Source organism: Marinobacter zhejiangensis, from assembly GCF_900114775.1.
Taxonomy (GTDB): Bacteria; Pseudomonadota; Gammaproteobacteria; order Pseudomonadales; family Oleiphilaceae; genus Marinobacter; species Marinobacter zhejiangensis.
In genome coordinates this window covers 115,343-173,013 of record NZ_FOUE01000001.1, presented here as the reverse complement: position 1 = coordinate 173,013, position 57,671 = coordinate 115,343, and the positions used below count along the sequence as shown (strand labels likewise).

Annotated in this window: 51 protein-coding genes (2 of these 51 running past the window's edge); 31 read left to right on the top strand and 20 right to left on the bottom strand. The window is 59.1% G+C overall.

The window, feature by feature from the left end; genetic code table 11:
* Positions 1–3,684, top strand: the 3' portion of a protein-coding gene (locus BMZ67_RS00745) for a CHASE domain-containing protein (protein ID WP_092020014.1). 648 nt of this gene lie to the left of the window's left edge; the window shows 3,684 of its 4,332 coding nt (coding positions 649–4,332); its start codon lies off the left edge, out of view; the stop codon is at positions 3,682–3,684.
* 15 nt (positions 3,685–3,699) lie between these two features.
* Here BMZ67_RS00745 and BMZ67_RS00740 read toward each other — a convergent pair whose 3' ends face one another.
* Positions 3,700–4,410: an SIMPL domain-containing protein gene (locus tag BMZ67_RS00740; RefSeq protein ID WP_092020013.1), complete on the bottom strand. Its 711-nt coding sequence runs from the start codon at positions 4,408–4,410 to the stop codon at positions 3,700–3,702.
* Between the two features lie 155 nt (positions 4,411–4,565).
* Between BMZ67_RS00740 and BMZ67_RS00735 the strand changes: the two genes are divergently transcribed.
* Together BMZ67_RS00735 and BMZ67_RS00730 are read left to right on the top strand one after the other, a co-directional pair.
* Complete coding sequence (locus tag BMZ67_RS00735) at positions 4,566–5,105, top strand: macro domain-containing protein (RefSeq protein WP_092020012.1); 540 nt, start codon at positions 4,566–4,568, stop codon at positions 5,103–5,105.
* A complete protein-coding gene (locus BMZ67_RS00730; protein ID WP_245749879.1) occupies positions 5,105–5,944 on the top strand; it encodes a DMT family transporter in 840 nt (279 codons plus the stop codon). Before BMZ67_RS00735 ends, BMZ67_RS00730 begins: the two co-directional genes overlap by 1 nt.
* A 53-nt stretch (positions 5,945–5,997) precedes the next feature.
* Here the strand turns inward: BMZ67_RS00730 and BMZ67_RS00725 are convergent, their stop codons facing one another.
* On the bottom strand, positions 5,998–7,524 hold the full coding sequence (locus tag BMZ67_RS00725) for a flavin-containing monooxygenase (RefSeq protein WP_092020011.1): 1,527 nt from the start codon (positions 7,522–7,524) through the stop codon (positions 5,998–6,000).
* A gap of 84 nt (positions 7,525–7,608) precedes the next feature.
* Here BMZ67_RS00725 and BMZ67_RS00720 point away from each other — a divergent pair, with 84 nt between their 5' ends.
* The gene (locus BMZ67_RS00720) at positions 7,609–7,833 is read left to right on the top strand and encodes a hypothetical protein (protein WP_092020010.1); all 225 of its coding nucleotides are present in this window, start codon (positions 7,609–7,611) and stop codon (positions 7,831–7,833) included.
* Here the strand turns inward: BMZ67_RS00720 and BMZ67_RS00715 are convergent.
* Positions 7,830–8,837 (bottom strand): ChaN family lipoprotein, encoded by a 1,008-nt coding sequence (locus BMZ67_RS00715; protein ID WP_245749829.1) that lies wholly within the window; start codon positions 8,835–8,837, stop codon positions 7,830–7,832. The two genes, BMZ67_RS00720 and BMZ67_RS00715, sit on opposite strands and share 4 nt — an antisense overlap.
* A 148-nt stretch (positions 8,838–8,985) precedes the next feature.
* On the opposite strand from BMZ67_RS00715, the gene BMZ67_RS00710 reads away from it, so the two are divergent.
* The 3 genes from BMZ67_RS00710 to BMZ67_RS00700 all read left to right on the top strand — a co-directional run bounded on the left by BMZ67_RS00710 (position 8,986) and on the right by BMZ67_RS00700 (position 13,931).
* Positions 8,986–9,909 (top strand): LpxL/LpxP family acyltransferase, encoded by a 924-nt coding sequence (locus tag BMZ67_RS00710; RefSeq protein ID WP_245749828.1) that lies wholly within the window; start codon positions 8,986–8,988, stop codon positions 9,907–9,909.
* A gap of 201 nt (positions 9,910–10,110) precedes the next feature.
* Positions 10,111–12,057, top strand: coding sequence for a CASTOR/POLLUX-related putative ion channel (locus tag BMZ67_RS00705; RefSeq protein WP_092020008.1), 1,947 nt, complete (start codon positions 10,111–10,113; stop codon positions 12,055–12,057).
* Positions 12,058–12,332: 275 nt separating this feature from the next.
* Positions 12,333–13,931 (top strand): isocitrate lyase, encoded by a 1,599-nt coding sequence (locus BMZ67_RS00700; RefSeq protein ID WP_092020007.1) that lies wholly within the window; start codon positions 12,333–12,335, stop codon positions 13,929–13,931.
* A 57-nt stretch (positions 13,932–13,988) separates the two neighbouring features.
* Here BMZ67_RS00700 and BMZ67_RS00695 read toward each other — a convergent pair whose 3' ends face one another.
* On the bottom strand, positions 13,989–14,489 hold the full coding sequence (locus BMZ67_RS00695; RefSeq protein ID WP_092020006.1) for an acyl-CoA thioesterase: 501 nt from the start codon (positions 14,487–14,489) through the stop codon (positions 13,989–13,991).
* A 370-nt stretch (positions 14,490–14,859) separates the two neighbouring features.
* Here BMZ67_RS00695 and BMZ67_RS00690 point away from each other — a divergent pair, with 370 nt between their 5' ends.
* From BMZ67_RS00690 to BMZ67_RS00675, 4 genes are read left to right on the top strand one after another with little or no spacing between them, the layout of a single operon-like run.
* A complete protein-coding gene (locus BMZ67_RS00690) occupies positions 14,860–15,741 on the top strand; it encodes a dentin sialophosphoprotein (RefSeq protein WP_092020005.1) in 882 nt (293 codons plus the stop codon).
* A gap of 56 nt (positions 15,742–15,797) precedes the next feature.
* A complete protein-coding gene (locus BMZ67_RS00685) occupies positions 15,798–16,151 on the top strand; it encodes a hypothetical protein (RefSeq protein WP_245749827.1) in 354 nt (117 codons plus the stop codon).
* Positions 16,152–16,162: 11 nt separating this feature from the next.
* On the top strand, positions 16,163–16,861 hold the full coding sequence (locus BMZ67_RS00680; protein ID WP_092020004.1) for a C39 family peptidase: 699 nt from the start codon (positions 16,163–16,165) through the stop codon (positions 16,859–16,861).
* A gap of 5 nt (positions 16,862–16,866) precedes the next feature.
* On the top strand, positions 16,867–17,379 hold the full coding sequence (locus BMZ67_RS00675) for a hypothetical protein (RefSeq protein ID WP_139214309.1): 513 nt from the start codon (positions 16,867–16,869) through the stop codon (positions 17,377–17,379).
* Positions 17,380–17,459: 80 nt separating this feature from the next.
* Here BMZ67_RS00675 and BMZ67_RS00670 read toward each other — a convergent pair whose 3' ends face one another.
* From BMZ67_RS00670 to aroQ, 13 genes are all read right to left on the bottom strand, one after another.
* Entirely contained in the window at positions 17,460–18,518 is a 1,059-nt protein-coding gene (locus BMZ67_RS00670; RefSeq protein ID WP_175481804.1) for a transporter, read from the bottom strand.
* On the bottom strand, positions 18,515–19,900 hold the full coding sequence (locus BMZ67_RS00665; RefSeq protein WP_092020002.1) for a sigma-54 dependent transcriptional regulator: 1,386 nt from the start codon (positions 19,898–19,900) through the stop codon (positions 18,515–18,517). Before BMZ67_RS00665 ends, BMZ67_RS00670 begins: the two co-directional genes overlap by 4 nt.
* A gap of 236 nt (positions 19,901–20,136) precedes the next feature.
* Positions 20,137–21,696 (bottom strand): cation:proton antiporter family protein, encoded by a 1,560-nt coding sequence (locus BMZ67_RS00660; protein ID WP_092020001.1) that lies wholly within the window; start codon positions 21,694–21,696, stop codon positions 20,137–20,139.
* Entirely contained in the window at positions 21,697–22,629 is a 933-nt protein-coding gene (locus BMZ67_RS00655; protein ID WP_092020867.1) for an alpha/beta fold hydrolase, read from the bottom strand.
* A 121-nt stretch (positions 22,630–22,750) separates the two neighbouring features.
* Positions 22,751–24,037, bottom strand: a complete 1,287-nt coding sequence (purD, locus tag BMZ67_RS00650) for a phosphoribosylamine--glycine ligase (RefSeq protein ID WP_092020000.1) — start codon at positions 24,035–24,037, stop codon at positions 22,751–22,753.
* 19 nt (positions 24,038–24,056) lie between these two features.
* Positions 24,057–25,637 (bottom strand): bifunctional phosphoribosylaminoimidazolecarboxamide formyltransferase/IMP cyclohydrolase, encoded by a 1,581-nt coding sequence (purH, locus tag BMZ67_RS00645; RefSeq protein ID WP_092019999.1) that lies wholly within the window; start codon positions 25,635–25,637, stop codon positions 24,057–24,059.
* An 84-nt stretch (positions 25,638–25,721) separates the two neighbouring features.
* On the bottom strand, positions 25,722–26,039 hold the full coding sequence (gene fis / locus BMZ67_RS00640) for a DNA-binding transcriptional regulator Fis (RefSeq protein ID WP_092019998.1): 318 nt from the start codon (positions 26,037–26,039) through the stop codon (positions 25,722–25,724).
* Positions 26,036–27,031: a tRNA dihydrouridine synthase DusB gene (gene dusB / locus BMZ67_RS00635; protein WP_175481838.1), complete on the bottom strand. Its 996-nt coding sequence runs from the start codon at positions 27,029–27,031 to the stop codon at positions 26,036–26,038. Before dusB ends, fis begins: the two co-directional genes overlap by 4 nt.
* A 230-nt stretch (positions 27,032–27,261) precedes the next feature.
* Positions 27,262–28,560, bottom strand: coding sequence for a DUF3426 domain-containing protein (locus tag BMZ67_RS00630; protein ID WP_092019996.1), 1,299 nt, complete (start codon positions 28,558–28,560; stop codon positions 27,262–27,264).
* Between the two features lie 68 nt (positions 28,561–28,628).
* Entirely contained in the window at positions 28,629–29,525 is an 897-nt protein-coding gene (gene prmA, locus BMZ67_RS00625) for a 50S ribosomal protein L11 methyltransferase (protein ID WP_092019995.1), read from the bottom strand.
* Positions 29,526–29,582: 57 nt separating this feature from the next.
* Positions 29,583–30,929, bottom strand: coding sequence for an acetyl-CoA carboxylase biotin carboxylase subunit (gene accC, locus BMZ67_RS00620; RefSeq protein WP_092019994.1), 1,347 nt, complete (start codon positions 30,927–30,929; stop codon positions 29,583–29,585).
* Between the two features lie 18 nt (positions 30,930–30,947).
* The gene (gene accB, locus BMZ67_RS00615) at positions 30,948–31,415 is read right to left on the bottom strand and encodes an acetyl-CoA carboxylase biotin carboxyl carrier protein (protein WP_092019993.1); all 468 of its coding nucleotides are present in this window, start codon (positions 31,413–31,415) and stop codon (positions 30,948–30,950) included.
* A 30-nt stretch (positions 31,416–31,445) separates the two neighbouring features.
* A complete protein-coding gene (gene aroQ, locus BMZ67_RS00610) occupies positions 31,446–31,886 on the bottom strand; it encodes a type II 3-dehydroquinate dehydratase (RefSeq protein ID WP_092019992.1) in 441 nt (146 codons plus the stop codon).
* A 400-nt stretch (positions 31,887–32,286) separates the two neighbouring features.
* Between aroQ and BMZ67_RS00605 the strand changes: the two genes are divergently transcribed.
* The gene (locus BMZ67_RS00605; protein WP_139214308.1) at positions 32,287–33,018 is read left to right on the top strand and encodes a hypothetical protein; all 732 of its coding nucleotides are present in this window, start codon (positions 32,287–32,289) and stop codon (positions 33,016–33,018) included.
* Positions 33,015–34,007, top strand: coding sequence for a DUF6976 family protein (locus BMZ67_RS00600; protein ID WP_092019990.1), 993 nt, complete (start codon positions 33,015–33,017; stop codon positions 34,005–34,007). The genes BMZ67_RS00605 and BMZ67_RS00600 overlap by 4 nt, the downstream gene beginning before the upstream one ends.
* 19 nt (positions 34,008–34,026) lie before the next feature.
* Here BMZ67_RS00600 and BMZ67_RS00595 read toward each other — a convergent pair whose 3' ends face one another.
* The gene (locus BMZ67_RS00595) at positions 34,027–35,649 is read right to left on the bottom strand and encodes a diguanylate cyclase (RefSeq protein ID WP_092019989.1); all 1,623 of its coding nucleotides are present in this window, start codon (positions 35,647–35,649) and stop codon (positions 34,027–34,029) included.
* 221 nt (positions 35,650–35,870) lie between these two features.
* Here BMZ67_RS00595 and BMZ67_RS00590 point away from each other — a divergent pair, with 221 nt between their 5' ends.
* Entirely contained in the window at positions 35,871–37,865 is a 1,995-nt protein-coding gene (locus tag BMZ67_RS00590; protein ID WP_092019988.1) for a bifunctional diguanylate cyclase/phosphodiesterase, read from the top strand.
* Between the two features lie 149 nt (positions 37,866–38,014).
* Positions 38,015–39,058 carry a DUF2333 family protein gene (locus BMZ67_RS00585; protein ID WP_092019987.1) on the top strand — a complete coding sequence of 348 codons (1,044 nt, stop codon included), beginning with the start codon at positions 38,015–38,017 and terminating at the stop codon, positions 39,056–39,058.
* 88 nt (positions 39,059–39,146) lie between these two features.
* Here the strand turns inward: BMZ67_RS00585 and BMZ67_RS00580 are convergent, their stop codons facing one another.
* Entirely contained in the window at positions 39,147–39,827 is a 681-nt protein-coding gene (locus BMZ67_RS00580) for an outer membrane beta-barrel domain-containing protein (RefSeq protein ID WP_092019986.1), read from the bottom strand.
* Positions 39,797–40,603, bottom strand: coding sequence for an SH3 domain-containing protein (locus BMZ67_RS00575; protein ID WP_092019985.1), 807 nt, complete (start codon positions 40,601–40,603; stop codon positions 39,797–39,799). The genes BMZ67_RS00580 and BMZ67_RS00575 overlap by 31 nt, the downstream gene beginning before the upstream one ends.
* A 426-nt stretch (positions 40,604–41,029) precedes the next feature.
* Here BMZ67_RS00575 and BMZ67_RS00570 point away from each other — a divergent pair, with 426 nt between their 5' ends.
* From BMZ67_RS00570 to BMZ67_RS00495, 16 genes are all read left to right on the top strand, one after another.
* Entirely contained in the window at positions 41,030–41,695 is a 666-nt protein-coding gene (locus BMZ67_RS00570; protein WP_217642438.1) for a hypothetical protein, read from the top strand.
* Between the two features lie 4 nt (positions 41,696–41,699).
* Positions 41,700–43,496, top strand: coding sequence for a tetratricopeptide repeat protein (locus BMZ67_RS00565; protein ID WP_139214307.1), 1,797 nt, complete (start codon positions 41,700–41,702; stop codon positions 43,494–43,496).
* Positions 43,486–46,347, top strand: coding sequence for a tetratricopeptide repeat protein (locus tag BMZ67_RS00560; protein ID WP_175481803.1), 2,862 nt, complete (start codon positions 43,486–43,488; stop codon positions 46,345–46,347). The genes BMZ67_RS00565 and BMZ67_RS00560 overlap by 11 nt, the downstream gene beginning before the upstream one ends.
* Complete coding sequence (locus BMZ67_RS00555) at positions 46,328–47,191, top strand: tetratricopeptide repeat protein (RefSeq protein WP_092019982.1); 864 nt, start codon at positions 46,328–46,330, stop codon at positions 47,189–47,191. Before BMZ67_RS00560 ends, BMZ67_RS00555 begins: the two co-directional genes overlap by 20 nt.
* Before the next feature lie 9 nt (positions 47,192–47,200).
* Positions 47,201–47,521, top strand: coding sequence for a hypothetical protein (locus tag BMZ67_RS00550; protein ID WP_092019981.1), 321 nt, complete (start codon positions 47,201–47,203; stop codon positions 47,519–47,521).
* A 44-nt stretch (positions 47,522–47,565) separates the two neighbouring features.
* Positions 47,566–48,231, top strand: a complete 666-nt coding sequence (locus tag BMZ67_RS00545; RefSeq protein WP_092019980.1) for a MotA/TolQ/ExbB proton channel family protein — start codon at positions 47,566–47,568, stop codon at positions 48,229–48,231.
* A 73-nt stretch (positions 48,232–48,304) separates the two neighbouring features.
* Positions 48,305–48,841, top strand: coding sequence for an ExbD/TolR family protein (locus tag BMZ67_RS00540; RefSeq protein WP_092019979.1), 537 nt, complete (start codon positions 48,305–48,307; stop codon positions 48,839–48,841).
* A complete protein-coding gene (locus tag BMZ67_RS00535; protein ID WP_092019978.1) occupies positions 48,838–49,353 on the top strand; it encodes an ExbD/TolR family protein in 516 nt (171 codons plus the stop codon). The genes BMZ67_RS00540 and BMZ67_RS00535 overlap by 4 nt, the downstream gene beginning before the upstream one ends.
* Positions 49,354–49,366: 13 nt before the next feature.
* Positions 49,367–50,326, top strand: coding sequence for an AgmX/PglI C-terminal domain-containing protein (locus tag BMZ67_RS00530; protein WP_139214306.1), 960 nt, complete (start codon positions 49,367–49,369; stop codon positions 50,324–50,326).
* A 68-nt stretch (positions 50,327–50,394) separates the two neighbouring features.
* Positions 50,395–53,310 carry a PD40 domain-containing protein gene (locus tag BMZ67_RS00525; protein ID WP_139214305.1) on the top strand — a complete coding sequence of 972 codons (2,916 nt, stop codon included), beginning with the start codon at positions 50,395–50,397 and terminating at the stop codon, positions 53,308–53,310.
* 29 nt (positions 53,311–53,339) lie between these two features.
* A complete protein-coding gene (locus tag BMZ67_RS00520; protein WP_092019975.1) occupies positions 53,340–54,026 on the top strand; it encodes a hypothetical protein in 687 nt (228 codons plus the stop codon).
* A gap of 86 nt (positions 54,027–54,112) precedes the next feature.
* The gene (locus tag BMZ67_RS00515) at positions 54,113–54,439 is read left to right on the top strand and encodes a hypothetical protein (protein ID WP_092019974.1); all 327 of its coding nucleotides are present in this window, start codon (positions 54,113–54,115) and stop codon (positions 54,437–54,439) included.
* A 261-nt stretch (positions 54,440–54,700) separates the two neighbouring features.
* Positions 54,701–55,315, top strand: coding sequence for a hypothetical protein (locus tag BMZ67_RS18645; RefSeq protein WP_217642437.1), 615 nt, complete (start codon positions 54,701–54,703; stop codon positions 55,313–55,315).
* Positions 55,316–55,442: 127 nt separating this feature from the next.
* The gene (locus BMZ67_RS00505; RefSeq protein ID WP_245749826.1) at positions 55,443–56,126 is read left to right on the top strand and encodes a 2OG-Fe(II) oxygenase; all 684 of its coding nucleotides are present in this window, start codon (positions 55,443–55,445) and stop codon (positions 56,124–56,126) included.
* Between the two features lie 71 nt (positions 56,127–56,197).
* Positions 56,198–56,899, top strand: coding sequence for a hypothetical protein (locus BMZ67_RS00500; protein ID WP_092019972.1), 702 nt, complete (start codon positions 56,198–56,200; stop codon positions 56,897–56,899).
* A 124-nt stretch (positions 56,900–57,023) separates the two neighbouring features.
* On the top strand, positions 57,024–57,671 hold the 5' portion of the coding sequence (locus tag BMZ67_RS00495) for a sterol desaturase family protein (RefSeq protein WP_092019971.1). 381 nt of this gene lie beyond the right edge of the window; only the first 648 of its 1,029 coding nucleotides appear in the window; it begins with the start codon at positions 57,024–57,026; the stop codon falls past the right edge of the window.

Below are 57,671 nucleotides of genomic sequence, written 5' to 3'. Positions count from 1 at the left end.
AATGCCCGTTTGCTGACCTTCCTGTTTGTGCCCGGACTGGCCTATGCCGCTTACGTCTTCGGCCTGCGTGGCGTGACCCTCTGCGTTGCCGCCGTATCGAGCATTGCCATTTATGTCACCATCCAGGGGGGCGGTCCCTTCGTTTTCGGCAGTACTAATGACTCGCTGCTTGCTCTGGATGCGTTCATCGTACTTTGGGTTTGCTGCGGTTTGATGCTCGCCGCTGACCTGCTGGAATACCGTAGGCAGGCTGAAGAACGGCGACGAGAGATTCTGTTGCCGTGGTCGGTGCTGCTGTTTGCCCTGGGTGTGGCGATACTGATGTGGCGGATGGCCCTGGATACGGTTCAGGAGAAAGGCGCGGAGCAGTTCGACTATCTGGCCGAGACCATTCGCGAGCGGGTTTCCGATCGAATGCTCGACTATCAGCAAGTGTTGCGGGGTGGGATTGGTCTGTTTAACGCTTCTGAAACGGTGTCACGGAGTGAGTGGAAACGTTTTGTTGAAGACCTGGACCTGAGTGAGAACTACCCGGGTATCCAGGGAGTCGGGTTCGCGCGGTACATCCAGAGTGAGGTGGAAAAACAGACCTTCATGGCCTCGGTACGCGGGGACGGTTTTCCGGATTTTGAGGTCAAACCTGCCGGAGACCGGGAAGTCTATGTGTCGATTGTTTACCTGGAGCCCTTCGACTGGCGTAACCAGCGGGCCCATGGCTACGACATGTTCTCCGAAACCCTGCGCCGACAGGCCATAGCGGCGGCGCGGGACAGCGGTCAGGCCTCAGTGTCCGCCAAGATCACTCTGGTGCAAGAAACCAGTGTCGGCATTCAGTCAGGCTTCTTGATGTACCTGCCCCTGTATCAGGGGGGGATTGTCCCGGCGACAACGGCCCAGCGTCGTGAGTACATGCTAGGTGTGGTTTACAGTCCCTTCCGGATGGACGACCTGATGGAGGGGATTCTGAAAAGCCAGTTCCCCCAGGTGGCGGTAGCGGTGTTTGACGGGGATTCAGTCTCACCCAAGGACCTGATGTATCAGTCCGATGAGGTGCCGGGTTCGGCGTCACCGCTGGTCGACCCCTTCGTTTCCACTATTCCGGTGAACATCATTGATCGCACCTGGACGGTCCAGGTGACTTCGTTGCCAGCCTTTACGCACTCCCTCGACCTGCAGAAGGCCCAGGTCATCCTGATCAGTGGTGTGGTGATCAGCTTCCTGCTGTTTTCTTTTGTCCGGGCGCTGGTGTTCACCCGTTCCCGCGCGCTGGCTCTGGCCGAGGAACTGACGTCGGCACTGGTACGCTCGGAACAGAAGTTTTCAACCCTTGCCGACAATGCGAACGAGATGATTTTCATTGCCGACGGATCCGGACGGATTGAGTCGGCGAACCCGGCGGCGTCGGAAAGCTTACGGCTGACGGAAAAGCAGATGAGAGAGCTGTCGGTAGACCAGCTGTTTGTCGACAGTGAGCGTGAGCTGGTTCGTAACAGGTTGGAATTACTGCTGAAAACTGGATCGAACCACCGACGGGTGGAAAATATCCACTCGCAATGTGTGGATAACACCGGGCGGCGTTTCCCCGTTGAGTACTCCATGTCCCATTGGCAGGCAGATGGTGAAGACTTTATCGGGGTGATCCTGCGGGATGTGACCGCGCAGCGCCAGGCCGAAGAAAGCCTGCGTCAGGCCAGGGAAGCGGCGGAACAGGCCAACCGCGCGAAGAGCGATTTTGTTGCCAACATGAGCCATGAGATCCGCACCCCGATGAACGCGGTGCTGGGGATGACCCAGATTCTGGCGAAAACCCCCATGAGCAGCGATCAGCACCAGTATGTTGAGATGATCCAGACCGCAGGGCAAACGCTGCTTGAAATCATTAATGACATTCTTGATTTTTCGAAGATCGAAGCGGGACGCCTGGATATTGAGGCCGAACCCTTCGACCTGGACGAGCTGGTCAATAGTCTGGCGACCGTAATGACCATTGCGGCTGGCAACAAGTCGCTGCAGCCGGTGATCGGGGTATCCTCAGACGTTCCTCGTCGACTGGTGGGAGATGAGTTACGAATCCGCCAGATTTTGCTCAACCTGCTGTCCAATGCGATCAAGTTTACCGAACAGGGTGAAGTCGCCCTGCTGATCGAACTGGCGCATCAGGACGGGGATCAGGCAACCCTGCGCTGCAGTGTTCGTGATACCGGTATCGGGATGAATGAGGACCAGATACAGCGGTTGTTCCAGGCCTTTACCCAGGCGGATAGTTCAATGACCCGGCGTTTCGGGGGCACGGGGCTGGGACTGGCCATCTCCCGCCAGCTGGCGACGTTGATGTCAGGGGCGATTGAGGTTGTCAGTGAGGCTGGCAAAGGCAGCTGCTTTACCCTCACCGTGCCGTTGGCGGTACAGGATGTGACCGAGGGTGATGACGCGATCGACGCTTTGGCTGGGTTGCGGGTGTTGTTGCTGGATGGCAGTGAAACCGGTCGCGATTACCTGTCCCGCACCTTTGCGCAGACCGGTCTGCAGTTGGATGCTGTTGGTTCTGTTGAAGACGCGTTGGCGCTGATTGGTACAAAACATGCCCATGGCTTGCCCTACGACGTTGTAGTTACCGACCAGTTGCCCGACACACCGGAACGGGAGCAGGCATTGGCCAGTATGCGTGATGCTGCGGCCAATCCTGACCTGTTGGTCGTGGCGACGGTTTCGCCCCATGACTACGATCCCCAGGCCCGGCAAGGGCTGTCATCGCTGGTGTCGGCGGTGCTGGTCAAACCGGTCACACGGCAGCGGATGGTGGAAAAACTCTGTGAACTGCGCTCCGTAGGAACGGGCATAACCCGGACCAAGACTGAGCGGGAACGGCCGTTGCTGCGAACCTTGCAGGGCATCAGGTTGTTGCTGGTGGAAGACAATGACCTCAACCAGATTGTCGCTACCGAGTTCCTGGCGGGGGTGGGGGCGGAAGTCACCGTGGTTGGCAACGGCCAACTTGCGGTTGAGCGCCTGACAGCGGAGCCTGATGCCTATGACCTGGTGCTGATGGATATCCAGATGCCGGTGATGGATGGTTTGACCGCCACTCGCAAGATTCGCGAAGAACTGGGCCTGGAGCTGCCGATTGTGGCGATGACGGCGGGGGTTTTGGCCAGTGAGCGCGAAAGCTGCCAGGATGCCGGAATGTCGGACTTTGTGGCCAAGCCGGTGGTGTATGCGGAGCTGATCGAAACCGTTGCCCGGCACGTCGATGCGGTTGTGCCGGGTGACGCACGCCTGCCGGATGGCGGGACCGGCCAGGACACCCTATTGGCACCGCTCAGTCGTTTGCTGGCGGTCACGGGTAACGAATCCGGTGCCCGTGAAGCGGTATTGGCCATTGCCCGGAATGTGCTTAATCGTGGCCAGGTGCCTCTGGATCAGGCCTATCAGGACTGGCAGTCGGGTCAGCCCGACCAGGCGGCTGCCACCCTGCATTCGTTGCGAGGGCTGGTGGGAAGTCTGGGGGACACTCCGGTCACGGCCCTGTCCCAGCACCTGGAACAGGGCATTCTCAGAGGTGAACCTGACCTGGATGAGCTATGGCGCCAGATTCGTGAAGCCTACAGCCAGCTGTTGGCGGCACTGGATGAGTGGTTGTGGCAGAACAGCATGGACGGCCCTTCTGCTACAGAGGCTCCTTGAGGAGCGGGCGGACGGTCAGTCCAGGTAGTATTCCACGGTGGCGACAACCCGCACGGTCTTGATGGGTTGCTGGCCTTCACTGACACCCGGCGCCTGATCACGCGGCAGGATCTGGAAGACCCCCTGGTTGGCGCGGCGAATGCCGGCGAGGGTGGTGTCGGCATCCTGGGCAAACTGGCTGGCAGCTTCACGCGCCGCTGAGGTGGCCTCGGCAATCATCTCCGGCTTGATGCTGTTCAGGTCGCTGAACAGGTAAGTGGGGCCGCTGGGGCCGTAGTCAGCGGATAGAACGACGCCGGAGTCCACCAGCTCGCTGACACCCTGCGCCGCCTGCTGAATTTTGGTGATGTCACCGCTACGAACCATCAGGGTCTGGCTAACAATAAAGCGTTGGGCACCGCTCTGGTTCTGGTACGGGTTGGCGCGGGTATCCGTCACGTCCAGCCGCTGCAGTTCCACCGCCTCGCTGTCGATGGCTTGCAGCTGAAGAAAGGCCATGATGGCTTCGCGGCTGGCCCGTGCGCTTTCCTGAGCCTGTTGCAGGGTATCGCCGGTTGCGACGAAACGCAGCGGCCACAACGCCAGGTCAGCCTGCACTTCACGCTCGGCGACCCCTTTGACGGTGACAAAGCGGTCGCTGGTACGCAGGGACATCAATCCCTCCATGATCAGGGCGGAGGACAGCACGGTGGCGATGGCCAGAATCAGGGCCGGTAGGGTTTTCATGGAACATCCTTTTTTCGGGCTTAATGGCTTGTAACCGGCCAGTGAGGTCTCACAAACCGGTTCACGACTTCGACAACATTGCCGACGGGCTGCCCAGCGTCAAGTGACAGTTTGTGCAGGTTGGGGACCGTTCGCGAGGGACACAGGGGGTCACCATGTCAACCTTAATCATAGAGTGTGTCCGTGGGGACATCGCTAACCAGCCGGATATGGACGCCGTAGTAAACGCGGCCAATGCCCAGTTGCTACCGGGGGCCGGGGTTGCCGGCGCCATCCATCGGGCGGCCGGGCCAGAGCTGGCTGACGCGTGCCGGGCCCTGGCCCCCATCGCTACCGGAGAGGCGGTGATCTCGAGTGGGTTTGGCTTGCCCAACCGCTTCGTCATCCACTGCCTGGGCCCTATCTACGGGATTGATGAACCCTCCGCTGACCTGCTTGCCGATTGCTACCGCCATGCCCTCAAGCTGGCGGATGACCATGGCCTGGCATCCATTGCTTTTCCGGCGATCTCCACCGGAGTTTTCGGTTACCCGTTTACCGAAGCAGCGAGGGTCGCCATCGCCACGGTGATGTCTTTTGCCGATGGCGTTCCATGCCTGGAACGGGTGCGCTTTGTGCTGTTCAGTGAAGCCGATCAGGCCGAGTTCCAGCGGGTGCTGGATGAGGTGCGGAAGGCCGATGGAGGCGACGCGTGATTCAACCGAAAATCCTGCTGCTGACGTCGCTGGCGATGGTGGCATTTGCCGGGAACTCGCTGTTGTGCCGGGCGGCGCTGCGGGACACGGCTATTGATCCAGCCAGCTTTACCACGGTTCGGTTGGTCTCCGGGGCACTGATGCTGTGGCTTCTGGTGGCGGTGCGCCAATCCACGCCGTTTCCCCGGGGTGGATCCTGGTGGTCGGCGCTGGCGCTGTTTGTCTATGCCGCTGGTTTTTCATTTGCCTACGGTGGCCTGACTGCCGCGATGGGGGCGTTGCTGCTGTTCGGCGCGGTTCAGGTCACCATGATTGGGGTTGGCATCGTTCGTGGGGATCGCCCCGGGGGAACCCAGTGGCTGGGGCTGGTCGTGGCCTTTTCCGGGCTGGTGGGGCTGTTGCTGCCAGGCTTGTCGGCGCCGCCTCTGGCGAGTTCCGCGTTCATGATTCTGGCTGGCGTGGCCTGGGGGATCTACTCGCTGCGTGGCAAGGGGGCGGGGGAACCAACGCTGGCAACGGCCGGTAACTTTTTGCGTTCGGTACCGATGGCCTTGCTGCTGATACCCGTAATGACGTCGTCCATCGAGCTGGACCAGGACGGGCTGCTGCTGGCTGTCGCCTCTGGAGCCCTCGCATCCGGATTGGGGTATGCGGTCTGGTATACCGTGGTGCCCCAGCTGCGGTCGGCGTCGGCGGCAACGATTCAGCTGAGTGTACCGGTGATTGCTGCCGTAGGGGGGGTGCTCCTGCTTGGAGAGCCGCTGACCGTCAGGCTGGTCGTGGCTGGCGCGGCGGTCCTTGGGGGCATTGCTCTGGTGATCCTGAGTCGGAAGGGCTGAGTAGCCGAAAAAAGCCCGGCGTGATGTCGATCAGGCCGGGCCAGAGGGGCGAATCAGGCGCCAAACAGGGCTGATCGCAGGGGGGCCATGAAGCGCCCGCCGCGGCTGGATTCGCGCTTGCTCTTGCGGCCGTCGAACTCAATGTAACCGTCTTCGATCGGATCGAATCGCAGGGTTTTGACGTCCTCCAGGTAATTCTGTGAGGACTTCCAGGGGCCGTGGCTGCCTTGACGGGGAAGGCGGTCGGCGGCGCGCTTGATGTAACCAGCTTCGAGCGAACCGAGGATGGTGTCTTCGGTACGGCTGTTCTCGACGTCCCTGGTTACGCACACCGTGTGGTTGTTGCGATCCATGTGGTTGAGCAGACGGCAGACATACTCGCTGGCGATGTCGGCTTTCAGGGTCCAGGAGATATTGGTGTAGCCGACGATCATGGCGGCGTTAGGCAAGCCTTCCACCAACACATTCTTGTACAGCATGGTGTCGCTAACCTTGAGCGGTTGCTGGTCGATCTTGACCTCCATGCCGCCCATGATCTGCACGTCCAGCCCTGTGGCCGTAATGATAATGTCAGCTTCCAGCTCCTGGCCGGACTTCAGCAGGATGCCCTTATCGGTAAAGCGTTCAATGTGGTCGGTAGCCATGGACGCCTTGCCCGCCTTGATGGCCTTGAACAGGTCGCCATCAGCCACCACACACAGGCGCTGATCCCAGGGATTGTAGTCGGGCGAGAAATGGCGCATGTCGGCTTTGCCATTCAGCTGGCTGCGGATGATACCCAACAGCAGACGGCGGACGGCTTTCGGGTTCTTGCGGGCGCGCTCGAAAATGGTTCTTGCCAGGGTGATGTTGCGTGCGCGGGTCAGGCGGTAGGCCAGCTTGTCCGGCAGAATCTTCTGCATGGTGACCGAGACCGGGTCGATGGACGGCAGCGGCATCAGGTACGTTGGCGAACGCTGCAACATGGTCACGTGCTCAGCCTTGTCGGTCATGGTCGGAACCAGCGTGATGGCGGTTGCGCCGGAGCCGATCACGACGACTTTCTTGCCACTGTAATCCAGGTTTTCCGGCCAGTGCTGGGGGTGAATGACCTGGCCCTTGAAGTCGGCTTCGCCCGGGAAATCCGGTTTGTAGCCAGCATCGTAGTTGTAATAACCGGTACAGCCGACCAGGAAGTTGGCGGTGTAGCTTTCTTTCTCCCCGGTGTGTTCACACTCGACGTCCACCGTCCAGCATTTATCGGTGCTGGACCAGTTGGTGTTGGTCACCTTGCGGCCAAACCGGATATTGTCGGTAACCCCGTACGACTCTGCTGTCTCGATCACGTACTTTTTGATGGAAGGGCCATCGGCCAGCACCTTGCCACCCGTCCAGGGGCGGAAATTGTAGCCAAAGGTGTACATGTCGGAATCTGAACGAATGCCGGGGTAGCGGAACAGGTCCCAGGTGCCGCCAATGGCGTCCCGACGTTCCAGAATAGCGTACCGCTTGTTGGGGCACTCTCGGGTCAGGTGGCAGGCCATGCCGATACCGGAGATACCGGCACCTACGATGAGGACGTCGAAGTGTTGTTGGCTCATGAGGTTAACCTCTTGTTCTTTGTGTCAGCTTAGCACCCCGAAACATCAGGGGGCATCGAGCGTCGGTGGACGCCAGTGTCGTCTATGAAAGCTACGTTACGGCTCGGTCAACGGGGGGGAATTGGCCGTCAGGCGGTCATCGGCTGTAAGTGCGGCCAAGGTGATGAGCAAGGGCTGGCGGTTGTGGCACCTGAGCCCATGACAGCCGCGGCCTGGCTGCCATTGGGGGGCTATTGTGGCAAAACGGGGTTGGTCGTTGGCTGCCAACAGGTTGTCCCATTGGGACTGATGGTTTTTGGTGCGGTTTAGCGGGCTGGTGTGCAATCGACCGCTGGTGCGCCGGCAAACTGCTGCTGAAAGTGCTGTATTTGCCGCTCCGGGTCTTTGAAGGGGACCGGTAGTGGCCGCAACAGATAAAGCACATCCCCTTTGTGGCGATGCGTTTCGATGTCAGGGAACTCACCGTCACTGTTGGTATGTACCGGCGACAGGACGGCAATCGAGAGTTCCGGCGCTCGATGCTGCAAGGCCTCTATGGTGCCCAGGTGGCTTTCGCTGTGAAAGGTGCCGGTCAGGTGGATGATCTGGGCACCGGGGTGTTGCTGATGGGCGAGCAGGATGCGGCTGGCCATGGTGTTATCCCGCAACAGCTGGGCCTGATAGCTGTTCATCAGGCGGCCCTGGTCGCCGGCGCCATGGCGGCCTTCTCCCATGGCGGAGAGGAATTTGTCCCGATAGGCATCGGAGCCCACAAACGGTTGCTCCGGTAAGGTGTCACGAACCTCGGCCGGCAGGCTGTCCAGGTAACCGGGTCCCAGGCGGCCAACGCAGCGCACCACATTCGCCGGCGCGTTGGCGGCAACCACGGGCAGACCGTTGGCAATGGCAAACTCAACCAAAGGACGATAGGACGCCCGGTAATTGTCCCAGGCAGCCGCGTCTTCCATCATCTCGCGTTCGCCGGTTTCACCCTGCAGGTACAGATCCAGTGCAGGCTGGCGATCAATGGCAAACTGCTCCAAGGTCAGAACCTGGTTGGGGCGGGCCTGGTAGAGCGCCTGCTGGACTTGCGATTGAAGCAGGTGAGCAGCTGGGTGACCGTGGTACTCGCCAATAACAACCACATCCGCGGAGGCCAGTTGTGGCGTAAGCGCTGGCAAGGTCTGAGCGGCCGCCGTGGCGGCGTCGATGAGGCGGGTGTCGTAGAGGGTTTGCAGAGGTGGGTTAGTGGCGACATCGGTGGCATTGAGGGTTGTGCATCCGGCCTCAGCCAGCAGCGCCACCACCATCAGGCATTGGCTGAGTTGTCTCATCAGATTCTCCAAGTGACCAGGCAGACGCTCCCAAGGTTACGCTAAGTAACTGAAAAGCTGAACTAGTTGTGCCACGCTCTGCCTCCCGTCAACAGGTGTTCATGGAGAACACTGCGGGTCCATTGTTTTTTGAGAAGGTCTTCGAATTTTGAGCAAACGTAATCGTATGGCGACCCGGTCGCTCTGGCACCCGGCGTTCTGGCCGTCCTGGGGCGTGGTCTTTGTGCTGTACCTGCTGTCCTGGCTTCCCCTTTCAGTGAAGCACTCATTGGCGACGCGCCTGGGCAAATTGCTCCACCGCAAACTGAAGTCCCGGACCCGGGCCGTGTCGGCGAATCTGGCGGCCTGCTTTCCGGACATGCCGGAAGACGAACGCCAGCAACTGGTGGAAGATGCGTTTGTATCCTGCGCCATGGGGGTTTTTGAAAGCATCCACAGCTGGTGGCGGGACACTCGCCAATGGCAGCTTGATGCTGAGGTCGTTGGTGTTGAGCACCTGCAGGACGCCATTGCCCGCAACCGGGGGGTGCTGTTGATCGGTGGTCATTACAGCATCCTTGACCTGGCCCTGCCGTTGGTCGGGTACAACCTGACAAAACCGGGCTATATGTACCGGCCCAACAATAACCCGGTCATTGACCGCATGATCGAAAAGGGGCGTCGCCGTTACTTCGGAATTCAACCGTTCAACAAGCGTCAGTTAAAAGACATGATCGGGTTCCTGCAAGAGGGTGGGCAGGTCTGGTATGGCTGCGACCAGGATTTCGGCGGTAAAACCGAGTTGTTCGTGCCGTTCTTCGGTGTTGAGACCGGCTGCATCAGCACGCCAACTTACGTTGCCCGGGAGTCTGGTGCATCGGTGATCTGTGTCAGTCATCTGAGAACGCCGGAAGGCAACTACCGGATTGAATTTTCTCCGATTCAGGAAACGTTCGGGCAGGACCCTGAACAGGATGCCCGGATCTGGAATGGCTTTATTGAACAGGCCATTCGCCAATACCCGGATCAGTACCTGTGGCTGCACAAGCGCTTCAAAACCCGCCCTGAGGGCGCGGCCCCCATCTATTCATAGGTGCTTTTCTTAGGCACCTCTCATAGGCACGGCTCCCACATCACAGCGCCAGGTCGATGCCGCCAGGGTAATTCTGGCAGGCATTCGGCTATGGCCGTGATACGTCTAGTCGGATAATCTGCCGGGTCAGACCAGCGCGGCCATACTCTCAGGATTGGCCCCCATGAGTTGACGACAGATCCGGGTTTGGAGACCTGACCTATGTTGCCTTTGCGTTTCATTGACCGCCTCAAGTTCTTTGTTGAACGACAGTTCGTGAAGGGCGCCGCATTCCAGTTGGTGATTGTTGCTCTGGTTATTGGCCTGATATCGGTCGTCGGCGGTTTGCTGGTAGCGCCGGTTGAGGGGGCTTTCGATAGTCTGGGCTCTGCGATCTGGTGGGCCTTCCTGAGGCTGACCGATCCGGGCTATCTGGGGGACGACGCCGGTAACTGGCAACGCTTTGTTTCAACACTGCTCACGCTGCTGGGGTACGTGGTGTTCCTGGGCGCGCTGGTGGCCATCCTCACCCGCTGGTTGATTACCTTGATGAACAACCTGGAACGGGGCCTGACGCCGGTGTCACTGCGCAATCATGTGGTGGTACTGGGCTGGACGCCGTTGACCCTGCCCCTGGTGGCTGAGTTGTTGCAGGCATCGCCGCGGGTACGGCGGTTCCTGGAGCTGAACGACGCTCGTCGCCTGCGCTTGGTGGTGTTGTCTGAAGACGTGTCGGCGCACCAGGCCCTGGCGTTAAGAAATGAGCCGGACATTGGCAGCAAGGGGCGCCATGTCATTCTGCGGTCGGGTCTGGCGATCCAGCCGGAAGCCCTTGAACGGGTAGCGTGTCTGGCGGCGGCCGCGGTGATCATTCCGGGTGCACGCCAGGATGCGGACAGCCTGGTGACATCCGACGTGGAAACGGTAAAGGCGCTGCTGTCGATTGCTGCTCAGGCACGGCAAACGAATCAGCCGCTGCCCTTTGTGGTGGCGGAACTGCATGACCCCCGCAAACGCCGGGTGATCGAAAAGGCCTACCCTGGTGCAGTAGAAGTGGTTGCGGGGGACGCCACCATCAGCCGGCTGATGGTCAAGTCGGTGATGCACCCGGGGCTGTCGGAGGTGTACACCGAGCTATTGACGGCGAGTGAGGGTAATCAGCTCTACCTGCGCAGTGGCGAGACCGCAGCCGGTATGACCCTGGGGGCATTGGCTAATCAGCGCCCCAAAGCCTTGCTGCTAGGGCTGATGCGAAAGAACGGTGCCGACTGGCGGATTGAGTTGCTCGCACCGACCGACACGGTGATTGAAGCCAGTGACCGGGTGGTCATGCTGGCGGGGCGGTATGAGGATACCGACCCTTCTCCCAGAGGGGAGACGGTAACCGCATTGCCGAGGCAGACGAGCCCACAGCTCAGTCCAGTTACCGCCAAACAAAAACGTATCCTGATCCTGGGCTGGAGCCGGAAGGTGCCGGTCATTCTGGAGGAGTTCAACCGCTATGGCCCCTGTCGGTTCCTGATCGACGTGGTGTCGGTGGTGCCGCTGGCCCGGCGGGCCAGTGCCCTGAGTGGGATCGCGGATAGCCTGGAGTGGCTGGAGGTGCGTCAGCTGGAAGCAGATTACCTGGTGGAGGGGACCCTTCGGAGGTTGAACCCGGCTGAGTATGACTCGGTGATCCTGATGAGTAACGACCGTCTTGCGACGGAAGAAGAAGCGGATGCCCGCGCCATGATGGGACATCTGCTGCTGGAAGACCTGCTGGCAGGTCAGCCCCGGCGTCCCCAGGTGATACAGGAACTGAGCGACCCGGATAATGAGGCTCTGCTCGGGGTCGGCCAGAGCGAAATCCTGATCAGCCCGATGATACTCAGCCACCTGCTGGCCCAGGTTGCCTTGAGGCGGGAACTGAGGCGGCTGATGGATGAGCTGCTGGGACACGGCGGCATGGAGTTTCAGTTGCGCATCCCGGAAGCCTATGGCCTGCCAGACAGCGCTGGGTTCCGGGCTTGTGAAGCCGCCGCGGCCGAGCGTGGAGAAATGCTGGTGGGGCTCTACCGTGGCCAGCCACAGGCGGACGGCCGTCAGTTGCAGCTGAACCCGCTGGCCAAGGATTCGCTCCAGCTGCAGGTGGGCGACCGACTGGTAGTCCTGGCGAGAGGGGGCTAAACCGGCCCCGGTAGCGGCACGGTACTGTGGAATGAGCCGTGTGACGTGGGGGCTTGCAGCGGGTTTGTGGTGTGCATATATAGGGTATTCATAAGAAAAATGCTGGGAATAGATAATATAAATTTCAATTATAAGTTTGTAGCCACTAAAGTAACGCCCAACGTCAGCAGCCTGATTGTTTTTTGAACGGGCAGGCTGAACGTCCGATTCGGTATCCACAACACTTCGGATGCCCAACGCAGTACCTCAAACCTTTTTAAGACAGGACTGAGATCATGCCATACGCAAGCGACGTTGATGCACTCGCATCATTGATCAAGCAAAACCCGACCTGGGCTGCCATTAACCCGAAGCACGCGGCTCGTATGCGCGCTCAGAACCAGTTCAAAACTGGTCTGGACATCGCTAAGTACACCGCCAAGATCATGCGCGAAGACATGGCTGCCTACGACGCCGATACTTCTCAGTACACTCAGTCTCTGGGTTGCTGGCACGGCTTCATCGGTCAGCAGAAGCTGATCTCTATCAAGAAGCACTTCGGTAGCACCAAGCGTCGTTACCTGTACCTGTCTGGCTGGATGGTTGCTGCTCTGCGTTCCCAGTTCGGTCCGCTGCCTGATCAGTCCATGCACGAGAAGACTTCTGTTTCCAGCCTGATCGGCGAACTGTACACCTTCCTGCGTCAGGCTGACGCGTGGGAACTGAACCACCTGTTCCGTGACCTGGAAGCTGCCGAAAACGCCGGTGACGCTGCCAAGGCCAAGGAAATCGAAGCTGCCATCGACGGCCACGAAACTCACATCGTGCCGATCATTGCTGACATCGACGCTGGTTTCGGTAACGCCGAAGCGACCTACCTGCTGGCCAAGCAGATGATCGAAGCGGGTGCTTGCTGTATTCAGATCGAAAACCAAGTTTCCGACGAGAAGCAGTGTGGCCACCAGGACGGTAAAGTAACTGTTCCTCACGCTGACTTCCTGGCCAAGATCAACGCCGTACGTCTGGCGTTCCTGGAACTGGGTGTTGACGACGGTGTTATCGTTGCCCGTACTGACTCCCTGGGTGCTGGCCTGACCAAGCAGATCGCCGTGACCAACGAGCCGGGCGACCTGGGCGACCAGTACAACAGCTTCATCGACGGTGACGTCATTGAAAGCGCTGACGACATCGCTAACGGTGACGTTGTTATCAAGCAGAACGGCAAGCTGGTTCGTCCGAAGCGTCTGGCTTCTGGCCTGTTCCAGTTCAAAGCCGGCTCTGGTGAAGACCGTGTTGTTATGGACTGTATCGCCAGCCTGCAGAACGGTGCTGACCTGCTGTGGATCGAGACTGAGAAGCCTCACGTTGGCCAGATCGCTAACATGGTTAACCGCATCCGCGAAGTTGTTCCTAGCGCCAAGCTGGTTTACAACAACAGCCCGTCCTTCAACTGGACTCTGAACTTCCGTCAGCAGGTATTCGATGCCTGGGCTGCTGAAGGCAAGGACGTATCTGCTTACGACCGCGACCGTCTGATGAGCGCTGACTACGACGCGACCGATCTGGCTGAAGAAGCCGACCGTCGTACTGCCAGCTTCCAGCGCGACGCTGCTCGCGAAGCAGGTATCTTCCACCACCTGATCACTCTGCCGACTTACCACACTGCGGCCCTGTCTACTGACAACCTGGCCAAAGGTTACTTCGGCGACGAAGGCATGCTGGCCTACGTTGCTGGTGTACAGCGTAAGGAAATCCGTCAGGGTATCGCCACTGTTAAGCACCAGGACATGGCTGGTTCTAACATCGGTGACGACCACAAAGAATTCTTCGCTGGCGACGCCGCGCTGAAGGCTGGTGGTAAGGACAACACCATGGGTCAGTTCGAGAACATCTAATCTCGACCGACACACAGTGTTGACGAAAAAGGCGACCTTCGGGTCGCCTTTTTTCGTTTACGATTTTGCCGCCGCCAGCCTCTCCCGGGTGGCCAGGCGTCCCTCCCGCCGGACTTCGGCATCCTGGTATCGCTGCTGTTGCTGCTCGGTTTCCGGCACCACTGGGCTCACCTCCACCGGTCGACGCTCGTCGTCCAGGGCCACAAAGGTGAAAAACGCCGACAGGATGTGGCGAGTTTCCCCGGTGTAACTGTTCTCCGCCAGTACCTTGGCGCCAATTTCCATGGACGACCCCCAGGCCCGGTTCAGCGACAGGTTGAACAGCAGGGTGTCACCCCCTTTGGCAGGCGCGCGAAAGTGGATCGAATCTACGGCAGCGGTGACACAGACCTGGCCAGAATGACGTTCGGCAACCACCAGCGCCAGGCGATCACACTTGGCCATGATCAGGCCACCGAAGACGGTTTCGTGGGAATTCAGGTCGTTGGGAAACACCTTGTAGACGTGATTATCGATCGCCGATGCAGCGACTGGCTTGGCCGTTTTTGACTCATTCATTGTTGTTCCTCGCAGGCTGGCAGGGCATCAAGGCTACCAGTAGCTGCCGCTGCTGTCTTGCAGGTGTCAGTTTGAAAGACGGAATGGATTTCGTTAGCACCCTGAATTATTGGGGGTTTTTGTTGTAGTGGTGGGTTGTTGTTGCAGAGGTGAGACAGGTTTTCGGGGATGGCCGGTGAGATGCTTCGAAAGTGGATCGTTTTTTTGCTTTCCTTTCAAATGGTTGCAGCTGGTTCTTTGGGTTTGGCATGGAAATCGCTCTACCCGTATGTGAGGACCCATTCCGGTCGCCAGAGCAAACAATTGAGGGTGTCGGGAGGGTGTTCGTAAGACGACAACCACAAACATTGTCAAAGAAGGAACGAAGACCATGAAAACTCAAAAAAGCTTGCTAGCGCTGGCAATCGCGATGAGCCTGGGTATGTCCGGGGCCGTCTTGGCGGACCAGGGCGGCGATGGCAGTCCCAACACCAATGCCGATGATGACGCTGTGGCAGTCAATGATTCGTTCAAGATCGCCGACAGTGGCAATACCGACAATACCGACAACTCGGACAACAGTGCCAATGCGAACGACTCGTTCAAAGTCGCAGACAGTGGCAATGACAATTCCGACAACTCGGATAACTCGGACAACAGTGCCAATGCGAACGACTCGTTCAAAGTCTCAGACAGTGGCAATGACAACTCCGACAACTCGGATAACTCTGATAACAGCACTGATGTGAACGACTCGTTCAAGGTAGCTGACAGTGGCAATGACACCGACAACTCGGATAACTCGGACAACTCCGACAACAGCACCAATGTGAACGACTCGTTCAAGGTGGCTGACAGTGGCAATGACACTGATAACTCGGACAACTCTGATAATTCGGACAATTCGGACAATTCCGATAATTCAGACAATTCCGACAACAGCACCAATGTGAACGACTCGTTCAAGATCGCCGATAGTGGCAACACCGACAACACCAACAACTCCGATAACTCCGACCACAGCGTTGTGGAACTGGACCTGAGCGTCTACCTCAACAGTGCTGAACTGGATGGCAGTGTGTCTGGTGTCAGCACTACCTATGGCAGTGCCGATGATGACGGGTCCTATACCTGGCAGAGCAACCATAACGAGATTTCCGGTGGCTCAGCGAACTTCACCGGCGTCGGAATCGTGTCCCAGACTGCCGGGAACGGCAACCTGACTCAGGGCAGCATCAATGTGATGTCTAATCTGAGCACCGGCGGGAACTGATGGGTGGAGCCCGGTCGTGCCAGTGTGGCGCGGCCGGCATCCCCAGGAGGGGTTCCATGGGTAAGTTCATCAGACGATGTTCGTGGGCTGTGGGCATGATGGTGTTGCTGCTGACCGCTGTTGCCCGGGGGGACGAGGCCGGAACACTGGAGATTGTTCCCCTGTCGACGTCGCAGCTGGAGGCGTCCAGTGGGCGTCAGGGCATTCCGCTGCAGTGGCAGATCAACCAGGCAGAGCAGAATGCGGGGCTGAGTGACAACGTGCTGTCAGGCTCGGTCGTCACCGGCGACAACATGATCTCGGACCAGGCCTTCCAGAACATGAGCGGGATTGCCACGGTGATCCAGAACACCGGAAACCAGGTGGTGATCCAGGACAGTACCCAGATCAACATTTTGATCAACCATTGAGGAGGTGGACCATGGGCAGGGTATTCACGGCGGTTTTGTTGGCCGTAGTTGTTCTGGCCGGGTCCACGTCCCACGCTGGGTCGGTTTCGATTCCGGGGCTTGGTGGCGACCTGCAGGTCAACCTGACCAGCTTCCAGGAGCGACGTTTCAGCGCCATTATCCGCCAACAATATGACTACAGTTGTGGCTCCGCGGCTTTGGCCTCGTTGCTGTCCTACCATTACGAGCACCCCGTTACCGAAGCGGAAGTTTTTAGTCGCATGCTGAGCCTGGCTGACCCGGCAAAGGTTCAACAGGAAGGTTTCTCCATGCTCGATATGAAACGCTACCTGGCCAGTGAAGGTTATCTGGCGGATGGTTTCCGGATGGACCTGGACGGTTTGCGGGAGCGGGTGGCGATACCGGTGGTTGTGTTGTTAACCCGGGACAGCTTCCGCCACTTCGTGATCATCAAGGGCATCAGTGCCAATGAGGTTCTGGTTGGTGACCCGGCGAAAGGCATGGCGATTTATGACCGGCAGACATTTCTTGAGAGTTGGGATGGCATTGCTTTTGTTATTCGCAACCATCTGGAGACAGGGCGGGCATCGTTCCGTCCGCGGGATCAGTGGCCGTCCATTGCCCGGGCGCCCATTGGTCGAGATTCGGCGAGTGGACGCATGCCGGTAGGCCACGAAATGGCCCGTTGGCCGGCGTACCTCGAATGGTGAAGATTATGGATATTCGACACTTTGATTTCATGCCAGCGGTAACGCGCGGCGTGTTGCTGGGAGCAGTTTTGGTGCTGTCGCCACCGGTGCATTCCGACTCGGTCGCCTGGCCTGACATGCTATCGGATCAGGAACTGGCCCAGTTGCGCGGTGGTTTTATGCTTGGCGACCTGGAAATTTTCATCGGTCTGGAGCAAGTGGTGGCCATTAACGGTGAGAACCTGGTACTCACACGCCTGACCATTCCCGACCTGAATCAGCAGTTCGATCCGGGGGAGCTGGCCGATGTGTTGGAAACCTCGTTGACCGTACCGGAAAGCTCACTGCCTGCCGGGCTGGTCATTGCGACCGATGTGATCGACAACGGCGGTATCCTGACCCGAGTACAGAATTCGTTGGATGAAACCGTCATCCAGACCCTTCGTCAGCTCAACATTGAATTCAACAACCTCAATGCGGCCCGTTTCCGTCCTGGCAACCAGGACGCGACTTACCTGCAGATGCTGCACCCTCGTTGACCAGGGGGCCTTGCTGACCAGGACGATGTGAAATCACCTCCGGCTGTGAAGCCGGGGGTGGATTTTTCTGGAAGGGGGGCTCAGAACGTCAGCGGAAACTTCACTGAGATTTCACTGTTAGGCGCCTGCTCGGTGACCCCGATACTGACGGTCAGGTTCATACTGGTGCTTCGGGAAAACTGTTGCGACAGCCCGAAGGACAAGGAGCCAATCTGGATCCGGTCGAACTGGGTGTCGGTGAGGTTGTCACCGGTTTCCAGGCTGGTTTTGGGGATCACTGAGTGGTCGTAGCCAAGGCTGAACGACGTGCGTTCGTTGAAAGCAAAGCCCATCCCGAAGCCGAACCGGGTGACGTTGCCGGGATTGATGGTGCCCCCGTTTTCCGGGCCTTTATCGTCCTTGAGGGTATAGCCGTAGCTGACGTTGCCAAACAGCACCGCCGGGTCCGAAGGGTAGATAAACGACAGTCCGGGCTCGAACGACCAAAAACCGGAACCGGTCGGACGTTCGGCAAGGACAATACCCACAACGTTGCCCTGATCGTCCAGCAGTTCCCTCCGGTCGACTTCGTAGGGGTTCTCGCCGGTGGGGGCCCTGACCAGAAAATTGCCGATCACGTAGGGCCAGCCAGCGAGACCGTCGTTGAACTGGTAGCGCAGGTTCCACTCGACATCACCGAGCCCCTCGCCATCGGATTCCCGCAAATTGTCCAAGGGGGTCCCCTGAAACGCCTGACGTTCGCGGTGATCCTCCTGAATGCTCAGGTAGGGAATGCGTAGGCCGGTTTCGAGCCGGCTGCTGATACCGTATTTGAGTGACAGGGCGGCGATAAAAATGTCCCTCTGCACTTCCGTAATGTTGATCAGGCCCACCACCAGGGCCGGGATGACGGTATAGCCTTCAATGGCAACGACCGTGGAGTTACTGTAGGCATGGGAAAATGCCGGTTCCACCGTCAGCTTCCCCGGTCGCGTGACAATCCCCCGATCCGTGGTGATGGAGGCAATCTCGCTGGCCTTGTCTGGCTGGTACTGCTCCGATTCCGGCGCACCGTAGTCGTCGTAGTCATCGGCGAAAACCGGGTAACCGAAAATACAGGCCAGTAACGTCAGGCCTAGCCGGTGCTTTGTCCATCTCATGAGAATTCGTCTCCCCGTTTGCTGCCCTGCTGGGAGGCATGGGCAATTGCGCCTTTGTGCTTTTCCATCAGCCGATACAGCGACACCCGGGAAATGTCGAGCAGGCGCGCCGCCGCCGAGACGTTGTTGTGGGTCATGGCCAGGCTGCAGCGGACCGCCTGACGCTCGGCCTGAGCCCGGAAATGATCGAGGCTGAGGGTTTCGGGATGGGTGTCTGTATCGGCGGGAAAACCCAGGTCCTGGGGTGACAGCTGTTGGCTGTCGCTCAGCAGAATGGCCTGGCGCAGCCGGTTGTCCAGTTCCCGGATATTGCCTGGCCAGTCATGGGCCATCAGTGCCCGCATGGCGGTTTCGCTGAGGCGCCAGTGAAGCTTGTTGCCCTGGCTGGCGGCGGTGGCAAAAAACAAATCGACCAGCTCCGGCAGGTCCTCCAGGTGTTCCTGCAATTCCGGTAGCTGAACCGACAGCCCGCCCAGGCGGTAGAACACATCCTTGCGGAACTGCTGGCTCTGGACCAGTTCGTCCAGGGGGTGGGCACTGGTGGCAATAACCCGGGTCTGTATGCTCCGGGGGTTCTTGCCGCCAATCCGGTCGATGAGACCGTCCTGGAGAAAGCGCAGCAGGGCAGACTGCTGGTCGGGCAGCAGCTCGTTGATCCCCATCAGCAGCAGGCTACCCCCATGGGCGGCCTCCAGGCGGCCAACCCGTGACTCCGAGGCGCTGGTAAAGGAGCCTTTCTCGTAGCCGAACAGCTCGCTCTGGGTCAGGGACGGGGGAAGGGCGGCGCAGTTCACTGAGATAAAGGGCCCTTGGCTAACCGGGGAGTGGTCGTGGATATAACGTGCAGCGGTCTCTTTTCCGGTGCCGCTGGCGCCGTAGATCAAGACTGGCTCCAACGTGCCAGCAAACCGTTGCAGCATTGAGCGGGTGTGACGTATGACGTCTGAGTTGCCAGCGAGGGCGTGGCGTTGCAGCGAGGCTCGTTCTCCAGACACCAGTTGAGCCCTCAGGCGGGCCATGCCCCACAGGTGCCCGAGTACGGTGTTCAGGCGTGTGGAGTCGAGTGGCATGGTGTGGTAATCGGCACAATGGGTCCCGATCACGTTGCTCAGGATTTGGTCCTCCAGGGGCGCGGTGGTGGTCAGCCCAACCCAGGTGGTTGGGCTTAGGGTGTTTAACCAGTCTTCCAGCAATGGGACATCGTCCGTGACGCAGTGCTGCAGATCGAGGACGCCAACCCGGGCGCCATTGCCGTTGGCAATCTCGTGGGGGGGCTGGTGGAGGTTGATCTGGTGGATGTCCCAGTGGTTGGAAAGCAACAGACTCGTGATCGCAGGATCAGGCGAGGGTGAAAGCCAAAGCAGCGTTCTTCTGTGCTCCATGTCATTTCTCCAGTCGATATTGGTTATCGGGCTGGACTGCGACTCAGCGATACCGGGGGTACAGGCGCAGGAATTGCGGCTGAACAGATATTCGGATATTAAGGCAGGATGTGTGCCATGAAAAAATCCTGGCAGGAAAACAAGACGGTTGCGCACCCTAATCGGGTAACACCGCCAGTGAACCTGTAAAAAACACTGACGGCCGCAAGGGAGAATGGCTGAAAAGCGACCCGCGCTCAGCGGGGTTGGTGATTGTGGGTCATGTAGTCGTCGATGTGGCTGGCGAGGGCAACGCCGGTTTCGTTCATGGTGAGGTAGGCCTCGTTGGCGCCGGCTTCCTTGATGAGTTCAGCCTCATCAGCAAACATGGTATGGGCGATGATGTAGCCATCAAACCCCTTGTGGCGAAGCTGACGGGCGGCGATCACCTTGCCTTCAATGTCACTCATGGCCAGTACCACGGCTTTGAGGTTGGGCATTTTTACGTCGGCCCAGAAGGTGGTGTCTTCCCCGTCGGCGAACACCACATTTCTTCCGGCCTTAAGGTGCATATGGGCTTTGGCCGGGTCGGAGTCCAGTCCCATGATGTTTGGCTCCGCCTCGGCAAGCCGGTCGTAGGCCGCTGAGCCGGTGCGCCCCATGCCCATCACCAGGATACGGGTGTCGCCAAGGGAAATGGGTTGCTCATCCGGGTGTCGGCGGTGGCCTTCAAAGGGGGTCAGGCGTTGGGAGTAGCGCTCGTAGAGGGAGTGAGAGATCCGGTTAATCGGGGCGGAAATGACAAACGACAGCGACAGCGCGATGGCCAGCGGGATCAGCCACTCCGGCAGGGCGACACTGGCCACGATCAGGCCAAATTCGCTGTAGTTGCTCAGGGACAGGGACGTCAGGAAGCTGCTGCGTGCCCGTAACCGGAATGCCAGCAACAGGAAAAAGAACAGCACACCTTTGAGGGGGAGTGCCAGCGCCGCCACCAGGGCGAACATCAGGGCATCGTGATCAGGTAGGCCGCCGATCCCGATTTGCAGGAAGAAGGCGACAAGGAAGACTTCCTTGACGCTCCAGAGAGAGCGTGACAGTTCGATCGCCCGCGGGTGGTTGGCGAGCATCGCGCCAAAGATCAGCGCACCCAGCTCCGAGCTCAGTCCCACTGCATCAAAGCCAATGCCACCGAGGACCAGGGCCAGCAGCAGGCCAAGCAGTACCAGCAGCTCATCGTGCCCGCTAGCATCAAGCAAACGGTATAGGGCCGGGCGCAGCAGGGGCAGGGCAAACACCAGCAGTGACCAAGGCGAAGGGGATTCGCCCGAGGTAACGCTCATGACCACCAGGGCAATCAGGTCCTGGACGATCAGGATGCCAATGGCTACCCGGCCGTGAAAAGCCCGCAGCTCCCGCTTGCCTTCAAGAACCTTGGCGGCCAGTACGGTGCTGGAGAACGACAGGGCGATGGCCAGCAGCACCGCGTGCTGGAAGTCCATGCCCAGCACGAGGTACGCCGCCGGGGTGAAAATGGCGGTGGTGATCGTGAAATGCAACAGCCCGCCGCCAATCACCTCGGCACTGAGGATCGATCGCAACTTCAGTTTCAGCCCCACCGTAAACAGCAGCAACAGCACCCCCAGATGGGCCACGTGGTCGAGAAATTCGGTGTTCTCAACCGCCAGTGGGGTGACGGTGGCGAGTCCACTTAAGGCAAAGCCGGCCGCCAGATAACCCACCAGCGGGGGCAATCCGACGGACTTCACCAGCAAGCCCAGGGTGAATGCGAAAGTAATCCACAGTGCTTCAGACATTCAGTTGTCGCCAATAAAAGACTGGACCAGGGTGGCCGAGCGCTCAGGCACCTCAATCATCGGGGCGTGGCCAATGCCTTCGAGAACGAGGGCCTCGGACACCGGTATCTGCTGTTCAAAAAACTCCGCATTGCGGAAATTGATCACCCGGTCCTGGTCACCCCAGATAATCAGCACTGGCGCGGAGATGGTAGCCAGTGCGTCGAGGAAGGATGCTTCGCTACCGGAGTCCCGCAGGGCCTGGAAAATCTTTTCATTGACGGCACGGTTGGCAATGGCCCGCTCCTCCATCACCTCGTAAATTGGCCAGGGCGCAAAGGGTTTTTCCTCCAAGGCGAAGTCCACCAGCCGCTCCATATCGCCCGGCTGACTGACAATCAGCGGGTTGGAGCCGTCCCTGACCAGAGAGACCAGCTCGCTTTCATAGTGAAAGACACCGGCCGGATTGAACAGTACCGCATTCTTCACCTGATCCGGATAGCGGGCCGAGTAGAGTACGGTAATTGCGCCACCCATGGAGTTACCAATAAGGTTCACCTGGTCGAGCTCCAGCGCTGAGAGAATGCGATTGAGGTATTCGACCTGGTTTTGCAGGCGGTAGTCGCGGTCCAATTCTTTGCTGCTGTCGCCATGCCCGGGAAGGTCGATGGCATACACCTGGTAGTGTTCGGTCAGTTCGCCGGCCATGCGCACCCAGTTGTCTTTGTTGGCGGCGAAGCCGTGGATCATCACCAGGACCTGGCCATCGCGGGCCTCGGTGTTGCTGAGATAGGCAATACGGAGGTCACCGACGGTGATTTCGTGAGGGGTCAGGCCGGCGGAGTCACGCTCCCAGGCGATGGCTTTGTCGAACAGCTCGTAACGGCTGCAGCCGGCCAGCAGTGCCAGAATACAGGCCAGCAGTGCCAGGTTCAGTGGGAACTGCTTGTTCATGATCCGGGTCTCCATCCTTACTGGTTGAAAAATCCTTTGTTTGTTAGCTCGTTACAGTAAAGCAAAAAAAAGCCCGGTCAATCAGCAACCGGGCCTTCTTGATGCGTTACCGCTGGGGAAATCAGCCGTTTTCCCGGGCGATGGCCCGGTAGGCGATGTCCTTGCGGTAGAAGGCGCCATCCCAGCTGATCTGGCCAGCCAGGGCATAGGCTCGCTGCTGGGCTTCGGTCACGGTGTTGCCAAGGGCGGTGGCACACAGTACCCGGCCGCCATTGGTTACCACCTGGTCGCCGTTGAGTTGGGTACCGGCGTGGAAGACCTTCTCGCCTTCGGTCTCATCGGTCGGCAGGCCGGAAATCACGTCGCCCTTGTTGTAGCTGGCCGGGTAACCGCCCGCGGCCAGTACGATGCCAACAGATGCTCGCCCGTCCCATTCGGAGTCGCACTGGTCGAGCTTGCCATCGATGGCGGCCTGACACAGTTCAACCAGGTCGGACTTCATCCGCAGCATGATCGGCTGGGTTTCCGGGTCGCCGAAGCGGCAGTTGAACTCGATGACCTTGGGTGCACCGTTGGTGTCGATCATCAGGCCAGCGTAAAGGAAGCCAGTGTATGGATGGCCTTCAGCGGCCATGCCACGAACGGTGGGGTAGATTACCTCGTCCATGATGCGCTGGTGCACATCAGCCGTGACCACCGGAGCCGGAGAGTAGGCGCCCATGCCACCGGTATTGGGGCCGGTATCGCCATCGCCGACGCGTTTGTGATCCTGGGAGGTGGCCATCGGCAACACGTGCTCGCCATCGACCATCACGATGAAGCTGGCTTCTTCGCCTTCCAGGAACTCCTCGATGACCACGCGGCTACCGGCGTCACCAAAGGCATTGCCCGCGAGCATGTCCTTGATGGCCTCTTCCGCTTCTTCCAGGGTCATGGCGACGATGACGCCTTTACCGGCGGCCAGGCCATCGGCCTTGACCACAATCGGTGCGCCCTGCTCACGAACGTAGGCCAGGGCCTCGTTAACGTCGGTGAAGTTGCCGTAGCCTGCGGTCGGGATGTTTTGACGGGCGAGGAAGTCCTTGGTGAACGCCTTGGAGCCTTCCAGTTGGGCGGCGCCTTCGGTGGGGCCGAACACGCGCAGGCCGCGGCTGTTGAACAGGTCAACAACGCCAGCTACCAGCGGTGCTTCCGGGCCAACAATGGTCAGACCGACGTTGTTGGCCTCGGCAAAGTCGGCGAGGGCGTTCAGGTCCATAACGTCGATATCGACGTTCTCCAGATTGGGTTCCCGCGCCGTACCGGCATTGCCGGGGGCGACGAACACCTTGTCGGCGTCCGGAGACTGGGCTGCTTTCCAGGCCAGTGCGTGTTCACGTCCGCCGCTACCAATTACCAGAATATTCATCGTGTTTTTCCTTCGCTGATCAATGGCGGAAATGGCGCATGCCGGTGAAGACCATGGCAATGCCGTGCTCATTCGCTGCGTCGATCACTTCCTGGTCTCGCATGGAGCCACCCGGCTGGATCACCGCAGTAATGCCGGCTTCAGCAGCGGCATCAATGCCATCGCGGAACGGGAAGAAGGCATCGGAAGACATCACCGAGCCCTTGACCTCCAGACCTTCGTCTGCCGCCTTGATGCCGGCGATCTTGGCGCTGTACACCCGGCTCATCTGGCCTGCACCAATACCGATGGTACGGCCGGCTTTGGCGTAGACGATGGCGTTGGATTTGACGTATTTGGCCACTTCCCACGCGAACAGCAGGTCGTTGAGCTCCGCTTCCGTCGGCTGACGCTCGGTTACCACCTTGACGTCTTCCATAGCAACCATGCCCAGGTCGCGGTCCTGAACCAGCAGGCCGCCAGTCACGCGCTTGTAGTCGAGGGCTTTGCTGCGCTCACTGTTGAACTCGCCACAGGCGAGCAGGCGAACGTTCTTCTTCGCGGCAACGATCTCGACGGCGTCATCGGCAACGGTCGGTGCAATGATGACTTCAACGAACTGACGATCAATGATCGCCTTGGCGGTTTCCGCGTCCAGCTCCCGGTTAAAGGCGATGATGCCGCCAAAGGCCGAGGTCGGGTCGGTAGCGAAGGCCAGGTCGTAGGCCTGGAGAATGTCGGCGCCGATGGCCACGCCGCAGGGGTTGGCGTGCTTGACGATGACGCAGGCCGGGTCGGCGAATGGTTTTACGCATTCCAGGGCGGCATCGGTATCGGCTACGTTATTGAAGGACAGTTCTTTGCCCTGCAGTTGCGTGGCGGTCGCGACACTGGCTTCCTGGGGGTTACTTTCGGCGTAGAAGGCGGCGCGCTGATGCGGGTTCTCGCCGTAACGCATGTCCTGCACCTTAACGAACTGGGTGTTGAAGGTGCGTGGGAAGTCGGCGTTGTCATTATCAGCGGTGCGGCCACCCAGGTAATTGGCGATGGCGCCGTCATAGCTGGCGGTGTGCTCGAACGCTTTGACCGCCAGGTCGAAGCGGGTGGCGTAGGTGAGTTCGCCGCCGTTGTCAGCCAGTTCCGCCAGAACCCGGCCGTAATCCGAGGCGTTGACCACGATGGCGACATCGTTGTGGTTCTTGGCGGCCGCGCGAACCATGGTCGGGCCACCGATGTCGATGTTTTCAATCGCGGTTGGCAGGTCGCAGTCTGGCTTGGCAACCGTGGCTTCAAACGGATACAGGTTCACCACCACCATGTCGATGGGGTTGATCTGGTGTTCGCTCATCACTGCATCGTCGGTGCCGCGACGGCCCAGGATACCACCGTGGATCTTAGGGTGCAGGGTCTTGACCCGGCCGTCCATCATTTCCGGAAAGCCGGTGTAATCACTGACTTCAGTAACGGCAACTTGGTTGTCCTGGAGCAGGCGGAAGGTGCCGCCGGTGGAGAGCAGTTCAACGCCTTGCTCGACAAGGCCTTTGGCAAATTCAACGATGCCGGTTTTATCGGAAACGCTGATCAGCGCGCGACGAACGGGGGTGTTTTCCTGATTAGCCATGGTTCACATTTTTCACTGGATATGAACGAATGAAGGCCTCGCGAAAGTAGTCCGGGAGGCCCTCTTGAGATTAGGGTGTCTGGATTATAGCAGACCGTACTGCTTGAGCTTCTTGCGCAGGGTGCCGCGGTTCAGACCCAGCATGGTGGATGCTTTGGTCTGGTTGTTGCGAGTGTACTTCATCACCTGCTCCAGAAGCGGGGCTTCCACTTCGGAAAGCACCAGCTGGTAGACGTCGGTCACCGGGGCACCATCAAGTTGGGCGAAGTAGTTTTTCAGGGCCACCTCTACGCTATCACGCAGGGTGACGGCATTGCCGGTGCTGTTGACCGTTTGCAGTTGATGGATGTCATCACCCGCATTCGGAAGCCGGTTGTCGTTTGCCAAAGTCTCAGCGCTCATGCTGCGAATACCTCTCCATTTCGTAAGCCTGAAAAATACAGTTGAATACTTTCTTTCTGCTCCAACGGGTCTTCAATGGCGTTGAAGCGTCGTCTGAATGCTTTGCTGTCGTCGTGGGTCTGTAGATACCAGCCCACGTGTTTCCGAGCGATCCGGGGGCCCATGACGTCGCCGTAGAAGGCGTGCAGGGCGTCAAGGTGACCGCTCAGAATGTCCTCCACCTCATCCAGAGACGGAGGCGCCAGGTGCTCTCCGGTCTCCAGGAAATGCAGGATTTCCCGGAAGATCCAGGGTCGGCCCTGGGCCGCGCGCCCGATCAGCAGGCCGTCAGCGCCGGTGTGGTTCAGGACCTGCTTGGCCTTCTCCGGAGAGGTAATGTCTCCGTTGGCGAAGACCGGGATGCTGACCTGAGATTTCACCTCGGCGATGGTGTCGTACTCGGCCTCTCCTTTATAGGCATCCGTCCGGGTACGGCCATGAATGGCCAGGGCCTGGATGCCGGCATCCTCTGCCATGCGTGCAATCAGCGGTGCATTGCGGTGGTCGGGGTCCCAGCCGGTGCGCATTTTCAATGTCACCGGGACGTCCACTGCCGCCACCACGGCGGTCAGAATGTCACGAACCAGCGGTTCGTCTTTCATCAACGCTGAGCCCGCAGCCTTGTTGCAGACTTTTTTAGCCGGGCATCCCATGTTGATGTCGATAATCTGGGCGCCCTGTTCAGCATTCATCCGTGCCGCGTTGGCCAGCATGTCCGGGTCGCCGCCGGCAATCTGTACCGACCGTGGCTCGGGTTCGCCGGCATGGTCCAGTCGCAGTCTGGATTTGCGGGTATGCCAAAGCTTGCTGTCTGCAATCACCATCTCGGAAACCGCCAGTCCGGCCCCGAGTCGCCGGCAGAGCTGGCGAAACGGACGGTCGGTCACACCGGCCATGGGTGCCACGATCAACGGGTTGGGCAACGTATAAGGCCCGATTTTTGTCGTCGGCAGCATGGTCTGGATCCGGTGTCATAGCAATTTGCGAGAGGCTCGGACAGGAGGCGACTCCCTCTGATCGAGGGGAATGGTGCTCCCAAATTCCGAAGGGCGACAATGATACCGCCGAGAATTGCGCTATTGAAGAGGCGAAAGGCTGAAAAAGTTGATTATTTTTCGCTCTTATTGGTTGACTTTTAGTCTGTCAGATGACCTGTGCTGGTCGCGGTGAAGTCAGTGCTCGCTTACGGGCTGTAAGGCCGGAAGACAATATTGTAGTTGACCGCATCACGGCCGGGGTCGCGAATCCGGATGGCAATCCGTACCGGAACTTCCGAAGGCATGGTGCCCAGCTGCCCCGCTTCGCCGGCCAGGTAGGCCTCTGGAGGGAATACGCTCTGGGCCACCACATCACCGTTCAGGTTCGAGAACGTCAGGGCTATGGCCGGGAATGGTTGCTCGAACGGTGCCCGGTTGACGATCTCGGCATCCACCACCAGGGCGGTCCGGTTCTCGGGGTCGGTTCTTACCACCAGCTTGCGGCTTTGGATGCTGTCGATATCAACCAGCGGTGCCAGCTCACAGCCAGCGTACTGACAGGCCATTTCATAGTAGGGGCGCAGCTTTGGCATGGCTGACAGGCGGTCAAACTGGTAGTAGCCGACCTGGGCCCCGAGAGCGCCCAGCAGCGCCAGTACCATAAGGGTCCAGAAGGTGGTCTTGATCCAGCCGTATCCTCGCTTGCCCGATACCGAAATGGGGTCCCGGGACAGGTTCTGGAACTGCTCGGGTTTTGCGGAGGATTTGGGCGCCTCGGAAGTCTCAGGTTGTGGCTCGGCTGCGGCCTGCGACGTGCCCGTTGCCGTGAAGGCTGGCTGAGGGCGGCGATCGTCGGTGTCCAGCTGCAGACTGAGTTCGTCGGCGCTCTCCCGCCGTGGGGGCTGAGTAGTGGCCTTGGGCTCAGGTTGAGGTGTTGGCTCCGGCTCACTCGCCAGCTGAAAGTCCGGTTCCCGGGATGCTGCGGGTTCCTGGCGGGCCGGTGCCGGAGACTCTGGCGGACGGGGCGTCGGTTTGGCGGCTGCCGGCTCGTCGTGGTCATCGTCGAGTATGGCTTCAGCCCAGCTTTCGTCTACGTTCGTTTCGCCGGATTCCAGCTCGTCGTCGGCCGTGAAGCCGGTAAACGAGCCTTCTTCTATGGCCAGGAAGCTGTCGCTGAGCTCGTCTTCCGAGAACAGCGAGTTGCTTCCTTTATAACCGCGCTCGGATGCATCCTCTTCCGGGTTGTCGGCAAAGACAAACTCGTCCTCCGAGGCCTGTTGGAATGCGGCGGCAGGTTTTGCCGGTTTGTCTTCAGCCGCTTTAGGCGGCTCAGGCTGAGCGGCCGGCTTGGATGGTGTCGCGGTGGTTCGGTGCTCCAGGGCATTGAAAACGCCCATACAACTACCGCAGCGAACTTTACCGTTGGCCACGCTGAGTTGTTCTGCGGTTACCCGGAATTGGGTTTTGCACTTGGGGCAGCGGGTCAGCAGACTACTCTCGGACATCCTTCCTTCCTGCTCTTGCTCTGGGGTTGCCTTGACTCGGGGCAGTTTAGTCGTTCAGCCTGCGGTCGTCACCTGTTGTTGCGGCGTCCTGTGAGGCGTATCCAATCTTCTTGCTGAACCGGTTCGTCCATCGTGAACCAGGGCTCGTACGCTTCCATCACGTCGCGGGCCTGGTTGGATAGGATGCCAGACAGTACCAGGTGCCCTCCGGGGCTAACCTTGCTTGCCAGGTGTGGGGCCAGTGAAATCAGTGGCTGGGCAAGGATGTTGGCCAGCATAACGTCGGCCATCAGCTCCGGTTCGTCTTCAGGCAGGTACAGGTCCAGTCGGCTGTCCTCGACACCGTTACGGCGGGCATTGTCGCGGCTGGCTTCCAGAGCCTGTGGGTCGGTATCCACCCCCATGACATGACGGGCACCCAGTAGCAGCGCTGCCAGTCCCAGGATGCCGGAGCCGCAGCCGTAATCGATGACCTGGGCGTCGGCCACGTCCTGGCCATCGAGCCATTCCAGGCACAGGGCGGTGGTTGGGTGGGTGCCGGTGCCAAACGCCAGTCCGGGGTCGAGCATCAGATTGGCAGCATCGGGGTCCGGTGCTTCGTGCCAGCTGGGGACAATCCACAGGCGTTCGCCGAATTTCAATGGTTTGAAGTCGTCCATCCAGGCTCGCTCCCAGTCTTTGTCCTCAACCAGGGTTACCTCAATGTCAGGCAGGGCTTGTTGGGTTTGCTGGTGCCAGGCATCCCGGATGGCAGAACACAGCTGGTCGATGTTGCGTTCGGAGTCGAACAGCCCGGTGACCTGGGTCTGGTGCCACAGCGGTGTGGTGCCCGGGTCGGGTTCGTACAGCGGTTGGTCGGCAGCGTCTTCCATGGAAACGGCGTCGGCGCCCATTTCCATAAGGAGATCCTCCAGCTGATCCGCGGTTTCCGGATCAGCTGGGATCTGTAGTTGAATCCAGGGCATAGGGGGTCTCGTCTGGCTTGTTCAGTGTCCGTGTTTGCCCTGGAGAGTCGGCTGGGGTCAGTCCCGAATCAGCTTCTCCAGGTAGTGGATGGTGAAGTCTACCTGTTTAAAGCCGCCATCGCGTACCAGTTTTCGATGCAGGGGCTGGTTGGTCTTGATGCCCTCAACCACCAGTTCGTCCAGCGCGTTCTTCATCCGTCGCCGTGCGATGTCCCGGTCATCCCCCCAGGTGATCACTTTCGCAATCAGGGAGTCGTAGTATGGTGGAACCGTATAGCTGCTATAAAGGTGGGAGTCCACCCGCACACCGTTGCCGCCAGGGGCGTGGAAATGCTTCACCTTGCCCGGGCTGGGTACAAAGGTAGTGGGGTCCTCGGCGTTGATCCGGCACTCCAGGGCATGACCGCTGATCTTGATGTCGTCCTGGCTGTATTGCAGTGGCAGGCCACTGGCTATGCGCAGCTGCTCCCGGACGATGTCAACACCAGTGACCATCTCCGACACGGGATGCTCAACCTGAACCCGGGTGTTCATCTCGATGAAGTAGAAGCGACCATCCTGGTACAGGAACTCAAAGGTACCAGCACCAACGTAACCGATTTCCTTGCAGGCCTGAACGCAGGCATTCAGTGTGGCTTCCCGTGCTTCCGGATCAATGTTGGGTGCCGGTGCCTCTTCCAGAACCTTCTGGTGGCGGCGTTGCATGGAGCAGTCACGATCACCCAGGTGGATGACGTTGCCATGGGTATCGGCCAGGACCTGAACCTCAACGTGGCGGGGGCGCTCCAGGTATTTTTCCAGGTATACCGTGGCGTCGCCGAACGCATTGCGGGCTTCAGACTGGGTAATCTGGATGCTCTTGAGCAGCGATGCCTCAGTGTGGACCACCTGCATGCCGCGGCCACCGCCGCCGGATGCTGCCTTGATGATGACCGGGTAGCCGATTTCGCGGGCGATGCGCAGGGTGCGTTCGTCATCGTCAGTGACCGGGCCGTTGGAGCCGGGAACCGTTGGGACACCAGCCTTTGTCATGGCGCTGATGGCAGACACCTTGTTGCCCATCAGGCGGATAACGTCTGCAGAGGGACCGATAAAGCGGAACCCGCTCTGTTCCACCATTTCAGCGAAGTCGGCATTTTCCGCCAGGAAGCCGTAGCCGGGATGGATGGCGACCGAATCGGTCACTTCCGCGGCGCTGATGATGGCGGGAATGTTCAGGTAGCTGTCTACCGGGCTGTTCGGGCCGATGCAGACGGATTCGTCTGCCAGCCTAACGTGCATCAGGTCCCGGTCGACCTGGGAGTGAACCGCAACGGTGCGGATACCCAGCTCCTTGCAGGCGCGCAGTATCCGGAGGGCAATTTCCCCCCGGTTCGCGATCAGAACTTTTTCTATCATGGCCATGGCTCAGCTACACCGCTATCAGGAAATGACGACCAGAGGCTGGTCGAACTCAACCGGCTGGCCATTTTCGACCAGAATTTCGGTGACCGTGCCGGCCTTGTCAGCTTCGATCTGATTCATCATTTTCATGGCTTCGACGATACAGATCACGTCACCGGCGTTGACCTGCTGGCCAACTTCGATAAAGGCCTTGGCCGTTGGGGACGGCGACCGGTAGAAGGTGCCGACCATCGGAGATTTCACCGCGTGGCCGCTGATCTTGGCTTCAGCAGGGGCTGCTGCGGCCGGCTCGGCAGGTGCTGCGACAGGCGCTGGCGCTGCGGCCGGTTGGGCGGCCGGAACGGTGTATTGTGCGACAATGCCACCACCGCTGTGCTCGCGACGACGAGAGATCCGTACCGAGTCGTCGCCTTCCTGAATCTCCAGTTCTTCGACGTCAGATTCTTCCAGCAGCTCAATCAGTTTCTTGATTTTGCGAATGTCCATAGTCAGTCCAGTCCCGTTTGTACGTTCAGGTCAATTGTTGATTCGTTTGATGGCAGCCTGCAGGGCCAGATCGTAGCCCTGGCTGCCTAATCCACAGATAACGCCCACGGCGATATCGGAAAAATAACTGTGATGGCGAAACGCCTCCCGTGCATGCACGTTCGACAGGTGTACTTCAATAAACGGTATACCTGTGGCGAGGATCGCATCCCGCAGCGCCACGCTGGTATGGGTAAAGGCCGCCGGGTTAATGATGATGAAATCGACACCTTCCGCACGCGCTTCGTGGAGCCGTTCGATCAGCTCATATTCTGCATTGGATTGCAGGTGAAGCAGGTGGTGGCCCCGTTCGGCCGCCTGACGGAGGAGGCGGTTGTCGATGTCATTCAGGGTTTCGTGGCCGTACACCTCCGGTTCGCGGGTGCCGAGCATGTTCAGGTTTGGGCCATGGAGAACCAGGATTGTAGACATGGGAAGCAATTGCCTTACTGATGTTTTCTGACAGGATTGCCGAAATTAGCAACATTTTCCAGCTTGTCCTGGTATTAATCCATGAAAATCCATCCATTTTGGCGGCTTTGAAGTGACGATTCCATGACGCTTGGGGTCAGGGAGGCCAAAAGGCGCAACCTGACTGCCGTCATTCGTCGGCATCACCAGCCAGCATGGCCATTGTCAGTAACCCGGCGAATGCCGTCCATAAGACGTTGGTTTCATAACCCGGGGTTCCGGACGTACGGTTTTTGGGTCACTTCCCCGCCCAAAGGCCAGCTACTGAAGTGCTAGGTGGATGCTGCCAGAGTGCTCTGTAGCGCACTTTGGGGCCATGCAACTATGCAAGATCAAGACACCCGACAATAAGGGGGGAATAATGAGGGATGTCGAGATGTGTCGTCACTTGCTGGGGGTCAAGGCTCCCTGGGACGTCAGTCATGTCCGAATGGATGCGCAGAGCCGTCAGATTCATGTCTACCTGACGCGCGGGCGCTCCTGGTTTGGTCGTTACCTGCCGGATCAGACCCTGTCGCGTTGGCGCCATACCAACCTGGGTTCCTGTCAGACGTTTATCCACGCGACGGTTCCGGACAGTCTTGAGGTCGAAGAAAAGCGGGCCGCCTACCTTGGCGAGTCGGGTAACGAGTTCAGCCACGGCCTGGCCAGCCGCGTGGTGGACTGTCTCCAGGCGGGCATGAGCTACCGGCAGGTCTGTGACCTGATGAATATTGATGTGCACCTGGCCTGGCAGATTCGCTTGGCCATCAGCGAAGGCACCTTGCCCGGGGTGGCCGAGGACGTGTCGAAACGGCTGCGCTCTGAAGGGCCGGGGGCCGCCAAGGCAACGCAGATACCGCCTGGAAACGACCCAGTCTGGCACAACATGCTCAGCTCTGATCGCCCGCTAGAGGTGAGGATGCTGAGTTTGCGTCTGTTGCTGACCCGCTGCCGTCAGGAGTTCGGCCAGTTGCGGGGCGAGGAGGCTCGCCGACTTAAGATCAACGAGATCCGGCGTTTCTTCATCAAGCACGAGAAGCAGCTGGCTTCTGAAATTGAGCAGTTGGCCCAGTTTCGCGACGGCGCTGCCGCGGGGAGGCTGGAGTCATGACTATGGGATCCTCAGGCTGGCTGGCGGATCTGGAACAGGCCAGTGCCCTGATCGAGAGCGGTGCCACCCTTGCCATTGCCGGCGACGTTGAACTGCTGGCGAGCCTGCCGCGAGGGAACTGGATTGGCGGCAGCACACCCTATTTCATGGCGGAAGAGGGCGGTGCCTGTCGTTCCGACCGGGTTTTCATCCATCAGTTTGATGTCGGCGAGGGGGTCATTGAGCGCTACGACCGGTCGTCATTGCCGTCGTTCCTGGTGGATGCCCCGGAAAATGGTTTCACCCTGCTGATTTTGCCTGCCGGCAGTGGCGTTCTGGAAGATTACGCCCGCTATGCGCCCAGCTACCACGACATGTTCCTGAAGCCGGTTGCGGGCTGGGTGTCCGGTGTGCGGGTTGACCGGCTGGGGAAGGATGCCGCCCAGGTGGTAGATGGCCGCACCGGGGAGTGTCTGACGCAGGCGGCGATCGCACTGCACCTGGCGTTGCCGGAGGGTTCGGAGGCCATGGTTCATGCCATCAGCCTGTTTGAACCCGGAGACGGGGCTGAGATCGAGTTCCCAGCCACCGGCTTCTCGGCCGGCGACTGCCTGGTCGATGGTAAGCCGGACAAGCTTGCCAACTACATGAAAGCGGCCCGGATTGATCATCGGCTTCCGCTGGTGGCGGATTACAGTGGGGCCATGGTCAACGTCAGTATTCAGGAGGTGGATGAAGCCAGTGGCGAGGTTGCCTTCTATGCGCCGGTCTTTGAAGGGGTGCGGTATCGCTTCGCCAGGCCGATTGGGGACTACCCGGAGCAGTTCCTTCAGGCCATGCCCTCGGAGCCTGGCAAGGTGTTGTTCGGCTGCAACTGTATTCTCAACTACCTGTACTCAGAGCTGGAAGGCCGTCGAACGGGCGACCTGACCGGTCCCATCACCTTTGGTGAAGTGGCCTACCAACTGCTGAACCAGACCGCGGTATACGTCACCCTGGAGGCGATGTAAGCCGACGGTGGTGCCGGTCTCAGTTGGCGGCCGGCACCACCGTATTGCGCCCTTCTGATTTGGCCTGGTACAGCGCCCGGTCAGCCCGTTCACACAGGCTCTGGGCGTTCTCGCCCTGTTGGCCGTTCCAGCGTGCGATACCGCAGCTGAAGGTGACCTGGAATTCGTGGTCGCCGGCTGGCTGCAGCAGTTCCGAAAAGCGTTCTCGGATCTCGTTAAGCACGGCCACGGCGTCGTCTTCGTGGGTGCCTGGCAGAATCACCGCAAATTCCTCACCGCCATAACGACCGATATGATCGGTCTTGCGCAGGCGTTGTTTGAGGAACATCGACAGACTGCGTAACACCCGGTCGCCTATGGGGTGGCCGTAGGTGTCGTTGACCTTCTTGAAGTAGTCAATGTCCATCATGGCAAAACACAGGGGATGACCCTTCTGCTCGGCCTTGGCAATTTCCTGTTCCAGCAGGTTGAGGGTATGGGTGTGGTTGTACAGCCCGGTCAGGCTGTCGCGGATCATCAGTGCCAGTAGTGAACGAGCCCGCCGGCCACGGTTATGGATGGTGGCGACCAGGTGTTTGGGATCGATCGGCTTGGTCAGGAAATCATCGCCACCGAGGCTCATGGCGTGGAGTTGCTTGCTGACATCATCCTCTGCGGACAGGTAGATGATGGGGACGCTGTGGAATCGATCCTGCTGGCGGATCACCCGCGCGATCTCCATCCCGGTACAGCCAGGCATGTACATGTCGAGGATGATGATTTCCGGCGAGAACTGTTCCAGGGCATGAATGATCTGCATGGGGTCGGTGATGATGTGAGCCTTCATGCCGGCTTTGGTCAGCACCGTCTCCATGAATTTGGCCTGGGCCCGGGAGTCGTCCAGTACCAGCACCCGGTAAGGCTCGACTGTGTTGCCGTGGGTGTAGGTCTCGATTTTCTCGATCAACTGCCCCGGATCGACCGCTGGATAGAAATACTCCTCTCCACCGCAACGGGATGCCCGCAGGCGGGTCTCGATGGTGCCGTCTTCATCACTGATGAAAATAATGGGGATGGGCGTCTCATGGCGCTCCTGCAGACGCTCCACGGTTTCGATGCCACTCTGACCACCATGACCAAAACCGATGTCTACCAGGATGGTTTCCGGCTTATGCAGGGCGCAGGCTTCAATCAGGTTTTCAGCATTGTCAAAGGCGCAGGCCCGGAAGCCGAAGAACTCCAGTTGCTTGATCAGCCGGGCGGCCATATCGCCATTGCTCAGTGCTATGTAGACCGGAGTGCGGCGGTAGACCCGCGGTGGCTCCTCATAGCCCCGGTCGGTGCGGCGCTGGGTGACCTGGGACAGATCCTCAATGGCCGATGTGAAAGGCTCCATCAAGGCTGATGGGAGCGCACTGCCGACCGGCCACTGCTTCAGGGTTTCGGCAAGCCGAAGACCAGCACTGGCGTGGCTGCTCATTTCAAAGCGTTCCGCGTAACGGGCCAGTTTGTCGATGGCATTGTCGAAATCTGCCCGGAAGGCTGAGGAATCGGTGTCGGAGGTACAGATCTTTTGCCAGGTATCCAGCACAACCCTGGCCTGAGTGGTAACGCGTCGGGCAAAGTGTTGGCGGAGCTTTTCCTTCTGGGACACTTCGTTCATAGGCTCTCTGGCGGTCCTTTATTATTGAAGACAGCGGTTGTCGGGTTGGATAAGGCCTATCGCTGCCTGTCTTTTTTCAACACTAGTCAATTCACAGAGTCTATAGTGTTTAATAATGTCGGCGTAGGCCATGCCGTGTAAACGTTTGTCATATTTTGTGGCTGCATGATACGAGCCGACAACAGGCCAGACCAGGAACAACCAGGCAGGTTCAGCGATTCATGGACAGCTCGGCCCGATCCTCCCAGAAACGCAGGGAAGCCGTTACCCTGCGAGCGGTGCTGCTGGTGTTTACCGGCAGTCTGCTGCTGCTATTGCTGTTGGCCAGTATATCCCTTGGCCTGACCAGTTTCCGGGACTACATCTCAGGACAGCTGTCAGATCATGCCCAGGATGGTGCCACGGCTCTGGGCATGTCTCTGTCCCACGCCATTGATGGCAGCGACCCGGTTGCTTCAGCGTCGCTCATTGATGCCGCCTTTGATAGCAGTCGTTATCTCAGTGTCCAGTACCTCGACACCGCCGGTGATACCGTCGCGGCCCGGATTCAGCCGCTGGGCTCGTTCGGGGTGCCTGCCTGGTTCATGAAGCTGGCGGACATTCCGCTGACCGAGGGACAGGCCGAGGTGACCCGGGGCTGGCGGCTGCTGGGAACAGTGAGGGTCATCAGTGACCCCCAGCAGGCCTATCAGGACCTGTGGAACATCACACTCGGACTGGTCGCGCTCAATGCCATCATTGGTGGCCTGGGGTTACTGGCGCTCTATCTGATCCTGACCCGCACGCTGTCCCCCCTGCGAGAACTCGAAGCCCAGGCCCAGGCGGTCAGTCATCGTGATTTCAGTCGTCGGGTGACCACCACCTCAACCCGTGAACTGAACCGGGTAACGCGGGCGATGAACCAGATGTCCGACGACCTGGGCGTGCTGTTCGAAGGGCAGGGGCGCCTGATCCAGCACTTGCGCCAACTCAACAACGAAGACCCGGTGACCGGGCTGGCGAGCCGGACTGCGTTCGATCGTCGCTTGCGGGTTGAGGTGGAGTCGGAAGAGCGGGCGGCGCCCGGCGGCCTGCTGCTGTTCCAGTTGTCGGATTTCTCGGACTTTAACCAGCGTTTCGGCCGTGATACTGCCGATGAACTATTGGCCAGTGTTGCCTCGGTGGTGAGGGAGTTCGAGCTTCGTCATGCGGGCGTGTTCGCCGGTCGCCGCATGGGCGCGGAAATCGCCGTGTATATGCCCGGTGCGGGTATGGCTGACAGTCTTCACTGGTCCAACGAACTGATCCAGGCAGTGGATGGCCTTTATTCCGATGCCGCCGTCCCGCTGGAGGTGGCGGTGTATGGCGGGGTGGCCCAGGCCAGTGAGGGCATGACCATCGGCGACCTGTTATCAGCGGCGGATGAGGCCATGCGCCAAGCTCAGGCCGACGGTGTCACCGGCTGCCATGGCCGTGACCCCTCAACGAACGGTCACCGTGGTGCGGAATCCTGGCGCGCCGTCATAACCGAGGCCCTGGCGTCGAAGTCGGTGGGCATCTGGAAACAGCCGGTGATACGCAGCGACGGTGAAACCAGGGCGTTCAACCAGGTGTTTTCCCGCATTCGTTGTGACGATGACTGGATTCGGGCCGGTGTCTATGTACCGATTGCGGAACGGTTCGGGCTGATGCCGGCCATCGACTTGCTGGTGCTCGACAAAGCGCTTCAGCTCCTGCGTCAGGACCCTGGCCAGCAGCTGGCGCTGGCGGTGGGGCAATCGTCAGTGGCGGATCAGGTGTTTCGTGACACCCTGATCGGTCGGCTCAAGGACGCGCCGACCATCCGGAAACGGCTGTGGGTCGGTATTTCCGAGCAGACCATTCATCATCACCGCAAGCCAGCGACGGCGTTGGCGTTGGCCCTCAAGAAACTGGGGGTGGGTATGGTGGTGGATCACTTTGGCGTGGGTGGCGTACCTTTTACCTACCTTCAGGGCCTGCCGATCCGGGCCTTGCGTGTCGATCACAGTTTTGTCCATAACATCGCCAGCCACGACGATAACCGGTTCTACCTGGAACAGGTGACCTCCATTGCCCATGGCGTCGGGGTGCAGGTGTTTGCGACCGGGGTGGAAACTGCCAGCGAATGGGAGACCGTGCAAAAAATGGGGTTGGACGGGGCTATGGGCTATCACTTGGGGCGCCCCAAGCGGATCAATGGCGACGGCGAACACTGACGATAGCTTCCGCTTGGAACTTGGCAGAAGGTCGTGCCTTGCCGCGTTGCACTCAAGAGGCGATTCGGTCATGGTATCCGCAAGATAAAACTCGGTGCCGGTGTCTGCCCGGCTCTGTTGTTGAAACCAGAAACTAGGAAGCAGTGGGTATGCTGAATCGAATCAAAGAGTACGTCCGTGACCGAAAGGACGATGTCCAGGATTATGCGGGTGGCATGGGGAAATGGATCATGGGGGTTGTTGCCCTGTATCTGCTGGTTGCCATTATCCTGGGAATGATTTGGAGCAGCGAGCCGGACATGTTCTCGGTGCGTGAGCATACCCGAACCATGGCGGCCGAGATGAACCGCGAGCCGGTGACCGGGTTTGCCACCACCGCCACCATGATTCGTATCGGTGAGACCCTGCTGGACAAGCCCGGCGGTTATATCTCCAACGATATCTTCCCGCCTGGGTTGTGGCTCGATAACATGCCGGCCTGGGAGTACGGTGTGCTGGTGCAGTTGCGGGATCTGTCCCGGGCCATGCGGAAGGACATCAGTCGTTCCCAGAGTCAGTCCGCCGAAGACTCAGACCTGGTGATTGCCGAACCGCAGTTCCACTTCGACAGCCGCAGCTGGGCGATCCCTTCCACCGAGGCGGAATACCGTCGTGGCATTAAAGCGCTGTACAGCTACCTGGACCGGCTTTCCAATCCTGAGCAGCCCTCAGCCCAGTTCTTTGCCCGGGCGGATAACCTGTCCAACTGGTTGGCCGACCTGGAAACCCGTCTGGGCAGCTTGTCCCGGGTGCTGGGTGAGAGCGTGGGGAAGGCCTCGGTGGCTGAAGAGTCCCTGCGCAATGAAGCGATGGACGGGCTGACGGATACTGACAATGGCGACGAGATCAAGACCGCCTGGACCAAACTTGACGACAACTTCTACGAGGCGCGGGGCACTGCCTGGGCACTGCTGCATATCTTCCGTGCCATCGAAGTGGACTTCCGCCGGGTACTGGTGGACAAGAACGCGCTGGCCAGCGTTCGTCAGATCATTATCGAGCTGGAAGGCAGTCAGGAGGCCATGTGGAGTCCGGTGATCCTCAATGGCAGTGGCTTTGGGTTCCTGGCCAACCACTCGTTGACCATGGCGGCGTACCTGTCCCGGGCCAATGCGGCCATCATTGACCTGCGTGAGTTGTTGTCACAGGGCTAGGCCTGGGGGCCTGCCACAGCCTGCAGGGTGAACAAGAAAAGGAGGCGAGTGCCTCCTTTTTTTGTGGGTCTAGAGGGCGCTTACCTGACTAGAAAAACAAGGTAACGCCACCGGACAGCTCAATGTTGTGGGTCAGCTGTGACTCCCGGATCAGGTCACTGTTGAACATGTGGTCACGGAAGTCCGCATGGATGGTGAGCCAGTCCAGCAACACGATGCGATAGCCGGTACCGAACGTGGTGGTGAAATTGCTTTCGCCGCCGAACTCGGTGTTACCCACGCCAGCCACCAAGTAGAAGGCGGAGTTGAACGTCAGCATATCGGAGAAGAACACTTCCCCGGGGAAGATGTTGTAGCCCACCAGGAAATTGTAGAAGCTGTAATCCCGGTCGGAATCCGTCAGCAGTCGCACGTTGTTGCCGCTGAGTTCCTCAAAGGACGTCAGGCCTGCCTCAGACATGCCGTAGTTGAACTGGAGGAAGAAGTCTTCGGTGGCATGGAACGCCGCGCTGACGCCGTAGACCGGCTCGCTGCTGAAGTTGTCGATGGAGAGAATGCCGGCAAACGCCCCCACCTCGAAAAACTCGGAGTCGATGTCGGACTCTTCGATGCTGCGTGGTTGTACTTCCGGAGTGATCACCTGAATCGGGGCCGGTTTGTCCTCGTCCTGCGCCAGTACGGTGCCGGGCAGGGCAGACAGAGCCAGGGTCATTCCCAGAGCGGTGACGGGGATCTTGCTCAGAAGAAAGTGTTCAGTCCAATTTTCCATTCGCTTAAACCTGTTGAGTCTGAATTTGACGAGAGCGAGTACTGGCGGTAGTCCGCCCGGATCAGAAAGTTGCGCCCGATGTAATAGCTGGCACCGCCGCCCACGCTGAAACCGTCGGCATCGTCGAGATCGTTGACGAGCACTTTATGGCGGGGATCAAAGGAAAAACGCGAGATTCCGGTGAGCAGGTAGGGCGTCAAATCCCAGCGGTGGAACGGCTCGATGATGAGGTTGGCGCTGTAGTAGTCGCTGGTCACCGATTCGTTGTAGATCTTGCCCGCTTCCAGCTCCATGCCGGCCCAGGTCAATGGCCGGACACCCAGCGTCAGGCTGTAGCTGGGTGACTGTTCAAACTGACCGGCGGTAAAGCCGATACGCCAGCTCGACTCCAGGTACTCGCCGTGGCCGACCTCAGGCAGGTCCGCCGGAACCCCGGTGAGTTGCAGGGTGCGGCCCAGCTGGCCAGCCTTGGTCCAACCCGTCTGGCCGTCGCTGGCCTGAACTTGGTACCAGTTGGTTTTCCGTTTGAGGATGGTAACGCTCTCGCCCTGCTCGATGACGTGGAAAATCGGGTAACCCCGCCCCGGAGCGGTGTGAAGCTCAATGTAAGGGTCAACAATCTGAACGACCGGACCCTCCGAATCGGCGTGGGTCAGGGCCGGTAGTGATGCTGATACTACGGCGACCGACCAGAGGCACGCTCGAGCCAGTTGTCGCAAGGCCTGGGGCCTTGATTGCTTTGCCGGTGAAGACGGCTGTTGCTGGATGCCGTTCATTGGTTTCTCACTGCCTGTGAATGCTCGTTTTTCGAATGAAATCAATGCCAAAACCCTTAAGTGTAAATAAATGTGAAATCATGTAACCAATTGTTTTTAAAGGGTTTATTTTGGCGATTTGGGGCGAATCCTGGATTCGAAAGCGATAATTCGCAAGGTGGAATGATGAGATTTTTGGAACAATTCACAGAATTATTAACTCGAGGAAATATTTCGGCACGATTCCGGTAACTTTGTGCTAGCTTGTTTAACATTCTTTGACGAATGAATGTGTTCAAAAACAAATCTGACCTACCGCATTAAGAGCCGTTTAAAAGAGCTCGCTGAAACAAGAGTCGGAAAACCTCAAAAGCCAGTGCCCTTGAACTAGCAACTTGCCGGCTAGCGCGTCTGCGTTACCTGCAAAGGATTTTGCGAAGGTGCACCATGTGTGAATTTACTGGTTTCAAAGCCTCCATTCCGTCCGGGACCGGTCGGCGTGTTGCTGCGTTGTGTCTGGCGTTGGGCGTGGCATTCAGCCCGCTGGCGGGAGCTGAGGAGTCGGCTGAGTCCGAGTCCGTCCAGCCATCGGCGTCAGTCAGGGCGTTGGAGCAGATTATCGAAACCCCGCTGTCGATCCGGGAAAGCCGGCGTCAGGCACAGCAGGCGGTGAACGATCTTTCCCGGGATATCCAGGGACTGAAAACGTCCGTTATTGACCTTAACCGCGACCTGCGGGTGTTGGAGGAGGACTTGCTGTTCCCGGCCAATACCCGTTTGAGCGTCTTTGTGTCCCTGGACGTTGGTGAGTTCTTCCAGCTTGAGGGCGTTGAACTCAAAGTCGATGGCCAAACCGTGACCAGCTACCTCTATAACGAGGCAGAGCGAGAAGCCCTGGCCAAAGGCGGCATGCATCGCCTTCATCTGGGTAATGTCGGTGCTGGAGACCATACCGTGTCGGCGTTCTTTGTCGGCCTTGGACCCAATGGCCGCGAATACAAGCGTGGCACCACCCTCGATTTCACCAAATCTGCTGGACCGAAGTACATCGAGCTGAGCATCGCCGACTCGGAAGCCCGACAGCAGCCAGAGTTCAGTATCCGGGAGTGGTAACACCATGAGCAGGATTCGGGCAGCAATTCGTAGTGTTGGCAGAGCGCCTTGGCTGGCTTTGGGGCTGGCGGGTGCGATGGCGGTGAGTGCGCCGCTGGTGTCTGCCTCGTCTGAAGTGCAGGACCTCAAGTATGGGGCGGTGCTTTACGAGTTCTATCAGCAAAACTATTTCGAGACCCTGGTGGAGTACGCCTACGCCGAAGAGATGGGCGGTATTGTCGGTCATGGTACCTACCCGGAGCTGCTCAAGGGCGGCGTCAGCCTGTCCTACGGTCTGGATGCCCAGGCCGAGGATATTTTTGCCCGTGTTGCGGAAGGCAATGTGTCCGATGAGGACCGCAATCGCGCCTGGTTCTACCTGGGCAAGATGCAGTACCTGCGGGGCGATGCCGATCGCGCCGCCCGCAACCTGGCCCAGATCAACGGTTCGATGCCGGATGAACTGGACGCCGAGTACCGTTACCTGGCAGCGCTGGTCAACATTCGTCTGGGTTATTACGACGCTGGCCAGAGCGTGGCCCAGACCATTGATGAAGACAGCCCTTACGCGCCGTATTTTCATTTCAACCTGGGCATCGCCTATGGCAAACAACAGCGGTTTGAGCAGGCTGCAGAAGCCCTGACCGAAGTGGTTGAGGCCGAAGATGGCAGTGCCGAACTGCAGCGGCTGGCGGATCGTGCCCGCATGGCGCTGTCTTACCTGTATGCCGAAATGGACGACCTGGCCCGTTCCGAGCAGCAGTTGGTGCAGGTGCGCACCACCGGTGCTTACTCCAACCGGGGGCTGCTCGGGGCAAGCTGGCTGGCGGTTAATGAAGGTAATTTCCGCAAGGCCCTGGCGCCCCTGAGTGCCCTGGGCCAGCGTTCCATTGCCCTGCCTGAGGTGCAGGAAGCGCTGCTGTTGAAGCCCCACGTTTACGAGCAGATGGGGCTGGACGGTCGCGCGGCCCGTGGTTTTATCGACGCCGATGCCAAGTACCGTGAAGCGCTGCAGTGGCTGAGTTCCGCCCGTGAGTCGCTGGATCAGGCGGACATGATGGAATTGTTTGTCCAGAACCTGGATCAGGTGTTGGGAGAAAGCGACTGGTTTGGTCAGGCACCTTCCGTGTCTGTTAATCACCTGTCGCCGTTCCTGGTGGAATTGATGTCGGACCATAGCTTCCAGTCAGTTCTCAAGGATCTTCGTGACCTCTACGCCGTCCGCAACAACCTGGAGGCCTGGCAGGCCAAGCGGGACGACTTCGCGGTCATCCTTGCGGCTCGTGGAGAATCGCTGGAAGGCGGTAGCCGTCCCCAGACCCTGTCGGGTTTTGCCCGTCGTGCGGAAACCGCCAAGGCGGAATACGACGCCCTGGTGCAGCGTGCGGCTTCACTGCCAGAGGAAGATCAACAGCATATTCAGTGGATGCTGGAAGGCCTGGCGACCGATCTTGCCCGCTCTGAAGGCATGGTCAACGGCTTGCAGGGCGCGGCTGCGGTGGATCGCGGAACCCGCGTCTATGGCAACAGCGTGCGCGAGATGATGGCGGCGGTCGATGCCGAGTTTGAGCGTACCTCAGTGTTGATCGAGGAACTGGAAGGCGTGATGCAAACCCTGGTGTCCACCGAGCTGGATATTCACGAACAGCGCCTGAAGCACTACCAGGTTGAGGCCCAACTGGCGAAGGTGCGAATTCTCGACCGTTCACTGTTGAACCTTGACGGCTCCGAAGCCGAAGAGGCCGAAGCAGGGGATGCGGCCATCAATGCCAACGCCCAGATTCCGGCAACCGAACCGGAGGGAACCAACGATGCGATCTAACACCCTAGTGACCACCCTGCTGGTGGCCTCGGTTCTCGGCGGTTGCAGTGCCTTCAACAACTCCACCACGATTGCGCGTTTGCAGGACCAGGGCGAAGACCTGACGGACCTGCCGCTGCCGCAGGTGATGCACGCCGATGTGCGCGAAGAGTACCGCCAGCTGCTGGAGATCATCGAAGACCGCAAGTTGCAGGAACAGATCGAACGCCGCATTGCCAGCGTGTACATGATGGAAGCGGACTACAACCAGCTGATCGGTGTGCTGCCGGGCGAAGATGGCTACTTCCCCGAGGCTATTGACGCATACCACGAGATTCTGGAGAAGTACCCCAGCAACGATGACAACGATGAGGCGCTGTACCAGTTGGCCAAGGCCTACGACCTCGACGGTCGTGACACCGAAGCGCTGGAAATCCTCAACCGCTTTATCATCGACCACCCCCATTCCCCGCGCCTGGCGGAAGTTTACTTCCGTAAGGGTGACATCCATTTCCGTCACGAGCAGTACGAAGACGCGGAAAGTGCCTACAAGTCGGTGGTGGCGCTGGGAGCGGAACCCACGTTCCTCAACAACTCCTACTATTTGCTGGGTTGGGCGCAGTACAAGCTGAGTGACTATGACAACAGTCTGATGTCGTTGTCGCAGGTGCTGGACCGCCTGGTGCCGGACAATGGCCGGGTTGAAGACCTCGACAACATCAGTCGTTCGCTGGTGGACGACACCCTGCGCATCATGAGCATTGGCCTGGCCCACGCCGGTGGTGCCGCCAAGATCTCCAGCATGTTTGATGCCCGTCCCGAGAGCGCCAAGTACACCTGGATTCTTTATTCCAGCCTGGGGCAGCACTTCCTGGAGAAGGAACGCTTCGAGGATTCCGCAGAGTCATTCCGGGCCTTTGTTGCCCAGAACCCGGACTCCGAACGGGCTCCTGAGATGCATGCGGAAATGATCCGTGCCTACGTGGACGGCGAGTTCTCCCAGCAGGTGCTGGCCGAGAAAGAGAGCTATGTCCGCAGCTACGGCATCCGCTCCGAGTACTGGCAGCAGCACACCGCCGAGTCCCGTGGCCGGGTTATGCCCAACCTGAAGGTGTACATCGATGAGTTGGCGCGTCATTACCACGCTACTGGTCAGCGGCTGAAGCGGGAACTGGCGGAGGCCACCGAGCTTGAGGCCAGCCCGGAAGTCATGGCCAGCGAGATGCGGGTCAGCTTCCGCAAAGCGGCGTCGTTCTATGGCGAATTCGAGGAAACCTTCCCGGCTGATCCGAAAGTGCCGGAAATGGTCTTTATGAGCGCGGAAGCGTCGTTTGATGGTGAGGATTATCCCAACGCCATCAAGGGCTACGAGCGCACCGCCTATGAGTTCCGTGATATCGAGCACGGTGCTGACGCCGGTTACGCCGCCATCATCGCCTACCAGAAAGAACTGGAACAGCTGATTGCCACCGCCGGTGACGGCAGTGAGCGGGTCAATCAGTGGCGTGCGAAGGGTGTGGACAGCCAGTTGCGCTTTGTTCAGGAATACCGTGAAGACGAGCGCTCCGGTGCGGTGCTGGCCAAGGCAGCCGAAGAGATGTTTGAGCTGGGCCGCTACGACCAGGCACTGGAAATCGCAACCTCTGTTGTCAGTCGCGAGGGTGAAATCGACCCGGCGCTGAACCGCACGGCCTACGGCGTGATTGCCCATTGCCAGTATGAACTGGGCAACTTCCCGGCGGCTGAGCAGGGCTATCGTGATCAGTTGGCGTACATCCCGGCCGGTAGCGAAGACGCGAAGAAAGTGACCGAGCGGATGGCGGTGTCCATCTACAAGCAGGGTGAGCTGGCCCTGGCTGCCGATGATATGGAAGGCGCCGTGGTGCAGTTCCTGCGAATCAAGACAGCGGCCCCCACGACCGATGTGCGGGTGATTGCCCAGTTCGATGCGGCAACGCACCTGATGACCCTGGAGTATTGGGATCGGGCGCTGAACGAAATGACCGAACTGCTGCGGTTGTTCCCGAACCATCAGCTGTCCCGTCAGCTGCCAGCGAAGATCGCCTACGCCTACGAGCAGGACGAGCAGTGGCTCAACGCTGCCCGGGCCTACGAAGGCATCTACAACGACCGCAACGCACCGGCTGACGAGCGCCGCGATGCCCTGTTCCTGTCAGCGGAGATGTTCGAGAAGGGTGGCGAGGACCTGCAGGCGCTGGAGTACTTCAAGAAATGGGCGTTTGACTACGAAGAGCCGTTCAATACCCGGATGGAAGCCCGTTACCACATCGCCTACCTGTACAAGCGTCATAACGACCTGAACCGTCACCTGTACTGGTTGCGGCGGGTGATTGATGGCCACAACAAGGCACCGGCGGACTGGCAGAACGATCGCTCGGCGTGGATGGCGGCCTGGGCGAACAACGAGTACGGCGACTACTGGCGTACTGAGTTTGACCGGATACGGTTGCGTGCACCGCTGAACGTCAGCATCCCGCGCAAGAACGAGAAACTGAAGAACGCACTGGATCGTTACCAGATGGCGGCGGAATACCAGATTGCTGACCAGACCACCCGGGCGACCTTCAACATTGCCGATCTCTACGGCCAGTTCGCTCAGGAGCTGATGGATGCGCCGAGGCCGCCGGGGCTGAGCCCGCTGGAGGCCGCCCAGTACGAAATCATACTGGAAGAGCAGGCCATTCCGTTTGAAGAACTGGCGATCGAGATTCACCAGGCGAACATCGAGCGTTCCTGGAGTGGCGTCTTTAACGAATGGGTTGAGAAGAGTTTTGGCTCGATGGCTGAGCTGAACCCGGCCCGCTTTGGCAAACAGGAAGTACAGGTGGTGTATGGCGATGGTATCCGTTAATCCAATCCGCAACGCTGGTTTGGCGGCGGTCCTGCTGCTGTCTGGCTGTGCGTCCCTGTCCAACTTTGCACCGGGACTGGCCGGTAGCAGTGAGGACATGACCGAGGTCAGCGCGCCGGCGGTGATTGACACCCCGGCACTGGCGCCGGCGGCGATCGCCGAGGGTGGCGCGCCTCTGCCCCAGCAAAGCTACAGCATCACCGGTGAAAAGATTCCCTACCAGCCGGCGCCCAATCCCTACCTGAGCGGGCAGGCACCGGTGCCGCCGCAGGCGGTCGCAGACTTTCGTGCAGCTCAGGCACTGCTGGACGCGGAGCAGTACCGTGATGCCCGTATCGCCTTCCGGCAGATGACCCGGGACTACCCGGACCTGTCCGGGCCCTGGGTAAAGCTGGGCGAGATTGCCGACAAGCGCGATTACCCGGACAAGGCCGAAGAAGCGTATCGCAACGCGGTTGAGGTAAACCCGAACAACATCAACGCCTACCTGGCGCTGGCCTTGCACCTCCGTCAAAAGGGCAGCTTTGCTGCCGCCCAGCAGGCTTACATTGACGTACTCACGCTCTGGAAAGACTGCCCGCCGGCTCACCTCAACCTGGCGGTCCTCTATGACCTGTACCTGAACCGGCCGGAACTTGCCCAGCCCCATTACGAGGCTTACGACTTCCTGACCGGAGGCGATAACCCGGAAGTGAACAACTGGCTGGTAGAGGTACGCCGCCGCACGGGTATCGAGACCAGTTTTATCGACCAGCCGCCGGCCCTTCCTGAGCCGGTTGAGGCTACCCCGGTTGCCGCCGAACAGGCGGCTGAGCCGGCTCCTGAATCATCCGATAAGGGCTAGGAGTTCGTCATGACGAGAACAGCAAAGCGGTTGCCGGCAACGGCGGCCCTGGTTGGGGGGCTGTTGTCCCTGACCCTGACATTCGGGGCTTCGGCCCAGGATGGCATTGACCTGGAAAGTACCTTTGTCGGGGACAAGGAACAGCCTTCGGTCAGTTACTTCATTCCCTGGAAGCCGCCTGAAGGTCCGGGAAAGTTGTATCGCTCGATCACCTCGGTGTCGGGCAAGGTTTTTGAAGTTGTGGACCGGGACGTTCACGGGCGAACGATGCAGTTCTATGACGAACTGTCGCTGGAGGAGCCCATGGGGGGCTCCGTCCAGTCCAACTAACCAGAAAGTAAAAACTGAAAATCACAAGCTGTGGGGTATCAACCATGAATTTCTACTCAACCATTGTTTCTTTCTTCCAGGAAGGCGGCGCCTTCATGTACCCAATCGCCCTGGTACTGATCGTCGGGCTGGCCATTGCTGTTGAGCGCTGGGTGTTCCTCAAGCGTGCGCTGGTCGCCAACAAGACCGCTTACGGTGAACTGCTGCCCCTGGTGAGCAACAAGGACTACGACAAGGCTGAAAAAGTGGCCCAGGGCAATACCTCTGCGATTGGCCGCCTGATGACCGTTGCCCTCGACACCATGCGTTCCTCCCCGCGTCGCGATGATATCCACGCGGCCATGCAGGAAGGTGTGATGGAAACCATCCCCCGTCTGTCCAAGCGCACCAACTACCTGTCGATCCTGGCGAACGTATCCACCCTGCTGGGACTGCTGGGTACCATCATCGGTCTGATTGCCGCCTTTACCGCGGTTGCCAACGCCGACCCTGCTGACAAAGCCACCCTGCTGTCACAGTCCATTTCCGTAGCCATGAACACCACGGCATTTGGTCTGATCGCTGCGATTCCGCTGCTGCTGATCCACTCCCTGCTGCAGAACAAAACCCTGGAAATCGTAGAAAGCGTTGAGATGGCGGGTGTGAAGTTCCTGAACTCCATCATCCGTGGCAACCCGGCTGCTGTTGCAACCCGCGAGACGGATGCCTGATTCGCTACGCCTGGCAAGTACACCCAATAGCTACGTTACGTAGCGACGTTAAATAACCACGTGTGGTGAAACTATGTTTTCCAACCGAAGAGAACAGGAAGAGGCCGACATCGACATCACTGCGTTCATGAACCTCATGATCGTATTGGTGCCGGTGCTGCTGATGAGCATGGTGTTTAATCACATTGCCATCCTCGAGCTCAACCTGCCGGACCTGACCGGAGCGCAGACCTCCAGCGCGGAAGAAAACCGCCAGCTGGAAGTGGTGGTGCGTGAATCCGGTATCGAGGTCTATTACCCAAGCGGCAACCTGGTGAAAACCATCGCCAACCTGGAAGAGCAGGAAGGTGCCGAAGGTGTCCAGGATCTGCACGACTACGAGACCCTGTCCAAGGTCTTGCAGGAGATCAAACGTCAGCTGGTTTCCAAGTCCATCGAAAAGCGCGATGCCTTGTTGCTGTCTGAATCCGGCGTGACCTACCAGTCTCTGGTATCCACCATGGACACCCTGCGCTCGGCCAAGACCGTGGTGGTGGCTGATGCTGTGGATGTGGAGTTGTTCCCGGAGATTTCTCTGGGCGATGCCCCCAACAAGCGAGGTGATTCATGAGCATGAAACCCATGTCTTTCACCACCTTGCAGGGCGGAGCTAGCCACCGTCACCTGATGAAGCCGGCCAAGCTGAACCTGGTGTCACTGATGGACATCTTCACCATTCTGGTGTTCTTCCTGCTGCTGAACTCCGGGAGCAATGAGATCCTCAAGGTCAACGATGTGACCCTGCCGGACTCTACTGCTCAGGAACAGCCGAAGGAGACCATCACAGTGCTGATCACCGACGAACACATCCTGGTGGATGGGCGTCCGGTGGCCGATATGGTGGATGTGGTTAACGGAAACGGCCTGATTGATGGCCTGACCGAAGAGCTGACATTCCTGGCTTCCAAGCGGGAGGAACTGACCGAAGAGGAGAAGGCCCTGGGGCGTTCTGCGACCATTCTTGGTGATCAGGCCATCCCGTACGAAATCCTCAAGCGGGTCATGCTGACCTGTGCCAAGTCGAACTATCGGGATATTTCTCTGGCAGTGTCCCGGATTTCGTCTGGCAGCAGCGGCGCGTAACGGGGGGCTTTGAATGACGACGATGACAACGACTCCGTACGATTTTGTGCTGCCCTGGGATTCGTCCAGGGATGAAGACTCTCGTTTCAAGAAAGTTCTGAAGCGACTGTTGTTGCTACTGCTGCTGTTCGCTCTGGTGTTTCCGTGGCTGCCGCTTCCGGAAGTTGACCGGGCAGAAGAGGAGCGGGTGCCGCCGGCGTTGGCCAAGGTGTTGATCGAACAGCGCCAGGTTGCCCCGCCGCCACCACCGCCACCACCACCTGAGCCGGTGGAGCAGGAGGTTGCCGAGGCCCCGAAACCGGAGCCAACACCGGCACCGGCTGCGCCCCCACGTGAGGTTCAGGCGGCCCGTGAGAAGGTCTCCACCATGGGTGTTGCCGCCTTCTCCAGCGAACTGTCTTCGCTGCGCAGCTCACTGAACGTGGCCCAGTTGCAGGCTCGCAACACCAACGTCCAGACCGGCGCTGCCGCACGGGCGGCCCGCAACGTACTGGGTGCCCAGTCTGCGACGGCGACCAGTGGCGGTGTGAACAGCTCGGTGATGAACGACAGTGGTTCCGGCTCTCAGCTGGCGGCCCATTCGTCGACCGCCGTGGACAGCCCGATTGGTGGCTCTGGTGGCACCGGAGCTGGCGCGGGTGGTCAGGGCAGTGGTGGTGGTTCCCAGCGTTCCACCGTGGCCGGTGGTCGCGACATGGAATCCATCCGCCGGGTGTTCGAGCAGCATAAAGGGGCGATCTACGCGCTCTATAACCGGGCGCTCCGCAGCAATGCGAGCCTCAAGGGCAAGTTCGTGTTTCATATCGTGATCGAGCCGAATGGCAGCATTTCCGCGATCAACCTGGTTGATAGTGAACTGGGTGATGCGACGCTGGAAATGAAGCTGCTGGCACGTATCCAGATGATCTCGTTTGGCCCTGAAGATGTGGCGGCAACGCCTGTGAACTACAAATTCGATTTCCTCCCTGGTTGAGGAATCGGCAACCCTGGCAGGGAAGCCGGGTTGCAGTGACTGGTGTCGAGAAGGTGTTGGAGGTAGTCATGAGCACAACAAGGAATTCATGGGTGCGTATGGGACTGGCAGGGATGGCCCTGCTGGGACTGACGGGTTGCTTTGAAGGGCAGCGTAGCGATAGCGAGGACGAGATGGCCTCGGATCGGCCGTTTGCCTATGTGGTGCGGGATTTCCCGGAGATGGGGGAGGCCTCAAGCATTGATGTGCGGCCGCCACTGGATCCGCGGGCACCGTATCAGTTCAACCCGGGTGCACGCATCATGGCCCGTGACCGGATTGCCCTCAACACCTCCGAACATGACGTGATGGCGAACTACTTCGGTGGTGCCCTCTACGACGTCAAGGATGTGGACATTTCGCCTGATGGTGAACGGATGGTCTTTGCGGCCCACGGGCCGGCAGGGGATGCGTCCAACAACACCTGGAATATCTTTGAGTACACCTTCGACAGTAACCAGGTGCGGCGGGTATTCGCCGATAACGACCTGGCTAACCTGGGTAATGACACCAACCCGGCTTACACCAACGAAGGTCGCATCGTATTTTCTTCTGACCGTCAGGCCGGGCGGGGCGACTGGCGCCTGCTGGACCTGAGGGAATATCTGGCAGACTTCGGCGAGCCGGCGTCGCTGCTGCACACCGTGAATCCGGACGGCACCGGGCTGGCACAGATCAGCTTTGGTGAGTTCCACGATATCGAACCCAGCACCATGGATGACGGCCATATCGTCTTTATCCGCTTCGGTCGGCTCTATGAGACGCTGGAAGACTGTACCCTCGACCAGATCGACGACCCCAACTTCAACACCCACCCCCATGGTGGCGGGTACGGTCAGGGCAATGGTAACGGCTTTCCTCCGGGCCTTGAGGAGCCGAAAGACTGGACCGAGGCCGACAAGTGCGGTGCGTCGCTGGAAGGGGATAACCCCGACGAGCGGATCTTCGTCGAGGACGTGTTCAGCCTCTACCGCATCACGCCCAACGGCGGCAACATGCACCGCTACTTTGGCAGCCTGAGCGAAGAGTTCAGCGACGCCTCGTTTATTCATTACATGGATCCGATTCCACTGCCTGATGGCAACCTGGTGACCATCATGCGTCACATCTTCAACCCGGTTTACGGCGGAGATGTGGTCAAGATCAACAGCAAGAACTTCTTCGCGGTGGATTTCCCGGTGGATGAAACCGTCGTCGGCGAAGCCGAGGAGTCGTTCACGCCAGGGCTGGTGAATTTCTACCCCAACCAGGTATCACCGGCGGGCTGGTACAGTGCGGTGGCGCCTTACGGTGACGGCAGTGGCCGCCTGTTGGCAGCCTGGGCCCAGTGCTTGACTGCGGATGCCCAAAATCTGGTCGCCGCGTGTGAAGGCTCTTCAACCGCCGCCAACCTCGGCGAACCCCAATACGGTGTGTGGATGATCGACCCCGCCACCAACACCCGCCTGCCTGTGGTGGGCAGCGACCGTCAGGCCCTGTACACCGACGTGGTGATCGGCAACCGTAACGACCAGGCCCGGCCTTACGAGGGCAACCGTAATGAACTGGACCTGGAAGACAACACGGCGGTGTTCCATATCCGCAGTATCTATGATCTCGACGGCGCTGACATGGCCGAACCCGACGGTGGCATCGTTACCCGGCGCGACCCGAGCCTGACCGCTCCGGACGACCGCTCCGAGCGCTTCATCCGGGTGTTGGGCAAGCGCAGCATTCCGCCTGAGCTGGAGCAGCTGATCCTGACCGATCCGGTGTGGAACCCGGAATCCGGCCCCCGTCCACCGATGGGACTGACGCCGATTCTTGGTACCGGTGGCCGTGGTCTGTACGACGTACTGTCTTACTCCATGGTTGAGCCGGACGGCTCTGCGATGGTGAAAGTACCGGCTGACACCGAAATTACCTTCGAAGTGGTTAACCGCTACGGCAAACGGGTCGATCTGATCGCCAACCCAGGCTACAACTACAACTACCTGATGCAGCACCCCACCAAGCTGCTGCTGGAAGAGGGCGAAGAGCTGCGCTGTTACGGCTGCCATGACCCTGAGGTAGATATTCCCCATGCCCGGACCGATGTTGAACTGGCCTCGGCCAACCCGGGCGCCCCGGGGGACGGCATGCCGTTCCCGAACGCCAATCCGTCCATCGTGGCTTTTGCCTGGAAGGACACCATGGCCCAGGCGCTGTCTGAGTCCCTCGGTTACCTGGGGGCTACCGGGGCCGATACCCTGTCGTTTGAAGACCATTGGGGCAACCCGCCCGATGACAGCCTGAGCTTCAGTGTCAGCTACTCCGAGCTGACCACCCCGGCCCCCGTTGCCGACGCGAGCTGTCTGACCGACTGGCGGCCGGACTGTAAGGCCACCATCAACTACATGGAGCATATCCAGCCGATCTGGAATGCCTGTCGGGTTGATCCGGTGGACGCCAGCAACACGGTGTCGTGCCAGGCCTGTCACCGGGCGGCAGAGAGCAAGGTGTGTGCAGCGGCCGGTGGCGGTGGTGGTGCCAGCAATGGGCTGTTGCTGGGCAATGGCAATTCGTCCTGGGATCCCCGTCAGCCGGAGTCCTACGTACAGTTGTTCGAGCCGGACTATTACATGAAGCAAACCGCGGGAGGTGACTGGGTGGAAGTCACCGACCCGGATACCCAGTGTGCGGATGGTATCCAGGGCGACATGACGGTGCTGCCGGATCCTGGTGTGTGTTTCAGTCGCCGCTTGATGAGCGCTCGTGGCGCCATTGCCAGTGCCCGCTTCTTCTCCCTGTTCGATAACGACCCGGACGACGATGCCTATGAAGTGGAGCTGCCGGGTACCAACACCATCCGTCAGAGCCACATGGGCATGCTGACAGAGGCCGAGCTGAAGCTGATTGCTGAGTGGCTGGATGCCGGTGCTCACTACTACAACGATCCGGACAAGCTGCAATTCCCGACACCGTGAGTGTCGGGAATGATTGAGGAATCGACGTGATGACCATGGCAATTCATGCGGCTGACACCATCGACCTGGACAGCTACGGCACGCCGAACCTGGAGCTTGAGCGCCAGGGCTGGGGGATACCGGCGGCTGAAACCTGGGTGGTGGACAGCAAGTTTCGCCAGACCGACAGCCGCCGCCGTCTCAGCACTCTTTACAAACGGTTCAATCGCCACTTCCTGGCGATTCGCCGACAGCAGGGCCAACGCTCACTGCCCGAGCAGGTGATTGACCTGACGTTTGTCGAACGCCAGCCCCGGGAAGTCAAAAAGCATCGCCCACTGTTGTGGGGGCTGTCGCTGCTCTGTCTGGCGGCGCCCTCCATGGTGTATTACCTCACGCCGTACCTGCCGCTGTGGGGGAGCCCGCCGGTGGCATTGGGGTTACTGATGATGGCGATGGCCTGGCGTGGCCGGAAACACTACTTTGAATACCTGGCCCTGAATTCGGACATCACGGTGTTTACCGTGGATGGCCGTTTCCCCGGCAAGGAACAGGTCGCGGCGTTCCAGGCGGAGCTGGACGGTGCGATTGAGCGGGCCCAGGCCGGGCTGCCCCAGGGAAAGGCGCGGATACCGCTGGCGGTGACCGAGATGCGGCGCTTGTGCCAGGCGGGCATCATTGCCGATGATGACTACGAAGCGGCCAAGCAGCGCTGGTTCACCAGCCCCTCGACTTGATTACCGCAACTTCATCTTATTATCATCGGGGCTTTATGCTGGCTGGGACTACTCTGAGCCGAAGACACTGAAAGGAGACAACATTTATGAAAAAGGTATTGGCGCTGTGCTCGGTTTTGTTCCTCTTTAGCACGTCCGCCGCGGCATTTGACGGTTACATTGATGTCACCAACAACACTGGCTATGACATCTACTACCTCTATGTCAGTCATGCCAAGAAAGACACCTGGGGCCGTGATCGTTTGGGGGATGACATCCTGGAGGACGGTGAAACCTTCCGTGTGAACGTGCGCAAACAGCCAACGTCGATTTTTGATATCCACGCTGAGGATGAAGACGGCGATACCTACACCGTGTGGGACCTGGACATCGCCACCGACGACCTGGTGCTGACCCTGGATCACATCGACTGATTAGGCTTTTTAGGCCTTTCGTATCATAGGTTTGTAAATTTTTTTAAAAGATACGAAATCTTACTCAGTTTAAATTGAAGATTGTGTTCCACTCCCGCTATTCTTCTGGAGAAACTTACGTTTTTGTAATTCCGGCGTGCCAGGGCATAGCTGGTACTACAAAATTACTGATCAAGGGAATGCCTGGTACCAGTGAGTCTGGCGAGGGTATTTTGACGGACGGGGAAAGCGCGCTTCCCCGCCAATAAAAAGGAGATATCGATGTTCAAGAAGATGTTGGCACTCAGTGCCCTGCTGGTGCTGATCAGCTCAAAGGTATTTGCATTTGATGGCTACATTGAGGTCACCAATAATACCGGTTATGACATCTACTACCTGTACGTCAGTAACGAAGAGCGTGGCGACTGGGAAGAAGATGTGCTGGGCGATGATATTCTTGAAGATGGAGAAACCATTCGGGTAAACGTTCGCAAGCAGCCCTCATCGGTGTTTGATATCCGGGCGGAAGACGAAGATGGTGACACCTACACGGTCTGGAGCCTGGATATTGCCAAGCGGGACCTGGTGCTGACCCTGGATAACCTGGATAGCGGCGACAGTCAGGGCGACTTTGACGGCTACGTGAACGTTACCAACAACACCGGTTATGACATTTACTACCTGTACGTCAGCAACGAAAATCGGAGCGACTGGGAAGAAGACGTTCTCGGTGACGACATCCTGTCCGTTGGCGAAACCATCCGTGTGACGGTGCGCGACCAGGATTCCTCTGTCTTCGACATCCGTGCGGAAGATGAAGACGGTGACACCTACACCATCTGGGGGCTGGATATCTCCCGGCGGGATCTGGTGCTGACCCTGGACGACCTTGACTGATCGTTCCCCTGATCCAAAGAGGCGCCATTACGGCGCCTTTTTTTTCGATTATTTTCTTGCCCTGACACTGGATTCGTCATATTAAACTGAAACAGTCTGACCGATTCCCGGCAGGCCCTTTCCTCAGGTGAAACAGACGAACGTGGTCGCACTGAAACTCCCAGCCCGCAACAGCGGGGAAGGGGACGTTCCCCATCTCTACGAAACCATTGCCAACGACCTGCTAACCAAAGGTTACAGCGTCAATATTGGTGGCCTGCCACCGGATTTGACCCATGCCCTGTGGACGCAGGTTCAGCAGCTATCCCGGCGCGAGTTTGCCCCGGCGGGTATCGGGCGGGAGCAAGACCACATGGTGAACAACTTTGTTCGTAGCGATGAGATCTGCTGGATCACCGGTGAGTCCGAAACCGGCGCCTCGTGGCTGGAGTGGGCGACACAGCTGCAAGCTTACCTGAACCGGCGGTTGCTACTGGGGCTGTTTTCGTTTGAAAGCCACTACGCCCACTACGCCCAGGGTGATTTCTATAAGAAGCACCTGGATGCTTTCAAAGGAGAGGCCAACCGTACGCTGTCATTGGTGGCTTACCTGAACCCGGGGTGGCAGCCCGATGATGGCGGCGAACTGGTGTTGTACACCGGAGAGGATGACCAGACCCTGCGGGTAACACCCGGTTTTGGCACGGTGGTGGCGTTTCTCAGCGAAGAGTTTCCCCATGAGGTGCTACCGGCCCAACGAGACCGCTATTCCATCGCCGGCTGGTTCCGCGTTAACCAGTCCAGCTCGGCAAGGGTTGACCCACCAGCCTGAGTTCCCTGCCGCCACCGACTATGCTGAACACAGAGCCTTCGGCATAGCGTTGCAGATGGGAGGGCGGTGTCATGGCCGGAAATGTTCATGGGCCAGGTTCAGGGTTGCCACTGTGGGGGCTGGCGCTGGCGGCGGCGTTGATCCCGTTGCTGACCATCCACCTGACTTACCTGGTGTCGGCTATGGAAGGGCATGTGCCGTGGTGCATGCCCTACCTGGAAAGCTGCACCAGTATCAGTCGAACCGGGCGCCACGGCACAGCCTACTTTATTTTCAAGGGCACCATGTTGCCGGCGGCGATTCTGGGGATGCTGTTCTGGTGGCTGAACCCGCACTGGTTGCGACAACTGGGGGCGACACCGGGCAGACTGGGCTGGATTACCCTGCTGGGCGTAACTGCCTGCCTGGCACTTGTACTCTATACCCTGGTGCTGGGGCATGTCGGTGATGGCTTCCGGCTGTTGCGGCGCACTGGGGTGGTGCTCTACTTCTCCCTGACCTATCTGGCACAGCTTCTGCTCAGCCAGGCGCTTAGCGGTGCGCCCGGATGGCGTCGTCGAGGCCAAGGGTTGTTGACCTTGTGTGTGGTGACACTGTCGGTGGCGATGCTGACCGTGGTTCTGCAGGTGGTCGCCTATGACTTCTATCAAGGCATTGAAGATAGCTTTGAATGGATAATCGCCCTGCTGGTGAATGCTCATGCCCTGTGGGTGGCGGTACTCTGGAGGCGAAGTCGCTTTAGTGCCTCGATACAGGTGGACCATGACGGTTAGGCGTGTTGATTGGGTAATAAATAATCAATGGAGAAGCGACTAATTTTCATTTACACTAGCGACATCTTTCCATCGGGTGCTTTTCTGGCACCCGTTACCCGGCGTTGTTGTACAGGTGTAGTTCATGGATTTGGGGACCTCTCTGGTTGAATTCCTCGATACCGCGGTGATTGAACCGGTCACCAAACAGTTCCTTGGGATCTTCGATCTCAACGGGCGCTTTGGCGTGTTGTTCCTGATGATTTCCTATCTGGTGGCCTTCGGGCTGTATGCCTACCGTAAGCGCGAGGGCACGACGGCGGCCGGCAGTTACTGGCAATTCCTGGGGGGGAACCGGGTGCATTTCCACCGGTCGGCCCTGGTGGACTACCAATACTATTTCCTGCGCGCGATCCTTAAGGTGGTGTGCGTTCTGCCGGTGGTGGCGATTGTTGATCCCTACATCCTCCGCTCCGGTGACTATGTGGCGTTCTTCACCAACCTGTGGGGCGCCCGTCCCCAGCTCGGGGAAAACATGGGGCTGATGATGCTCTACGGCCTGGGGGTGTTCCTGGTGGGGGACTTCGTCCATTACTGGGTGCACCGGGCCTTCCATTCCCGCTGGTTGTGGGAATTTCACAAGGTTCACCACTCGGCGGCGGTACTGGTGCCGGCGACAGCAAGTAGGATCCACTTTGTTGAGAAAATCGTCGAGAAGATTGCCCTTGGGGTGATGATTGGGTTCTACGCGGGTCTGTTCTATTACCTGTGTGGTGGTGAGATTAGCCGTTAC

Bases quoted from the DNA above. Each gene is read 5' to 3' on its own strand.
- BMZ67_RS00740 (WP_092020013.1), bottom strand. From the start codon at position 4,410: ATGAAAACCCTACCGGCCCTGATTCTGGCCATCGCCACCGTGCTGTCC.
- BMZ67_RS00735 (WP_092020012.1), top strand. From the start codon at position 4,566: ATGTCAACCTTAATCATAGAGTGTGTCCGTGGGGACATCGCTAACCAG.
- BMZ67_RS00725 (WP_092020011.1), bottom strand. From the start codon at position 7,524: ATGAGCCAACAACACTTCGACGTCCTCATCGTAGGTGCCGGTATCTCC.
- BMZ67_RS00720 (WP_092020010.1), top strand. From the start codon at position 7,609: ATGAAAGCTACGTTACGGCTCGGTCAACGGGGGGGAATTGGCCGTCAG.
- BMZ67_RS00715 (WP_245749829.1), bottom strand. From the start codon at position 8,837: ATGAGACAACTCAGCCAATGCCTGATGGTGGTGGCGCTGCTGGCTGAG.
- BMZ67_RS00705 (WP_092020008.1), top strand. From the start codon at position 10,111: ATGTTGCCTTTGCGTTTCATTGACCGCCTCAAGTTCTTTGTTGAACGA.
- BMZ67_RS00700 (WP_092020007.1), top strand. From the start codon at position 12,333: ATGCCATACGCAAGCGACGTTGATGCACTCGCATCATTGATCAAGCAA.
- BMZ67_RS00695 (WP_092020006.1), bottom strand. From the start codon at position 14,489: ATGAATGAGTCAAAAACGGCCAAGCCAGTCGCTGCATCGGCGATCGAT.
- BMZ67_RS00690 (WP_092020005.1), top strand. From the start codon at position 14,860: ATGAAAACTCAAAAAAGCTTGCTAGCGCTGGCAATCGCGATGAGCCTG.
- BMZ67_RS00685 (WP_245749827.1), top strand. From the start codon at position 15,798: ATGGGTAAGTTCATCAGACGATGTTCGTGGGCTGTGGGCATGATGGTG.
- BMZ67_RS00680 (WP_092020004.1), top strand. From the start codon at position 16,163: ATGGGCAGGGTATTCACGGCGGTTTTGTTGGCCGTAGTTGTTCTGGCC.
- BMZ67_RS00675 (WP_139214309.1), top strand. From the start codon at position 16,867: ATGGATATTCGACACTTTGATTTCATGCCAGCGGTAACGCGCGGCGTG.
- BMZ67_RS00670 (WP_175481804.1), bottom strand. From the start codon at position 18,518: ATGAGATGGACAAAGCACCGGCTAGGCCTGACGTTACTGGCCTGTATT.
- BMZ67_RS00665 (WP_092020002.1), bottom strand. From the start codon at position 19,900: ATGGAGCACAGAAGAACGCTGCTTTGGCTTTCACCCTCGCCTGATCCT.
- BMZ67_RS00660 (WP_092020001.1), bottom strand. From the start codon at position 21,696: ATGTCTGAAGCACTGTGGATTACTTTCGCATTCACCCTGGGCTTGCTG.
- BMZ67_RS00655 (WP_092020867.1), bottom strand. From the start codon at position 22,629: ATGAACAAGCAGTTCCCACTGAACCTGGCACTGCTGGCCTGTATTCTG.
- purD (WP_092020000.1), bottom strand. From the start codon at position 24,037: ATGAATATTCTGGTAATTGGTAGCGGCGGACGTGAACACGCACTGGCC.
- purH (WP_092019999.1), bottom strand. From the start codon at position 25,637: ATGGCTAATCAGGAAAACACCCCCGTTCGTCGCGCGCTGATCAGCGTT.
- fis (WP_092019998.1), bottom strand. From the start codon at position 26,039: ATGAGCGCTGAGACTTTGGCAAACGACAACCGGCTTCCGAATGCGGGT.
- BMZ67_RS00630 (WP_092019996.1), bottom strand. From the start codon at position 28,560: ATGTCCGAGAGTAGTCTGCTGACCCGCTGCCCCAAGTGCAAAACCCAA.
- prmA (WP_092019995.1), bottom strand. From the start codon at position 29,525: ATGCCCTGGATTCAACTACAGATCCCAGCTGATCCGGAAACCGCGGAT.
- accC (WP_092019994.1), bottom strand. From the start codon at position 30,929: ATGGCCATGATAGAAAAAGTTCTGATCGCGAACCGGGGGGAAATTGCC.
- accB (WP_092019993.1), bottom strand. From the start codon at position 31,415: ATGGACATTCGCAAAATCAAGAAACTGATTGAGCTGCTGGAAGAATCT.
- aroQ (WP_092019992.1), bottom strand. From the start codon at position 31,886: ATGTCTACAATCCTGGTTCTCCATGGCCCAAACCTGAACATGCTCGGC.
- BMZ67_RS00605 (WP_139214308.1), top strand. From the start codon at position 32,287: ATGAGGGATGTCGAGATGTGTCGTCACTTGCTGGGGGTCAAGGCTCCC.
- BMZ67_RS00600 (WP_092019990.1), top strand. From the start codon at position 33,015: ATGACTATGGGATCCTCAGGCTGGCTGGCGGATCTGGAACAGGCCAGT.
- BMZ67_RS00595 (WP_092019989.1), bottom strand. From the start codon at position 35,649: ATGAACGAAGTGTCCCAGAAGGAAAAGCTCCGCCAACACTTTGCCCGA.
- BMZ67_RS00590 (WP_092019988.1), top strand. From the start codon at position 35,871: ATGGACAGCTCGGCCCGATCCTCCCAGAAACGCAGGGAAGCCGTTACC.
- BMZ67_RS00585 (WP_092019987.1), top strand. From the start codon at position 38,015: ATGCTGAATCGAATCAAAGAGTACGTCCGTGACCGAAAGGACGATGTC.
- BMZ67_RS00580 (WP_092019986.1), bottom strand. From the start codon at position 39,827: ATGGAAAATTGGACTGAACACTTTCTTCTGAGCAAGATCCCCGTCACC.
- BMZ67_RS00575 (WP_092019985.1), bottom strand. From the start codon at position 40,603: ATGAACGGCATCCAGCAACAGCCGTCTTCACCGGCAAAGCAATCAAGG.
- BMZ67_RS00570 (WP_217642438.1), top strand. From the start codon at position 41,030: ATGTGTGAATTTACTGGTTTCAAAGCCTCCATTCCGTCCGGGACCGGT.
- BMZ67_RS00565 (WP_139214307.1), top strand. From the start codon at position 41,700: ATGAGCAGGATTCGGGCAGCAATTCGTAGTGTTGGCAGAGCGCCTTGG.
- BMZ67_RS00560 (WP_175481803.1), top strand. From the start codon at position 43,486: ATGCGATCTAACACCCTAGTGACCACCCTGCTGGTGGCCTCGGTTCTC.
- BMZ67_RS00555 (WP_092019982.1), top strand. From the start codon at position 46,328: ATGGCGATGGTATCCGTTAATCCAATCCGCAACGCTGGTTTGGCGGCG.
- BMZ67_RS00550 (WP_092019981.1), top strand. From the start codon at position 47,201: ATGACGAGAACAGCAAAGCGGTTGCCGGCAACGGCGGCCCTGGTTGGG.
- BMZ67_RS00545 (WP_092019980.1), top strand. From the start codon at position 47,566: ATGAATTTCTACTCAACCATTGTTTCTTTCTTCCAGGAAGGCGGCGCC.
- BMZ67_RS00540 (WP_092019979.1), top strand. From the start codon at position 48,305: ATGTTTTCCAACCGAAGAGAACAGGAAGAGGCCGACATCGACATCACT.
- BMZ67_RS00535 (WP_092019978.1), top strand. From the start codon at position 48,838: ATGAGCATGAAACCCATGTCTTTCACCACCTTGCAGGGCGGAGCTAGC.
- BMZ67_RS00530 (WP_139214306.1), top strand. From the start codon at position 49,367: ATGACGACGATGACAACGACTCCGTACGATTTTGTGCTGCCCTGGGAT.
- BMZ67_RS00525 (WP_139214305.1), top strand. From the start codon at position 50,395: ATGAGCACAACAAGGAATTCATGGGTGCGTATGGGACTGGCAGGGATG.
- BMZ67_RS00520 (WP_092019975.1), top strand. From the start codon at position 53,340: ATGACCATGGCAATTCATGCGGCTGACACCATCGACCTGGACAGCTAC.
- BMZ67_RS00515 (WP_092019974.1), top strand. From the start codon at position 54,113: ATGAAAAAGGTATTGGCGCTGTGCTCGGTTTTGTTCCTCTTTAGCACG.
- BMZ67_RS18645 (WP_217642437.1), top strand. From the start codon at position 54,701: ATGTTCAAGAAGATGTTGGCACTCAGTGCCCTGCTGGTGCTGATCAGC.
- BMZ67_RS00500 (WP_092019972.1), top strand. From the start codon at position 56,198: ATGGCCGGAAATGTTCATGGGCCAGGTTCAGGGTTGCCACTGTGGGGG.